We start from the raw sequence: 49,658 nt of genomic DNA, 5'->3' as shown, positions 1-49,658 counted from the left end.
AACGACGACACCGTCCTGCCCACCGAACTCACCGCATAGCCTCAAAGAAGAGATCACCGAGTGGCCGTCGATACACCACTCCAACGGACGTGACCCGCGGTGGTCCGGGGCCCGGACCACCGCGACACCTTGGACTGCCGCCATCAACATGCCCGCTTCATTGGTGAGGCGGGCAATCCGGCTGAGGCGGTCCGCCTGATGGTCGAGCTGGTAGCCGACTGCGAGCGAATAATGGGCACCGATCATCCTGGCACCCGTGACAGCCGCTATCACCTCGCCTACTGGCAGAGGCGGGCAGCACTTCACTGAGGCGGGGTGCCCAAACATCTCCCCCGCGCACTTGGGACACCGTTCTGCAGCGCGTTGGTGTCGTTCTTGGCTGGTGGTAGGGGTGGTTTGGTCCCGTTGGCTGAGCGGCGCCGTCGAGGGATGTCGACTTGCACAGCAGCCCTCCTGCCGTGAGGGAGGCGGGGCCAACGCGAAGCGTGCCGGTGACCCGTGGGGGCCTCGTGGCTGTCCAGCCGCACCCGGCCAGCGCCGCGAAGGACCGGCCTTCTGTCCGACAGGCGTATCTGGCCGTCCCGCAACACCACGGCGGGCGGCCACCGCGATTTCGGCGGGCACCAGCGGAGAGCGTGCCTCGCTCGTCGCTGGTGCGGTAGCACTCTGCAGTCCGTTTGCCGGCTGACCCGCCTGCTTCCTGGGGGTGCCCGCTGCGAGATTGAAATGCGTCCGCCCAATTCTCGATTGGTGCTGCCAGGGCGGAACGTGCTGCCGAGTCGACCCCTCTGGCGAGGCTGTGTCCAACGTTCCGGAAGTCGGCTGCACGCGCTCGGTGACCACACCATCGGACGTGAGCACACGCGCACAGCGCGGATGACGCGCCCGGCTCAGGGGTAGAGGCCGGCTCGGAAGGCGAACGAGACGAGCTGCGCCCGATCACGTGCGCCGACCTTCGTCATGGCCCGCACCGCGTGCGTCTTCACGGTGAACGGCGACACGGACATCTGGGCCGCGATCTCGTCGTTGCCGAGGCCGCTCGCAACGAGAACGACCACGTCCCGCTCCCTGGGTGTCAGAGCGCCGAAGCGTTGCAGCAGTTCCTGGTCGATCACCGGGGGCGGTCTGTCGGTCATGTGACCGATGAGCGCGGCCGTCGCGGCGGCCGACAGCGCACCGCCACCGCCGACGACCTCGATGATTCCGGCGACGAGTTCGGCGGGGCTCACGGTCTTGCTCAGGAAACCGTTGGCGCCCGCGCGCAGGGCGGCGAGAACGATGTCGTCCTGGTCGAAGGTGGTCAGCACGATCACGCGGGTCTTTTCCGGTGGATGCTCTGCGCGGATCCGGCGGGTGGCTTCGACACCGTCGATGCCGGGCATTCGGATGTCCATCAGGACCAGGTCGACGGGGTGCACCCGGAGGAAGGGGATGACCTGGAGTCCATCGGAGAGATCACCCACGACGACGAGACCAGGGTCGAGCCGGAGCATCGCCCGGATCCCGGCCCTTATGTCGTCCTGGTCGTCGACGATCACAATCCGCGTCATCGGACGACGGCTCCCAGGGCGCTGAACTCCGCGTGGACCCGGAATCGCCCGTCGTGACTGTCGATCGTCAGCCGCCCGCTGGAGGACTCGACACGTTCGCGCATCCCCACGAGTCCGAGTCCGCTGCCGGAGTCGGAGCCGCGGGGTGAGCGGCCGACGCGGTTCTCCACGGTGACGCAGATCCTGCCGTCGCGCTCGCGCACCTCCACCGTTACCGTCCCCTCTCCGTGCCGGTAGGCATTCGTGAGCGCTTCCTGAACGACCCGGTAGACCGTCACTCCGACGCTGGGCTCCACGAAGCCGGCGGGGACGTTTATGGAGGGGCGGATGTCGAGGCCGATGCTCTCGAAGGAGGCGATGAGTCCTTCCAGGCCGCTGAGCGCCGGGGTCGGCCGGAGCGCCTCGTCGTCGGAGATGTCGTCCCCGAGGCGGAGGAGCGCGAGGATACGTTGCGTTTCGACGACGACGGTGCGGGCGCTGGACCTGGCTGAGACCAGGGCCTGCCGGGAGGATTCGGCATCTTCGGGCAGTCCGATCTCCGCTGCACCGAGGTGCAGGCTCAGCATCGCGACCTGGTGGCCGATGACGTCGTGGAGGTCCCGGGCGATGCGGAGTCGTTCCTCGGTCACGCGCCGGGTGGCTTCGATCTCGCGCGTGGCGATGGCGCTTTCGGCGCGTTCCTCCAGGATCCACCAGTGGTCCCGATGGATGCGGAGCGCGGCCCCTGTCGCACCTCCTCCCACAGCAGAGAAGACGGCGGCGACTCCCACGACCGCACCGCCACGGAAACCCCCGAGTGTCATGAACGCCCCGAGGAAGCAAGCCGCCACGATGCCGGTTCCGGCCAGCGGCTGCTTGCCCCTGAGGGTGACCGAGAACAGTACGAGCACCGCCATCATCCACACCGACAGCGGGTCGCCGCCCACCGATGTGACGGCGAAGGACGCCGCACTCGTCACGACCAACCCCGCCCACGGCTTCCACCACGAGAGGGCGACACCGATGCCGGCGAGGAGCACGGACAGGGCCGTCGGCCAGTCCGACCCCCTCAGGATCACTGCCACGATCTGACCGGTGAACACCAGCGCCGCCAGCCCATAGGCGACTCGGTGCAGCACCTCGGGGCTGCGGACCCACAGCGGTGCCGCGAGCCCGTCCTGACTGTTCTGCGCCTTGACCATGAGCCGATTCTCGTTCACGTGTGCGGCGGCCGTGTACTTCGGATGAAGTAGACCGTGCAGCCGCCTCGGTCGATCGGGACTCCGGAACGCATGCCGTCGAAGCGGATGGCAGAACTACTTCGTTCGAAGTACACGGCGCCCCCCGAAGCCGCTGAGACTCGTCATCGAGGCGACCGTCTCACACCGTCACGATCACCACGGGACACCCGATGACTCAGACCACCACCGTAACCTCGACCACTTCGACCATGGCCGCGACGACGCCTTCCGGGCTCCGATCGCTCCACCTGATCCGAGTCGTGTTCTCCCTGACCTGGGTGGCACTTGTCCTCACGACCTCCGCCTCGCTCGTGTCGACGGACAGCCCCAGCGTGATCGCGGCCGTGCTCCTCGTGGTCTACCCCCTGTGGGACGCGATCGCCACGCTCCTCGAGCGTCGCCTGGCCGGCACCGGCTCCGCGAACCGTGCCAGTACCGTCAACCTGGGTCTCGGCCTGGTCACCACCGCCGGAATGATCATCGCCGTGTTCTCCACCATCGGGACGGCCCTTCTCGTGTTCGGCGTCTGGGCCCTCCTTTCCGGAGCCATCCAGCTCGTCGTGGCGCTCCGGCGCCGGCGCACCGTCGGCGCCCAGTGGCCCATGGTCATCAGTGGCGGACAGTCCGTACTCGCCGGCGCCACCATCGCCGCCACGTCCACCTCGGCGACGAGCAGCCTGTCCACCGTCGCCGGATACTCGGCCTTCGGTGCCTTCTGGTTCCTTGTCTCCGTCATCGCCCTCAGCATCCGCAGCCGACGCGAAGAGCGCTGACCACCGGTGCAGCAGCCACCACCTCTCTCGGAGGCTCGGCGTCACCACCAGAAGTCCCGTCACACTCCCAGGTGACCGCACTGGGCTGCCCGGCCATCGGCACGCATGGCTGCTGCACCAGGGCCTCCTGCTGCTCGGCGATTCGACACCAACGAGCTGTTCTAGAGCGTTCTAGAGCCCCTGTTCGTAAGCGCCCAGCGCTTTCTTAGGGAGAGTTCGAATCCGGCCCTGACGATCTGGCAGCGTCGCGCCGAGCAAGCGGTCATCTGGGTGCAGGGTCGTGCAGGTATGCGAGCCGACTGATGATCTCGTCCTCCAGCGGACCTGGTGGCGGCCACGGGAATCGGGGAATGCGAGCGCGGAGCAGAATGAGGCCGTGCAGAGCCGCCCAAAGAGCGGTCGCCGTGGCGAGCGCATCCTCCGCACGGGACGTGCCGTCGCGCATCGCATCGGCGACGTCGCGCAGAAGTATCGAGAATGCTTCGGCGGGAGCAAGCTGACTCGCGATGGGCTCGCCGACAATGGGCGCGAGCTGGCGTACCGCTTGGTCAATGCGTTCTTCTGTGGTGCTACTACCCCTGGGCCGCGGGCGCGAGAACAGAAGGGCGTAGAGCTCGGGCTGTTCGGCACCGAAGACGAGATAGGCGTGACAGTCGGCCAGAAGTCGTTCACGCGCGCCGTCCGCTCCCGCCCGGGCGGTCTCAAGATGACGCACCAGCAGTGAGCGGGTTTCGCTGACCACGGCCTCCACGATCTGGTCGGGCGTGTCGAAGTGCGCATAGATCGACGGTGGCGCGATGCCGACCTTGCGGGCGATCGCCCGCAAGGTCACCGCGCTGTCCGATCCGGTCTCGACCAGCAGCTCACGGGCTGCGGTCACGATCTCGTCACGGAGTTGCCCTCCCTGACCTCGGGGGTTGCGTCTGCGTGCTGCCGCTGGAGCCATGACGATGACTTTACAGCCGTAAGTTCTCATGCTCTACTTACGGCCGTAAAGTTACATCGGTAGCGTGAAGGGAGATGGTCATGGACGTTCTCGTTCACATACTCACCGTCGACAGCCGCATGAACGTCGGTGCCGGCGCCGAAGGGTCACGGTGCACCGCATGACCGCCACGACCGTCACTCCGCTTTCCATGGGCAACAGCAACGCCTATCTCCTGCGTGGCGAGCAGGCGATCCTCGTGGACACGGGCGGACCGGAGGACGGCGACCGCCTGCGCGACGCGCTGTCCGCGCAGGGCCTTCAGCCTCGCGACATCGCCCTGGTCCTCCTGACCCACGGCCACAACGACCACAGCGGCATGGCGGCGTCGTTCGCGGATGCCGGCGTTCCGATCGTGGCCGGCCTGGGTGACGAACAACTCCTGCGCACCGGACGCATCGGCGTACTCCCGATCAGTCATCCAGCCGGTGCGATATTGAGGCCCATGGTCCTCCGCGCGAAGGCCCAGCCGGTCGAAGCCGACATCCTGGTGGAGGACAAGTTCGACCTGAGTCCCTATGGTGTCGACGCGCACGCCGAGCGGTTCGGCGGCCACACCCCCGGGTCGCTCGTCGTCCGCGTCGGCGACGACACGCTCGTCGGCGACCTGGTCCGCGGTGGCGTGCTGCGCCGCCAGAGCCCGAAACGCCATTTCTTCACCGAGGACGCCGTCGGAGTGCGCAGGGCGCTCAGGACCGAGCTCGACCGCCGTCCGCAGCGCCTACTCCCCGGCCACGGCGGGCCCCTCGACGCGGACGAGACCCGACGACGCCTCGACAAGGTCGCTCCGGTGCCCAGTCGGCTCGCGGCATCCGGGTGAGACAGGTGGCGCCACGCCGCGGCACGGTCGCACGTGGAGTCGAGGAGTGGGTGGCCATGCCAATGAACAACGGTTCCATTCCACTTCATGGACTCTGTCCCAGAAAGGACGCTGTTGGTGATCTTTATTCGTTCCGGTGAAGTCCTCTTGAAATCCGTCGTGTTGGCCGAGGCGTGGTGGTCCGGTAGCGAGGCTGCCGCGTCCCGTTGTCGGCGGCGTTTCCGAACCGGTGAGCCAGGCAGTCACACGCCCAGGTGACCGCACTGGCCTGCCTGACCATCGGCACGCAAGACTGCTGCACCAGGGCCTCCTGCGGCTCGGCGATTCGACACCAACGAGCTGTTCAAGAGCCCCTGTTCGTATGCGCCCAGCGCCCCCGACCACCCGATCGGGACTCCCGTTCGACGCGCATCTCTCAAAATCGAGAAAACAACAGCTTCATAGAAGTCATCTCATCTGGCTGGGTGAGCTGTTGGTCGTGACAGGGATGGTTGAGCAGCTGGTGCCGGATGAGCCGTGGGAGTCGTTCCAGCGGGTGGTGCGTCATCAGCTTCTCGGCGGCGGGCTCGGTTACGCTCCGCCGTTCGCGCGGCGCGCGTCCGGCCTCGCCCACGCTCCTACTGAGGTCCACACAGCAGATGTGGGAGGACGCGGGCGCCGTCATGTGCGTCGCAGGACCAGCACGGCCACGTCATCGAGATGGTCGACCGCGACCGCGGCGTCGAGAATGCGGTCGGCGGTCTCCTCGACGTCCAGCCCGTCGTGGACGGCTTGGGCGGCGAGTGTTCCCGCTCGTTCCATTCCAGCGTCCAGTGTCAGGCCTGGTCCTTCGACCACGCCGTCGGTAACCATGATCAGCGCGGTGTTTTCGTCCAGCGCGAAGGTCTCCTCGCGGTATTTGATCCCGGGCATGACGCCCAGGACCGGCCCGCCCGGCAGCTCACGAACCTCGTGGCTGCCGTCTCTGTGCGCGCACAGCACCGGCACATGGCCGGCGCTGGAGCCGGTGACCTGTCCACCGCGCGGGTCGATGGACAGCATGGTGCAGCTGGCGAATCGTGCCGGATCCATTGCGGTCAGCAGCTCGTTGGTACGGGTCAGCACGGTTGCGGGGTCCGGTTCCTGGTCGGCGATCGCGCGCATCGACAAGCGGACCTGGCCCATGAAGGCAGCGGCGTCGACGTCGTGCCCCTGAACGTCGCCGATCTCCAGGGCGATCGCGCCGTCGGGCGTCACGAAAGCGTCGTACCAGTCTCCGCCGACGTCCAGACCGCCCCGGCTGGGCCGGTAGCGGGCGGCGACCTCCAGACCCGGCAGATGCTCGGGCAACGTCGGAAGCATGGTCTTCTGCAGCGCCGTGGCCAGCTCGACTCGCGCCTGCTGCAACCGGATGCGCCCGAGTGCCTGGCCTGCCAGATTGGCCAGCGTGCCCATGAGGGTCCGCTCGTCCAGGGACGGCTGGTATCCGCTGTCGTAAACCATCCCCCACGCCCCGAGCGGCTGATCGGCGGTCTCGCCAAGGGGAGTGATCGCGAAGGCGTAGTCCGAGCCGAGCCGGTCGATCCTTGGAAATGGGCCGTGCGGCCAGCGCTGGCTGTGGTGCTTCCGATTGCGGACGAACTGCGGCTTGCCGGTACGGATCGCCTCGGGCAACGGACTCGCATGGTCCAGCCGCAGGCCGTGCAGGGCCTCGACCTCGCGCATCGCTATTCCGGCATCGGCGGAGACATGCAAACGGTCGGCGTCGACGAGTGCGAGCAGGGCGCCGCAGGCGCCGAAGGTCGCGGCGAGCCGGGTCAGGACGACCTGCTGCAACTCCTGCTCCGTGGCCGCGGTGATCAAGGCGGAGGAGAAGTCGGCGATGTCCTTGGCGCGCTGTCGCTCGGCCGCCAGTGCGGCCCGCGCCTTCCGTTTGCGCATCTCCTGCTGTGTGTCGTCGCGAACCACCCCGAAGATCCGCTCGGGGCCGCCGTACCCCAGCTGGAGCCGACGGGTCTGGACGGCCAGTTGATGCCAGCCGTCGTGCTGGGTGAGGTATCGCAAACTCACCCAGGAGGACTGCTGGATGGGGGTCGAGCCCAGGAGCTGCCGGAAGGCTTCCCGGTCGTCGGGGTGCACTGCTGAGAACGCACTGGAAAACGGCGCAGTGGAATCCGGGAAGAGCGCGGCCACCGCGGGCGCGCCACCGAGCCACTCCAGCTGGTCCCGATGGGATGTGTACATCCACAGGCCGAGGTCGGCGGCCTCGGTGGCCAGCCGGAACGGGATCACCAGGCTGCGCAGGTCCTTGCCCGAATCCAGCGCGTGCACCCAGATCAACTGCTCGCCGCCGACAGCACCTTTGACATACCGCGCCTCGATCAAGCAGGCCACAGGTACTCCGCTGTGCCCGGGGAACTCCAGCACCCGCATCGCGGCCGTACGCGTCCTGGCTGCGTGCCCCACCAGACTCTCGGCCGACGTCCGCTGGCTTGCGGGCCACAGAGCACCGAAGTCACGTCCCAGGCACTGATCCACCGGCCTGCCCAGCGCCGAGGCCATTGCGACGTTGAGGCCGCGCATGGCACCCTCCGGCGTCAGGAGAGCCGACGGGCAAGTCCTTCGAAGCAGTTCGTTCGAGGCGTCCATCTGAGGCTCCCTGGTAACAAAACAGCCTACTCAGCCATACTCGCGCATCTTGCCGCGGTGCAGCGGCGAAGAACGTGTCTGTCCGCATGCGTAGAGTGACGGGGCTACCGGGAAGCCGCTCGAACCGGTGGGGGCGTCGGCCTGTGCCGAAAGACGACGGAACTCGGTTGCCATTCAGCCGCGGAGTACAGCCCCCGGACGCAGGTGGCTGTCAAGGCCCCGATGACCTCACGACCAGCGTCTGGGCCGCGAATACCCTCCGGTAGACAGATCGGCACGAAGAAGCCCCCGCGCCTGCCGCGTGCCCGTTCCAGCGGGACGCAGCGTGACTCACGGGTTCCGGCAGGTCAGGCACTGCGCACCGGTCCGCACCCGGCGCAAAATCCCTTCGAAAGCCGAGCGCCGCGTGTGTAGTGAAGCGATGCCCGCCCAGGGGCCGCGGGGTTCCAGGCGGCGCCCGGCCGCCGGGGGCGACGAACGGCCTGGCGGCTCGGGTGCGTCGCCTGTCAGTTCTCGTCCTCGTCGTCCTCCGTCGCGTCGGCGTTACGAAAGAAGCCCGGGCCCTGGTGAGGGCCGCCGCCCTTGACGTTGAATCGACAGCGGCCCGGGACGTTGATGTGCCGGTCCTTCAGCGGGGAGAGTCGGCGACGGCGGCGTCCAGGTGGCGGGTCCCCGAACTCAGCGCCCGATGCTGATCCCTGGGCTCTCTGCCTGCTCGGTCTCGCGGCGGCGTTGTCAGTGTCCGGGCCTACAGTCGAGGCATGGAACTTTCACGAGACGAACGCGAAAGCTTTCTGGCGGAGCCGCACGTAGCCGCGCTGGGCGTCGCGGCCGGCGACAACCGCGGGCCGTTGGTGATTCCGATCTGGTACACCTACGAGCCCGGCGGTCTGCCGTGGATCCTCACGGGCGCGGGCTCGGCGAAGATGAGGCTGATCAGGGCAGCGGGCCGCTTCAGCCTGCTGGTCCAGCGCACGGAGCCGACGCCCCGGTACGTTTCGGTCGAAGGACCGGTCGCAGAAGTAGCCGAGGGGACGAGCACCCTCCATCGCGAGATGGCCGGCCGCTACCTCTCCGGTGAGGCGCTCGACAGATTCGTGGCAATGGCCGAAGTGGAACTCGCCGATCACGTCGTGGTCCGCATGAGGCCGGAACGCTGGTTCACCGCCGATCTGGGCTCGATAACGTAGCCGCGTCCTTCCCGCACAGGCAGGGAGGCGGAGGTCATCCGGTCGGTCCCCGGTTTCTGCTCCTTGATCGTCGGCGGGCCATCCGGGCGGCGGTCCCGGCCGCGGTGCCGACTCCCCCGCCGACGAATCGCCTGCTTCCCCGCGGTGGACGACGCGGACACGCTGGTGCGGACCTCCATCTGTGGCCCGCCCCAGCCATCGGTGTCAGGTGCGGCCGGTGTGACCGGCCCGACCGCCATCGTTGAGGGCGCGGCAGGCGCCTTCCGCGCGAAGGCTGCGTCGAAGCGGCCGGCACCCAAGGTACGGATCACGGGAAACCGGTAGGTGTCGAGGTCGTGGCCCCCACTGGTCAAGTCGATGTGATCGCCCAGCCCGACGTCGAGTGACAGGCCGAGAGAGCCGCTCCGGTCACCGATGACCGGTCCCACCAGTTCCACAATCGTGTCGAGCCGGGCACGCAGACGCACCTGGCCGAGGTGCCCCGCGGCGTCCCAGCTCTCCAGAACCGACACCCATCACAAGATCATGATCAAGGGCGGCTACTCGGCGTCACCACCGGCTACGGGCCAGAGCCGTTCTTTGTGCAGTCCCCCTTGGACTCCTTCATCTCGGCCATGCCCGGAGGGCCAAGGGTGGTGCGGGCGCCCACCGCGCGGTATCGCCAACCGCCGGAAAATCCGTGGAACTTACTCGCTTGTGCCGTTACCGTTTTCCTGCCCACAGTCGCCCTGTCAAGGACGTGCCGTTGTACACCGAGTGAGTCCCCCCGAGCGCTGATCCGTCGCGCGTCGCACCTGTGCGCCGCGCTCCTTTTCGCTGCGGTCTTCTCACTGGAACCGATGTATTTCAATGTCCAAGAACTGGGTGGTCGTGCCCACCTGCCTGCCGATACTTCTCCGCCGTTGCCACAGATGCGCTTCCGGGCGCTTCCGGGCGCACGGCACATTCCGCGTCGACGCGAACCACAAGCTCGTCGAGGCCTGGACCCTCGTGCTGCGCACCGGCTGGGGGAACCTGGAGCGGATGAAGGTGCGTTCCGTACGACCCGAACTCCTGGACCTGCTGCACGACAACGACCCCGGCCTGGCGGCCGAACTGCTCCAGGACCCGGTCCTACGGCGCCGCGACGTGGGCGGCTCGGGTCGGAGCGAGCGGCCGGCCTGGCAGTCGCCGTACGGCCCGCCGCCGTACCGGGCGCACCGCGGCCGGTGGGCGCCCGTGCCAGGGTTGGCCTGGTCGCGGTCCGTTCTGCGGCGGGGATACCTGTGCGACCGGTGCGTCTGAACGTCGAAGGTTTCGGCTCTTCGTGAGCCCAGGCCGAGAGACTGCTTCCCGAGGGGAACCTCGTGTCGACAGTCCCCCTGCGGGGCAAGCTCCAGAGCGACGTCACCTTCATGCTCAAGCGCTGAGTCCTTCCGACCCGGGGCCTGTCCGGCAGTATCCGATCCGCCGGACAGGTCTCCTCGGACGCCGGGTTTCCCCACATGGCAGGCTGATGCCCTGCTCGGTCTGTCGCTGGACGAGGACCGGCCGTTGCCGTGCGATCCGTACCGGGCAGCCGCAGTTCATCACCGACCCGGAAGAACTCACTCGCTGTTGGCTGAGTGACACCAGTGGGCCCCGGACACCTACTGGCCCGATGTCGCGATGTCGATCACCCCTCTCGGCCCGGAGGGCGACCAGCCACTCGGCGCCCGGGTGGTGAGGCGCATCGGCGGAGACTGGTACGACGCGTTCTTCCTGCCCGACGGCGCGGTCGCACTCGAGATCGGCGACGCCCAAGGGCACGACGTGGACGCCGCGGTTTCATGGGCCAGGTGCGCTCGTCCATGCGCGCGATCGCCGCTCACGAACCGGAGCCAGGAACGGTGCTGACACGCACCAACGAGCCGCTCACCACGATCGACGTATCACGCTTCGCCGGCTCCACCATGCCGCACATCGACCCGCGCGACGGCCGGGTCCGTCGGTGACGCCCCCGAACGTCCGCATGACAGGTCCGGGCGAGACCCTTCCGCAACACCGCCCCAGCCGCTCAGGACTGCTTCGCGACGTCCTTCACCGACGACGGCCCCAACTGCTTGGCGGTGGCGTACTCCGGCATCGACATCGGCTGGTCGAACAGGAAGAACGACTGGTTCGTGCCGACCGTGAACTCCATGTACGCACCCGTCGTCGCGTCGAAGCCGTAATAGGCATTGCACGTGGAACCCGACGTGTACGTACCGTCCATGCCCGGCTGCGGGAGAACCGCGACGCCTTCGGAGCGGGACTCCACCCTCTCCGTCGGCGTGAGCATCTTGCACCGCGGCACCGGTAGGCCCTTCATGATGAAGTACCCGTACTCGCCCTTGGCGTTCTGGATGTAGACATAGGAAATCTTGCCCCGCTTCCCCCACGTCTTGACCCACTGGTTGATCGCCTCACGGGTCGGCGAGTACTCCATCCGGCCCGCCGGCTGCTCGGCCACCAGGTGGTCATAGCTGTCCTGCTTGGCCTGGTTCTCCTTGTCCTGGCTGGACTCGGTGCAGGACGTCAGGGCCGCGCCCAGAGCGAGCGCGGCGAGTGCGGTCAGGATCATGCGTGCGAACTTCTTCATGCGGTGCTGCCCTCTTCCCGGGACGAGACGGGGATCAGTTGGTGCACGTCGTGTGCTCGGCGGCGGGATCCAGCCGGTTCGGCAGATCCTTGTCGCGGAACGGCGCGCGGTGCTCCTGAGCGGCCTTGGAGTTGTAGGTGTTGACCGACTCGATCCGGGTGGCCTTCAACGCGGTGATCGACTGGTCGATCTGCGTCGCACGGGTCTCCGAAGCGGTCTTGCGTTCCTGCTGGAGCACCTTGATCGTTCCCTCGGCGTTCTGCACCGCCGCGCACAGATCGAAGAACTCCTCGTACGTCGTCTGACGGAACTCACCCGAACCGACGGTGTTGTCCCGCTGCTCCTCCGCACCTCGGAACGGGGCGGTGACCCACGCCGCACCACCGAACGCGAACACCCCGATGAAGTACAACACCGCCAAGCCGATGACGCCGCCGACGGCCCACGTTCCCCACCGTGCCCCCTCACGTACCTGTCCCACGGCCCTCCCCCTCCCCCGCCGGCACCCCGGCTTGGAACCACCTGTGAAGGAGGACACAGCACCCCGGGAAACGGTTCCGCCCGCACCAGCGTCAGGGGTCACTGACGCGCCGAAGTCCACGCCACCGGTGGCGAGTTCGACGACGCCCGGTCCGGCCGACCTCTTCGGGCCAGCCGTACCGGGCGCTGTCCTTCCCTGCGCTGTGCGGACTTGGCCACTGAACTCAGGCACGGTGTCCGTGGAGGCCGGAGCCGGGTCACCATCACGGCGGGACGGTCCGCTTGCCATTGCTCGCACCCGCCCCGTCGGACACAACCGGGCGGGCGGCCCACTGAGGGCGGGCAGTCCGGGCGGCGCGTCAGTCCGCGCGCAGCCGGGGATCGCGGTCGCCGAGCACGAATGCCGCGGGCCAGCGCTCGCTGAGCACCTTGCCCAGCAACAGGTGCCCGGACTCGACGACCTCGCAGTAGCCGACCGCCCCGGCCCGGCTGGCAGGTTGGCCCTCCAGGACGATGGGTGCGCGCAGCACGTCCTCGCCCCAGGGCTCGATCGCGTTGCACAGCAGGCCCTCGAACCGGTGTCCGGTCAGGGTCCGCTCGTGGACCCTGGCGACGACTTCCTCGATCACCGCAGCCTCGAGGTAGGCCCAGGCGAGGTACTTCACCGTGCGGCCGTCGTCGAGTGGGACCGGCAGGCGCACCTTGAGGAAGTTCCCGACTCCGTCCGCGACGATCATCGCGTCGGTGTGGGCCCTGACGCGCCGGGTGCGCTCCTCCTCGGAGAGTTCGGCCACCAAGTAGGGCAAGGGCAGATCGAAACCGGGGTGCTCCGGGTCCAGGTGCCCGCCGCACCCGCAGGCCCCGTCGTGGGCATGGGCAGGCTCGGAGTCCAAGCCGAGTTCCGTCGCCGGGTAGTCCGGTTCTCCGCCGTCCGCGGGTGCCGGCAGCAGCAGTGCGTGCCGGCGAACGGCCGTGAAGACCGCGGGCTCGGGCAGGTCCAGTGCCGCCATCGCGGCCGAAGCGGCTTCGTGGCGTTCGCCGTTGATCCGCACCTCGGACTCCATCGCGCCGGGCTGCCCGCCGTAGAAGACCTTCACCCCGTTGAAGAACGGCGACTCCAGGTCTGCGGTGAAGGTGTCCGCGATGCGGTGGAGTACGTTCACGTCCAGCAGCGCTTCCTGCAAACGCTGGTTCTCGGCGGTATCGAGCCCGAAAGCGACCGTGCCGGAAGTGATGGTGTGCCAGCCAGGTATCCCGCCCTCGTCCCCGGGCGACGCATGGTCGGCGAAACGCCCTTGTCGCTCCAGGAGCTCCAGCAGGCAGGCGCCGGCCGTCTCCACCCACGCGTCGGCCGCATCCGCGGGGTCCGCGGACATCGCCACCACGCAGTCGGTGAAGCAGGGCACGTCCGGCTGAACGCTCACATCCGGCAGCGCGACCAGGTCGTAATGGCGGCCGCCCCCATGGTGGGGCGGTGCCACGGCCACCGCCCAACCCTACGGGCTGAGCAACGAGTTGCCCTTCAACTCGGACCCCCGCGTCACGCCGGGCGCGAACCGCTCCAGGCTCGCCTGCACCAGGGCCAGGAACTCAAGGTCGGGCAGACGTTCCTCGCGAGGCCGGCCATCGCGTGCACGGCGTCGTATCCACGGCATGCGGGGATACTACTGTGCCGTCCACCAGCGCAAACTCGCTGCGTCGGGTGAGGCGGTTCGTCGGCGAACGCAACGGCTACAGGGAGAATCCCGGGTCCTTGCCGCACCTGCTGCGCGCCGCCCGACCGCCTCGATCTGGATCCGGTCATCACGCCTTGCGGGCCATGACCAGCCGACAACGAGGGGCGCCGTCCGGGCGGTGCCCGAACTCGGGCACCGCGGCGGTCCGCACGGTGAAACCCGCCGCGGACAGCTCGGCGCGCACCGCTCGAAGCGGGAACGTGCGGTAGTACATGACGAACCGCGGCCGCCAGACCGCGTTCCGGACCCGCATCACCGCGTCGAACCCGGCGGGCACCCAGTAGCCACGGGTCGCGATGCGGGGCGGTGCGAAGACCGGAAAGGCAAACAGCCCGCCAGGCCGGAGAGCCTGGTGTACACCCGCGAACAGACCCGGCCGCTCGGAGGCCAGGAAATGCCCGAAGGCACCGAAGCTCACGGCCAGATCGAACTCCGCGGCGAAGACCGTCCTGCGCGCGTCCGCACGTATCCACTCAGCGTCCGGGTGAGCACGGCGCGCCTGCGCGAGCATGCCCGCGCTGAAGTCGACGCCCGCGACCCGGCCCCCGCACAACGGCCGCAGAACGCGGAGACCCGCCCCCGTGCCACAGCACACGTCCAGCCCGTCGCCGAAGGGGCCGAACGGGCGCAGCGCCGCGGCCGTCGCGTCGAGGATACGGTCCGAGGTGCGGAACGGAGTGCGGTCGAACCTTGGGGCGAGTAGGTCGTAGCCGTGCTCGACGGACGACAAGGCCTGCACGGCCAGGTCACGCAACGAAGGCCCACCGGGTGAGAACACCGCACCAGGATAGGGCCGTTGAGGCGGCGCGACGGGGCACTGCCCGCAGCCCCGCCGGCGCACCGGACGGACGGACGTGGGGTCAGGGGCGGAGGCCCTCGGGGACCGGCGCGCCCAGGAGGTCCAGCAGATCGGCCACCAGGCCGTCGAGATGCTCGCCCACCTGCGTGATGGCCGGGTTGCCGTAAGAGGCGAACAGGTCCGAGGGCCGGTCGAGCGTCAGATGCGTGCGGCCTGCGGCGTCCGCGTACAGGACCATGCGCATCGGTGCGTGGAGCATCGCGGCCGGGTCGTGGTGGAACATGCGCTGGGCGACGACGTGGTTGCCGACCAGGTACTCGACGCACTTCCAGCCGGACGGCGAGGTCGCCATCAGGCCCGTGACATCGGCCTTCCAGTAGGACATCAACCCGTGCGGGGCGTTGATCTCCGCGAGTTCACGCACCGCGTCCCAGGTGCCGAGCCGGCGGAACCGCGACTGGTCCGCGGGCGGGACCACTTCCTCGAATTGGCGGACGGCCGCCTCGTACGGCTGGGGAAGGACGACGTCGATCCGCCGCACCGTCGATTCGGTGAACCGCTGGAGTGTTGTGCTGCTCATGACTGTCACCCGTTCTCATGGATCAGGCCGCCGCCGGGGCGGCCTCGTCGGTCACCGGGACGACCCGGTGCACGTCGATGGTGATCGAGGTGAGACTGAGGTCCGCGATCCCGTCGGGGTTGCGCCGGAAGATGCGGCGGCGGGTCGGGACGACCAGCCCGTCGAAACGGCGGTGGTGCCCGGTGTAGTGGGCGACCAGGCTGCTGCCCATGACCTCGTTGACGTAGTCCATGCGCCGCTGCAGGCCGTCGGCGTCGTAGTAGAACGTCTGGTCCGCGCTGTGGGTGGCCAGCGTCGGCGGATACGTCACCCGCAGCCTGCGCCAGGTCTGCCCGGCCTCCGGCCACGGCTCGATCTCCCGGACCAGGACGTCCGGCCGGGCCAGGAGGAGCGGTGTGGTGAGGTAGTTCCACAGTGCGTAGCCGAGGAAATAGCCCAGGCGTGGGGCGTCCCACGGCGAGAGGCGCACCAGCCCGGTGAAAGCCGCTCGCGGGTCGATGAGTTCCTCCACGACGCGGCCCGAAGTGTCCCGCAGTACCACCCGCTGCGGCCCGGCGCCGGTGCCGTCCAGGGCGGTTGCGGTGGCGTTGTCGAACTCCGCGCTGAGGCCGGTCGCGGTGAGCGGTGTGATCACGATGTGCTGCCGACGGGTGTCCGCGGTGACGGTCATCCCGGGCAGCCCGTCCGGCCAGCCCTTCGCGGCCCAGACGGAGCCGCCGACGGAGAGGTCCGCGCGGAGGGATCGTATGCGGGCCCACCGGCCTCGGCCGCCGGCGGCGTCCAGGACTCTGTTCAGCAAAGCGTCCATGACCAGCCTCCAGTTCCGGGGGCCCGCGCCGGCCTCGGCTCGGGCCGCATGCCGACCGCCTGCCTCCATCCCCGTAATAAGCATACATACTTCACTTCTTACGTCAAACGGGGACAAACGACTGGTACGGCGACATGACGGCGCGCTGAGACCACAGCCCCCTCGCCGTCGCCCCCGTGACCGCGCTCGCCCCGCCCGCTACGCCACCGGTGCCGTGGAGCCGCGGATCACCAGGCGGCACGGCTGAGGCTCGGTCCCTGAGCGGCGCTGACCGGCGATCGCCTCGGACAGGGCGCGGGCGGCCACCCGGCCCAGGTGCTCCAACTGCATGTCGACGCTGGTCAGCGGGGGGCGGGAAGCGGTGGTGATCACCTTCCAGTTGTCGAAGCCCATCACCGCCACGTCCTCCGGCACCGTGCGCCCCCGCTCCCGCAGGATGTCGATGGCGCCGCGGGCGATCTGGTCGTTGCCGCACATGATCGCGTCGAGTTCGGGGTGCTGTTCGAGGAGCATGACCGTCGCCGCGCGGCCCCAGCCCTCCGACCACTCGCCGAAGCGGGCCTCCCCCACCGGTGTCACACCCGCCTCGGCCAGCACCTCCAACGCGCCCCGCACACGGTCGCGGCCCGCGGCGTAGGTCGGGTCGCCGGAGATGTGGGCGATGCGGCTGCGGCCGCAGGCCAGCAGGTGGCGGGCCGCGGTCCGGCCGGCGTCGACGTTGTCGGGCACGATCGACAGGTCGTCCGGGTCCTCGGACGGCGCGTAGGCGTAGACCACCGGCACCGGCAGCCCCCGCCCGAGCGAGGGACGCGGGTCCGTACGGCTGCCCACCACGATCAGGCCGTCGACGCGGCGGTCCAACAGGGCCCGGACGTGGTGCCGTTCGCGGATCGCGTCGCCGCGCGCGTCGCACAGCAGCACCGCCAGCTCCCCGGCACCGAAAGCGTCTTCGGCACCCATCAGGATCGGGATGCTGAAGCGTCCTTCGAGGTCGCCGGTGAGCAGCCCGACCGTGCGGGTCGGCCCGGCCTGCAGACTACGGGCGACCGGGTTGGGGCGGAACGACAGCTGCTCGGCCGCTTCGATGACGCGCTGCCGGGTCTCCTCCCGCACCTGGCTGCGGCCGTTGAGCGCCTTGGAAGCCGTGGCCTGGGAGACCCCGGCCAGCCGCGCCACGTCGTTGAGAGTCGCGGGTCGGCCTGCGGTGTGTTCGGCCGGCTGAACCATGGCTGCATCCCTCCTCGTGCCCGTCGCGGGCCCGCGGGGCGGTGCCCCGCAGGTGGAGAAAGGCTACTCGAAAGTCTTTTTCTGCGATGCGTGCAGGGTGGTTGACGCCCACGGGCGCCGCTTCTAACTTTACGGAAAACGTTTTCGGTGAGTTTAGGCGGTCAGCGCCGCCCCTCGACATTGCCAGTCCCTCCGAGCAAGGAGCGAGACATGAAGACCACCGACGTACGGGGACGAAGGCGGCACCGGGTCCTGGCCGCGGCCGTGGGGCTGCTCACCGTCACGACCGCGCTCGCGGCCTGCGGCTCCGGCGGCAACGGCTCGACCGACGACAAGGGCGGGGTCATGGGCACCGACGACGGCGCCACCGTGACGATGTGGACCCGCGCCGCCACCCAGCAGCAGAGCCAGGCCCTGGTGAAGGCGTACAACACGTCCCACCAGAACAAGGTGCAGTTGACCGTCATCCCCACCGACGACTACCAGGCGAAGGTCGGCGCCGCGGCCGGCTCCAAGTCCCTGCCCGACATCCTCGCCTCCGACGTGGTGTTCGTGCCGAACTACACCGCCAGCGGCATCTACGCCGACATCACCGACCGCATCGACGCCCTGCCGTACGGCAAGGACCTGGCGCCCGCGCACATGGCGGCCGGCACGCTCGACGGCCGCAAGTACACCGTGCCCCACACCATCGACTCCTCCGTGCTCTTCTACAACAAGACCCTGTACAAGAAGGCGGGGCTGGACCCGGAGAAGCCGCCGACGACGCTGAAGGAGTGGGACGAACAGGCCCGCGCCGTCGACAAGCTGGGCGGTGACGTCAACGGCACCTTCTTCGGCGGCAACTGCGGCGGCTGCGGTGTCTTCACCTGGTGGCCGTCGATCTGGGCCGCCGGGGAACAGGTCATGAACGAGGACGGCACCGCCGCCACCCTGGACTCGCCCGTGGCGAAGGAGGTCTACGCGACGTACCGCGGCTGGGCGCAGGACGGCATCACCGCCCCCGGCGCCGCCGAGGAGACCGGCGCGACCTGGACCGGCCTGTTCCCCAAGGGCACCATCGGCGTGATGCCGATGCCGTCGACGACCCTCGGCCTGATGCCCAAGGACCTGGACTTCGGCGTCGCGGCCATCCCCGGCCCGGACGGCGGGCAGTCGACGTTCGTCGGCGGTGACTCCCTCGGCATCGCGGCCAACAGCAAGAAGGCCGGCCAGGCCTGGAACTTCCTCGCGTGGTCGCTCGGCGACGAGGCCCAGGTCGAGGTGCTCGCCGCCCACAAGGACATCGTCGCCCGCACCGATCTGGCGGAGAACAAGTACGCCAAGGCCGACCCCCGCCAGGTGCTGATCAACAACCTGGTGGCCAAGGGCACGACGCCCTTCTCGCAGAAGTTCGGCCAGACCTTCAACGACCCCAACGGGCCGTGGCTGGCCCTCATGCGGGACGCCGTGTTCGGTGACCCGTCCAAGGTCGACGCGGACAACAAGGCCGTCACCGAGTCCCTGAAGGACTGACCGACATGCTGCTCGCGCGATCGCGCGGATCCGGAGCCACGCCGCCCGGAGCCACGCCGCCTTCCCGGTCCCCGTCCGGGACCGGGAAGGACCGCCCCGTCCACCGCGCGCCCTGGTGGCGGACCCGCCCGGCGCAGGGCCTCGGTTACGCGGCACCGACCGCCCTGTTCGTCGCGGTCTTCTTCGTGGTGCCGCTGATCCTGGTCGGCCGGATATCCCTGAGCGACTGGCCGCTGCTGGCCGGGGACCGGGGCCTCAACGCGCCCGACAACTTCACCGAGGCCGCCACCGACGACCTGCTGTGGCCCTCCATCCGCTTCACGCTCACCTACACGGCACTCGTCACGGTCCTGCTGCTCGGACTCGCCCTCCTGCTCGCCCTCCTGGTCCAGGAGACCCGCCCCGGGACCGGACTGTTCCGCACCGTCTTCTTCCTGCCCAGCTCACTCGGGCTGGCCTCCGCGTCGCTGCTGTTCCTCGGCATGTACAGCCCCAACGTCGGGCCGATCAGCCCGCTCCTGGAAAGGCTCGGCCTCGTCGACGGACCGGTCTCCTTCCTCGGCACCCCGACCGCGGCCCTGTGGTCCACCGTCGTCCTCATCGTCTGGAAGTACGCCGGCTTCTACATGCTGATCCTGCTCGTCGGGCTCCAGCGCATCCCGCAGGACGTCTACGAGGCGGCGCGGATGGACGGCGCCGGACGCCGGCAGACCTTCGTCAGCATCACCCTCCCGCTCCTGCGGCCCTCCCTCGCGCTGACGCTGCTGCTGTCGGTGACCGGCTCGCTGCTCGCCTTCGACCAGTTCTTCATCCTCACCAAGGGCGGACCCGACAACAGCACCATGACGGTGGTCTCCCTGATCTACCGGGAGGCGTTCCAGCGGCTCGACCTCGGGGCCGCGGCCGCGCTGTCCGTCGTCGTGCTGGCCGTGCTGCTGATCCTCAACGCCGCCCAGTTCCGCGGACTGCGCGGCACGGACACCTGACGGGCAGGGACACGCGATGACACCCACCGGCCTCGGCCGCACCCCCTACAACGTCCTCGTCGGAGGGCTGGCCGCGCTGTTCCTGTTCCCGCTGGCCTGGAGCGCATGGGCCTCCGTCAGCGGGCAGCCCGGCACCGCGCAGCAGTCGGGCCACGGACTCGGCAACTACCGCTCGCTCCTGCACTACGACGCGGGACTGGTCCAGTACCTGTGGAACTCCACCCTCGTCTCGCTGCTGACGGTGGCGCTCACCCTGCTGGTCTCCCTCATGGGCGGGTACGCCTTCGCGCGCTTCACCTTCCCCGGCAAGAACGCCCTGTTCCTGCTCACCCTCGCCATCCTCATGGTCCCCTACGCCACGCTGCTGATCCCGCTGTACGTGCTGCTGGGCGACCTGGGCCTGCAGAACTCGCTGTTCGGGCTGAGCCTGGTACTGACGATGTATCAGCTGCCGTTCGCCACCTTCATGATGCGGATCTCCTTCGAGTCGGTACCGCGCGAACTCGAGGAGTCCGCGCTGGTCGACGGCTGCGGCACGGCCAAGGCGCTGGTCCGCATCCTCCTGCCCGCGGTGTGGCCCGGTCTGGTCACCGTGGGGCTGTTCGCCTTCCTCGCCGCGTGGAACGACTTCATCGCCCCCCTGATCCTGATCTCCGACAGCGCCAAGGCGCCGCTGCCCCTGGCCATCGCCAACCTGCGGCAGCGGTCGATGGGAGCCATCGACTACGGGACCACCGAGGCGGGGGTCGTCGTCCTGGCCCTGCCCTGCCTCGTGCTCTTCCTGCTCCTGCAGCGGCACTACATCCGCGGCTTCATGTCCGGCGCGCTCAAAGGCTGACCCCGCCGTCCCGGCACCACGACCGAAAGAGACCCCATGACACAGCCGATCCCGGCTCCCGTGCTGCCCACCCACGGCAGCCGACGTCCTCTCGGCCTCGGTGAAGTCCGCATCACCGGCGGCTTCTGGGCCCGACGCCAGCAGGTCAACGCCGCCGCCACCCTCGACCACTGCCGGCAGTGGATGGAACGCGTCGGCTGGATCGACAACTTCCGCGTCGCCGCGAGCGGCGGCGACCTCGGCGAACGCCGCCGGGGACGGGAGTTCTCCGACTCCGAGGTCTACAAGCTCCTCGAGGCCATGGTGTGGGAGACGGCCCGCACCCCCGGCAGCGCCCTCGACGCCGCCGTCGACGAACTCACCGACACCGTGGTCTGCGCCCAGGAGGCCGACGGCTACCTCAACACCGCGTTCGGGCACCCCGGCCGGCCACCGCGCTACAGCGACCTCGAATGGGGCCACGAGCTCTACTGCGCCGGCCACCTGATCCAGGCCGGTGTGGCCCAGCTGCGTACCCGAGGCGACGGCGCGCTGGCCAAGGCGGCGATCCGCGCCGCCGACCACGTCTGCCACGTCTTCGGCCCCGGGGGCGCCAACCCCGGTCTGTGCGGGCACCCCGAGATCGAGACCGCGCTGGCCGAACTCCACCGTGCCACCGGCGAACGCCGCTACCTCGACCAGGCCGCCCTCTTCCTCGACCGCCGGGGCCACGGCAGCCTGGCGGCGGGCGAGTTCGGCCCCGGGTACTTCCAGGACGACGTCCCCGTACGACAGGCGCACACCCTGCACGGGCACGCCGTCCGCGCTCTGTACCTGGCGTCCGGCGCCGTCGACGTGGCCGTCGAGACCGGCGACGAGGAACTGCTCGCCGCCGTCGTCCGGCAATGGGAGCACGCCACCGCACGCCGTACCTACCTCACCGGGGGCATGGGCTCCCACCACAGCGACGAAGGGTTCGGCGAGGACTTCGTCCTGCCCCCGGACCGCGCGTACTCCGAGACCTGCGCCTCCGTCGCCTCCCTCATGCTCAGCTGGCGCCTCCTGCTGGCGACCGGCGACGCCCGCTACGCCGACCTCGCCGAGCGCACCCTCTACAACGTCATCGCCGCATCGCCCGCGGACGACGGCCGCTCCTTCTTCTACGCCAACACCCTCCACCAGCGCGTCCGCCCGGCCGAACCCCCGCACGACAGCGACCGCCTCCGCCCCGAGTCCGGCCTGCGTGCCCCCTGGTTCGCCGTGTCCTGCTGCCTGCCGAACGTGGCGCGCACGCTGGCCGCACTCGACGGCTACGTCGCCACCGCCGACGACGACGGCCTGCAGCTCCACCAGTACGCCGACGCCGACATCACCACCCGCACGGCCGACGGGGAACGCCTCGCGCTGCGCGTGCGGACCGGATACCCGGCGGACGGCACGGTCGCCGTCATCGTCGACGAGGCGCCCGCGGGCCGGTGGAACCTGTCCCTGCGCGTGCCCGGCTGGGCGGACGAGGCGTGGCTCGCCACTCCCGACGGACAGCGCCGGTCCGTGCGGTCCGGGATGACCGTGGTCCCGGCCGTACTGCGCCCCGGCGACGAGGTCCGCCTCGAACTCCCCGTCGCCCCGCGCTGGGTGCATCCCGACCCGCGGGTGGACGCCGTGCGCGGCACCATCGCCCTGGAGCGCGGCCCCGTGGTCTACTGCGTCGAGTCCCCCGACCTGCCCGACGGCCACGACGTCGACGCGGTCACCGTGAATCCCTCCGTACCACCGCGCGACGGGCAGGACGACCGGGTCGTCGTCGCCGGTGAGCTGACGAAGACCCGCACCCGGGGGTGGTGGCCCTACGCGCACGACCGCCCTCAGGTCCCGGCCGGTGAACCCACCGAGCTGAGCCTGGTGCCCTACCTCACCTGGGCGAGCCGCGGCCCTTCCACCATGCGCGTCTGGATGCCCACCGCGCCGGAGCCCGCACCGCCTCTGAAGGACTGACGTTCCGTCACGACGGCCGCACCGTACGCCGGACGCCCCCGGTGGGGACGCCCGGCGGCACGGCCCCGACCCTGGGGCCGGGCTACGGAGTGCCGGCTACGCGTCGCGGAGTTGCAGGTCGTTGTCCATGTTCTGGTCGTAGTCGTCGGAGTACGTCGGCGCGAGCCCGCCGCTGGGCGCGACCGCCACGGCCGGACCTGGACGCCCCAGGTGAGCACATTCATGCGCATGACGGCGCGTCGCCGTCGACGCCGTTGGCTACCAGCTTCTCGAGCAGGCACCACCCATCAGGTCCGGATCTCCTCCGCCACCTGCCGCGCCGGCACCCGATCGCCCGCGAGGAGCCCACCCCGATGGTGTGTCCGTGGATCGACGGTCGCGCCATCAGCCGCGGGTCGTCCTGCGGGAAGCAGCGCTTGCCGGTGCGGTCGGCCAGGACTGGAACAGCACTGTCGGCTGGACAGGCTCGGCCTCGAACAGCGCTTCGGTGCTGTTCACGGCCATCGCCCGCATCGTCGGCCCTTGCCCCCCGTCCCATGACGTCACGGATGGCCGCCTGGCCGATGATGCCCGGGTTGTCGGCGAAGCCCCGATCGGTCTCACCGGAGCGGGCCAGCGAAAGGTCGGATCTCCTCAGGGAAAAGACGGACGGGATCTAGGAAGCAGGGGGGTTGTCCCGTACATTCATGGGACGTCTGCCCCCCTCACTGTCGCCCGCCGTCTGGAGAACTGTCATGCGCAGGGCTGTTGTTGCATGCCTTGTGGCCGTCACCGCCGCCGCCTTCGGGGTGTCGAGCGGTGGTTCGGTCGAGGCCGCTTCGCACACCGATGTGCTGCACGTCGCACCGGACGGGCACGGGACCGCCTGTACGGCGCACAGTCCGTGCACGCCGGACGCCGCCCGGGACCGGGCCAGGCAGCTGGTCCCCGGTGCCACGGGGGACGTCGTCGTCGAGCTGGAGGGCGGCACCTACCGGCTCACCGGCCCGTTCCGACTCGGGCCCCAGGACTCCGGACGGCCCGGCCACCCGGTGGTCTACCGGGCGGCCACCGGGCAGACCCCGGTGCTCACCGGCGCCGTCAAGGTCACCGGGTTCAGCAAGGTCGACGCCGCCAAGAACATCTACCGCGCCAAGGTGCCCGCGGGCACGGCGGCCCGCGAACTGTTCGTCGACGGGGTGAGGGCCGAACGCGACCGCGGCCCCCGCGACCCGTCCGGGTTCACCGCCACCTCCACCGGGTTCACCACTGGCGACTCGTCCTACACCACGTGGACCGACCCCGCCCGGGTCGAGGTCGTGCGCAACAGCGGCTGGAAGCAGATGCGCTGCCCGCTCGCCTCCATCAAGGCGTCGGCGTCGGGCGGTTCGGACCTGACCGTGGATCCCGGGTGCTGGAACAACAACCACACCTCGGTGCCCCACCCGGGCTTCCCCTTCAACGGCGCCGGGCTGCCCACGCTCGACGGCATCACCTGGCTGGAGAACGCCTACCAACTCCTCGGCACCCCAGGTCAGTTCTACATCGACCAGAACGCCGGCTACCTGTACTACGTGCCGCGGCCGGGCGAGAATCCGGCCAAGGCCGACGTCGAACTGCCCGTGGGCTCGCAGGTGGTGGACGTGTCGGGCACTCCCGGCCATCTCGCGCCGCTGAACGACACCGACTGGCGGGCGGTCTACACCGGCTCATGGAGCTACTCGAACGGCCGGCCCCTCGGTGACCTGAACGCCGACGTGCACTACACCTCCACCGACGGCGACGCCGTGAGCTACACCTTCAACGGCACCGGGATCCAGATGCTCTCGGAGACCAACGACGACGAAGGCGGCGCCGACGTCTACATCGACGGCAAGAAGGTGTCCACGGTCTCCGGCAACGGGCCGCTGCGGCTCGCCCAGCAGGCCATGGTCTCGGTCACCGGGCTCCCCAAGGGCACCCACACCCTGCGCGTGGTCAAGACCGGCGGGTCGTACCTGCTGGTGGACGGGTTCACGGTGATCCCGGACGCGATCACGCCGGTGCACGACATCACCTTCTCGGGCATCACCTTCACCGGTACCGCGTGGACCGCCCCCACCGCCGCGGGCTACGTGGACAACCAGGCCGGTGTCGTCTGGGACCCGACCACGCGCTCCCCGGCCCGCATCCCGGCCGCCGCTCAGGTGCACCGCGGGCAGCGGATCACCTTCGAAGGCGACACCGTCACGCACACCGGAACCAGCGGCATCGACCTGGCCGACCAGACCCAGGACTCCACGGTGACCGCGAGCACGATCACCGACACCGCCGGGATCGGCGTCGCCATCGGCGAGGTCGACGACTACTACCAGACCGATCCGGCGCTGATGACCAGCGGCAACACCGTCTCCCGGAGCGTCGTGCAGTTCCCCGGCCAGGAGTACGCCGACGCGGTCGGCATCTGGGTCGGATACAGCCGCGGCACGACCCTGTCGCACAACGACATCGGGTACACACCCTACTCCGGCATCTCCATCGGCTGGGGCTGGGGCTGGGCCTCGGACTGCACCCTCCAGGCCAAGCAGGGCCTGCCCACCCCGTGCGCACACGGCACCACCTATGCCGGCGGACAGCACATCATCGGCAACCATGTGCACAGTGTGATGGGCGCGCTGTTCGACGGCGGTCCGATCTACACCCTCGGTGGCCTCTCAGCGCCTTCGGAGTTCACCGGGAACGTGCTGTCGGAGTGCATCGACGGCTGCAACATGATCTACCACGACGAGGGCAGCTCGCAGTGGAGCACCCACGACAACGTGGTGCGCTTCAGCAACGGGTCGCTCTGGACAAACCTGTGGACGCCGAGCATCCATGACAACGCGATCCACGACAACTACAGCGACACCGCCTCCTACAACAACAGCGGCACGGACATCGCGTTCCAGCAGGCCACCGTGGTGACCGACGGCAGCTGGCCGGCGGCGGCGCAGGCGATCATCGAGGCCGCGGGCCCCGGCACCCTGCCCGGAGCGACGGTCGACGACGACGACCTGCGGGTCGCGTACACCGGCAGCTGGTCCTCCAGCGGGTCCCGCGGCGACGGGGACCTCGATAACGGCGTGCACTACACCCAGCAGGACGGTGCCACCGCGACCCTCTCCTTCACCGGCACCGGCATCAGCTTCCTCACCGAGACCAACTCCGACGAGGGCGACATCGGCATCACCCTCGACGAGGCCTCGAAGGGGACGGTCAGCGCGAACAGCCCGCAGCGGCACGCCCAGCAGAGCGTGTACACGGTGTCGGGCCTGCCCGCCGGCCCGCACACGCTCACACTCACCAAGGTCAGCGGCGCCTATCTGCTGGTCGACGGCTTCACCCTGAACTGACCGGTCGTCGTCCGAAGAAAGGCAGACAATGTTCCTCCTCAAGGCAAGAACGATGCCGGTGCTGGCGACGGTGGCCGCGGCCGTGACCGCGCTGATGGTCGCCGCGCCGGCCGCACCCGCCGCACCCGTCGCGGGCAGCCGAGCGTCCTCCGGCCGGCTGCTGTCGGCATGGTCGCCGAGCATGACCGTCGGCGGCCCGAACTTCGACAACCGGACCGTCCGGATGGTCGTCCACTCCAGCATCACCGGGCACGGACTGCGTATCCACCTGTCCAACCTGCGCGGCACCACCCCGCTCACCGTCCGGACCACGAGCGTGGCCGCCCAGGCGGACCGTGCCACCGCCGTCCCCGGGACCCGGCACCGGGTCACCTTCGGCCACCGTACCTCGGTGACCATCGCCGCCGGATCCGAGGCCGTCAGCGACCCGGTGCCCATGGCCGTCACCGCCGATCACAACCTCCTGGTCAGCATCTACCTCCCGAACGCGACGAGTTCCGCCACCTGGCACTCCGACGCGTTCGACACCACCTACCTGTCCGCGGCAGGCGACCACACCGCGGACACGGCGGACGGCAACTACATCACGGCCACCACTTCCTGGTACTACCTGTCAGGGCTGGACGTCGTCTCCCCCGACGCCCGCGGCACCGTGGTCGCCTTCGGCGACTCCATCACCGACGGCTACAACACCCCGGCAGGGGCGTACCACCGCTGGCCCGACGACCTGGCCCGGCGGCTGGCCGGCACCCGGCCGATGGGCGTGGTGAACGCCGGCATCGGCGGCAACCGCGTCCTGACCGACGTCCCCAACATCTGGCAGGGCGTCAGCGCAACCAAACGCTTCGCCCACGACGCGCTCGGCCAGGCCGGGGTACGGGACGTGATCCTGATGGAGGGCATCAACGACATCGGCAACAACGCCGGGCCCGGCGGCGGCCCGCTCACCGCTCAGGACCTGATCAACGGCTACCGCACCCTGATCGGCCAGGCCCACGCCGCGGGCGTCCGGATCATCGGCGGCACCCTGCTCCCCGACAAGGGAGCCGACTACTACGGCGACTCCGCCGAGTCGATCCGCCGGGCGGCCAACCAGTGGATCCGCACCGGCGGTGCCTTCGACGGTGTCGTCGACTTCGACAGGGCCCTCGCCGACCCCGCCGATCCCTCCGCCCTCAACCCGGCCTATGACTCCGGCGACCACCTCCACCCCAACGAGGCCGGCATGCAGGCGATGGCCGACGCCGTCGACCTCGACCTCCTGCGCTAAGGCGTCTTTTCACCGCGACACGATGTCGCCGTCGTGCCGGGGCAGTCGCAAGAGGACGAACCGACTGCTCCGGCCGGCGGGGGACATCCGGTGACCGTGCGGCCGGCCCCACGCCGACCTGCACGGACGGGATCGTCATCACATCCCGGAGAAGAACCGCCGAACACCTCTTGACGCCTCCGACAGCCGGTGCCAACATCACGTCATCCAAATGTTTGCGTAAACGTGCGACCGAGCGGCCGATGATGTTTACGCAACCATCCGGGGCTCCGCTCATCTGCGGGGCCCCGCACGACGACGTGAGGGATGGGATCATGGCAGCCATATCGCCGCCGTCCGGTACCGGCGGGGCGGCGCCTCCCCGGGCGCGCAGGGGCCGACGCTGGCTGGGATGGGGCTTCGTGGCGCCATTCATGATCTTCTTCGCGCTGGTCTTCCTCGCGCCGATCGGCTACTCGATCTACCTGAGCCTGTTCCGTGACCAGCTCATCGGCGGCACGTCGTTCGTCGGTCTGGACAACTACACGCAGGCCTTCCAGGACAGCCAGTTCTGGTCCGGACTGGGCCGGGTCGCCCTGTTCCTCGCCGTGCAGGTGCCGATCATGCTGGGCATCGCCCTGTTCGTCGCCCTCGCGCTGGACAGCGGCCGGCTGCACGGGCGGAACTTCTTCCGCATCACGATCTTCCTGCCCTACGCGGTCCCGGCCGTCGTGGCCACCCTGATGTGGGGCTTCATGTACGGCGACCGCTTCGGCCTGGTCGCCAACATCAACGACACCTTCGGGGCCTCGCTGCCGAACCCGCTCTCGCCCAGCCTCGTGCTGGCCAGCATCGGCAACATCGTGACCTGGGAGTTCGTCGGCTACAACATGCTGATCTTCTACTCGGCGCTGCATGTGATCCCGCACTCCCTCTACGAGGCCGCCGAGATCGACGGGGCGAGCCAGATGCGGATCGTCAGGGCCATCAAGATCCCCGCGATCCGCGGGGCGCTGGTCATCGCGACGATCTTCTCGGTCATCGGCAGCTTCCAGCTGTTCAACGAGCCGAGCATCCTCAAGCCCCTGGCGCCCAACGCCATCACGACGTACTTCACGCCGAACCTCTACACCTACTCGCTGTCCTTCTCCGGCCAGCAGCACAACTACGCCGCGACGGTCGCGATCGTCATGGGAGTGGTCACGATGATCGTCGCCTACGTCGTGCAGCTGCGCGGCATGCGGAAGGAGGCGTGACCATGGCCCAGTCCAGCACCAGCACCCTCGCGCCCGTACGGCAGCACTCCGGTTCCGCGTCGACGGGGCGCGGCGCGAGCCGGCGACGCTCCTCCGACCGGCCCAGGCGCAACGTCCTGCTCACCGTGCTGACCGCACTCGTCGCGGTGTACGCCCTGATCCCGCTGGCCTGGCTGCTGATCAGCGCCACCAAGACCCAGAAGAACCTGCTCGACTCCTTCGGGCTGTGGTTCAGCGGCGACTTCGCCCTGTGGGACAACATCCAGCAGACCCTCACCTACAACGACCACATCTTCGTACGGTGGTTGCTGAACACCCTGCTGTACGTGGTGGTGGGCGCGGGCGGGGCGACCTTCCTCGCCGTGCTGGGCGGCTACGGCCTGGCGAAGTTCGACTTCCCCGGCAAGCGTGCGGTGTTCGCCGTGGTCATCGGCGCGGTCGCCGTGCCGGGTGCCGCGCTGGCCGTGCCCACGTTCCTGATGTTCAGCAAGATGGGCCTGACGAACACGCCCTGGGCGGTCATCGTCCCCTCGCTCATCTCGCCCTTCGGCCTCTACCTGATGTGGGTCTTCGCCTCCGAGGCGATCCCGGACGAACTGCTGGAAGCGGCCCGGGTGGACGGCTCGGGCGAGATCCGCACCTTCTTCAGGATCAGCCTGCCCCTGCTCGGGCCGGGCATCATCACCGTCCTGCTCTTCACCGTGGTCGCGACCTGGAACAACTACTTCCTGCCGCTGATCATGATCAAGGATCCCGACTGGTACCCCCTCACCCTGGGACTCAACGCCTGGAACGCGCAGGCGGCCACAGCCGGTGGGCAACCCGTCTTCAATCTCGTGATCACCGGGTCACTGCTGACCATCGTCCCGCTGATCGCCGCCTTCCTCTTCCTCCAGCGCTTCTGGCAGACCGGACTCGCCGCCGGCAGCGTCAAGGAATGATCACCGGCGCCGCGCAGGCGCCGTGTCCACCCCTGCAGGCCTCTCCCCGGCACACCCATGCGGTGCGCCGCGGGCGGCGCCGCAATTCATCACCACAACGAAGTGAGATGCGATGACGAACAAGCCACTTCGGCGCACGGCTCAGGCGGTCGCGGTGCTCTGCGCGGCGGCCCTGTCCCTGACCGCCTGCGGTTCCTCCGACGACTCCGGATCCGGGGCCAAGGCCGCGGACGCCGGCAGCGTCGAGGCGGCGCTGAACAAGGGCGGGACCCTGACGGTGTGGGCGTGGGAGCCGACGCTGAAGAAGGTGGTCAGCGACTTCCAGGCCACGTACCCCAAGGTGAAGGTGAAGCTCGTCAACGCCGGTACCGGCAACGACCAGTACACCGCGCTGCAGAACGCCGTCCAGGCTGGATCGGGCGCCCCCGACGTGGCGCAGATCGAGTACTACGCGCTGAGCCAGTTCGCACTGGGCAAGTCCGTCACCGACCTGAGCCCCTACGGCGCCAAGGACCTGTCCAAGGCGTACTCGCCGGGCCCGTGGAACGCCGTCTCCATCAACAACGGCGTCTACGCCCTGCCCATGGACTCCGGGCCGATGGCGATGTTCTACAACAAGAAGGTCCTCGACAAGTACAAGATCAAGGTGCCCACCACCTGGGACGAGTACCTGACCGCGGCCCGCACGCTCCACAAGGCCAACCCCAAGGCGTACATCACCAACGACACCGGCGACGCGGGCTTCGTCACCAGCCTGATCTGGCAGGCCGGCGGCCACCCGTACACGGTGGACGGCACCAACGTGAAGGTGAACTTCACCGACGCCGGCACGAAGGCGTTCACCGCCGTCTGGCAGAAGCTCGTCTCCGAGAAGCTGCTCGCCCCGATCAGTTCCTGGAGCGACCAGTGGTACAAGGGGCTGGCCGACGGCACCATCGCGACCCTCAACACCGGTGCGTGGATGCCCGCCAACTTCGTCTCCGGCGTTCCCTCCGCCTCGGGTGACTGGCGCGCCGCCGCGCTGCCGCAGTGGCAGGCGGGCCAGACCGCCAGCGCGGAGAACGGCGGCAGCTCGCTGGCCGTGATGGAGGCGAGCAAGGACAAGGCCCTCGCCTACGCCTTCGTGAAGTACGCGGACAAGGACGCGGGTGTCCAGGCCCGCATCAAGGGCGGCGCCTTCCCGGCCACGACCGCGGACCTGAACTCCGACGCGTTCCTGAACACCGAGTTCCCCTATTTCGGCGGTCAGAAGGCGAACCAGGTCTTCGCCGACTCGGCGAAGAACGTGGTGCCCGGCTGGTCCTACCTGCCCTACCAGGTCTACGCGAACTCGATCTTCAACGACACCGTCGGCAAGGCCTACGTGTCCTCCACGCCGCTGCCCGACGCCCTGGCCTCCTGGCAGGACGCCTCGGTGAAGTACGGCAAGGACCAGGGCTTCACCGTCGGCAACTGACGCGCCGGCACAACCCCTGGCCGGCCCGGTGGTTCCGCGACGCGGGACCGCCGGCGCCGGCCCCCCGGGGGCCCGTGGACTGCCGATCCACGGGGTTCCGCCCCCATAGACTTCAGACCAACCAGCGGCTGTGATGTGTGACGAGGTGTACGACGGACGTGGACGGGACCGCACAGAACTCGGTGCTCGGAGCGCAGCGGCGACGGCGCGGCGCGTCGATGGCCGACGTCGCCAAGCTGGCAGGCGTCTCCGCGCAGACCGTCTCCCGGGTCTCCAACGGTTTCCCCGGCGTCCTGGAGGAGACCCGGCAGCAGGTGCTCGCCGCGATGAAGCAGCTCGGCTACCGCCCCAACAGCGCGGCGCGCGCCCTCAAGAGCGGTGAGTTCCGCACGATAGGCGTCATTCTCTTCAGCCTGTCCAGTACCGGCAACATGCGCACCCTGGAGGCCGTCGCGTCCTCCGCCGCGCACGAGGGGTACGCGACCACCCTGCTGCCGGTCACCGCGCCCACGCAGGACGGCGTGCGCGGTGCCTTCACGCGGCTCGGCGAACTCGCGGTGGACGGCATCGTCATGATCATGGAGGTTCACCTCCTGGACGCGATGACCGTGGCGCTGCCGCCGACGGCCCCCGTGGTCGTCGTCGACTCCGACGCCGGCGACCAGTACTGCGTCGTCGACACCGACCAGGCCAGCGGCGCGCGGGCGGCCGTCGAGCATCTGCTGGGCCTTGGCCACGGCACGGTGTGGCACATCGCGGGTCCCAAGGAGTCGTTCGCGTCCGAGCGCCGGGTCGGCGCCTGGCGGCAGGCCCTGGAATCCGCCGGCCGCGACGTGCCGCAACTGCTGCGCGGTGACTGGTCGGCGGAGTCCGGCTACGAGGCCGGACTGCGGATCGCGGCGGATCCGGCCTGCACCGCGGTCTTCGTCGCCAACGACCAGATGGCCCTCGGTGTGCTGCGCGCGCTCAACGAGCGCGGCAGGCGCGTGCCGGAGGACGTGAGCGTGGTCGGCTTCGACGACATCCCCGAGGCCGCCTCCTTCATGCCGCCCCTGACGACGATCCACCAGGACTTCGCCGAGGTCGGCAGGCGCTGCGTCGAGGGCGTGCTGCGCCAGATCCGGGACGACGTCGCGGAGCAGGGCACCACGTTGGTGCCCACCAGCCTCGTGGTCCGCGGCAGCACCGCGCCGCCCCCGGCAGACCGGTGAACCGTCAACCCATGAACTTGTGAACTCGTGAAGTGCCAGAACCTCATCGCCGCCCTCGCGCCCGGTGATGGCAACGCAAACATCCCGTCCCGGACCCCGACGCGGACACGCCCGGGAACGCCCCGCGGCCGCACTACCCGCACATGATCCCGACTCCACTGGAGGAGCCCCCGCCATGCCCCTACTGCGGACAGAAGGGAACGAATTCCGCCTCGACGGCGAGCCGTTCCGCATCATCTCCGGTGGCCTGCACTACTTTCGCGTCCACCCCGAACAGTGGCGGGACCGGCTGCGCAAGGCGCGCCTGCTCGGGCTGAACACCATCGACACCTACGTGCCGTGGAACCTCCACCAGCCCCGGCCCGACGAGTTCCGCGCCGACGGCGGCCTGGACCTGCCCGCCTTCCTGGCACTCGCCCAGGCCGAGGGGCTGCACGTCCTGCTGCGCCCCGGACCGTACATCTGCGCCGAGTGGGAGGGCGGCGGCCTGCCCTCCTGGCTGCTGGCCACGCCCGACATCCGGCTGCGCACCGCCGACCCGCGCTACCTCGAAGCCGTGGACGCCTTCCTCGACCGGCTGCTGCCGCTCGTCACGCCCCACCTTGCCACCCATGGCGGCCCCGTCCTGGCCGTACAGGTGGAGAACGAGTACGGCGCCTTTGGCGAGGACCCCGCCTACCTGACGCACCTCGAGGCGAAGCTGCGCCAAGGCGGTGTCGACGTACCGCTGTTCACCTGCGACCAGCCGGCCGATCTCGCCCGCGGCAGCATCCCGGGCGTTCTGAGCACGGTGAACTTCGGCAGCCGGTCCGCGCAGAACCTGGCCGCGCTGCGCGAGCACCAGCCCGAAGGCCCCCTGATGTGCACCGAGTTCTGGAACGGCTGGTTCGACCGCTGGGGCGGCGTGCACGTCGTCCGCGACGCCGCGAGCGCCGCCGCGGACCTCGACGAACTGCTCACCGCCGGCGCGAGCGTGAACCTGTACATGTTCCACGGCGGCACCAACTTCGGCTTCACCAACGGCGCCAACGACAAGCACACCTACCGGCCGACCATCACCTCCTACGACTACGACGCGCCCCTGGACGAGGCCGGCGACATCACCCCCAAGTACCTCGCCTTCCGCGACGTCCTCGCCCGGCACACCGCCGTCCCCGACGGACCCCTGCCCGAGCCGTCGAAGAAGCTCAACCTCCTCGGCGTCCGGCTCACCGGGACCGCGCCCCTGCTCGGCTCCGCCGACCGGCTGGGCGAGGCAGTGGCCGGCCCCCGCCCGCTGACCATGGAGGAGCTGGGCCAGGACTTCGGCTTCGTCCTGTACGAGACCGAGCTCGCCGAGCCCGGCCCCACCCTGCTGCACTTCGACGGGATCAAGGACCGCGCGCAGGTCTTCCTCGACGGCGCCCCCGTCGGGACCCTGGAGCGGGAACAGCACGAGAGCGCGCTGGCCCTCACCGTCCCGGCGACAGGCGCGACCCTGACGGTGCTGGTCGAGAACCAGGGCCGGGTCAACTACGGGCAGGGCATCCACGACCGCAAGGGACTGACCGGGCCCGTCACGGCGAACGGCAGCGTGCTGACCGGCTGGCGCAGCAGGCCCCTGCCGCTGGACGACCTGTCCGGACTCGCCTTCGCCACGGGCGCCCCGCAGCCCGTAGGGCCCGCGTTCCACCGCGGCACCTTCGAGCTGGAGGCCGCCGCGGACACCTTCCTGGACCTGACCGGCTGGACCAAGGGCAACGCCTGGGTCAACGGCTTCGCGCTGGGCCGCTACTGGTCCCGCGGCCCGCAGCGCCGCCTCTACGTCCCCGCCCCTGTGCTGCGTCCCGGCACCAACGAGGTGGTGGTCCTGGAACTGCACGCCACCGCCCGGCCCGCCGTCGACCTGTGCGACACCCCGGACCTCGGGCCGCTGGAGGAGTGACGGCGACGATCCCCGCGGACGCGGGGCTCCCATCACTGAGGGGCACGACCGGGACGTCCCGGTCGTGCCCCTCAGCTCCGGGGCCTTCCCCGCTACCTGTCCGTCGCGGCCACGATCGGTCGCGAGGCGGACGCGGGCAGACCCCTCGTCATGCCGATGTGCCTGCTTACTTCTTGAAGCCGTAGTTCATCAGCTTCGTCGCGTCCGACGCACGGCTGGTCGCCGAGGGGGCGGCGAGAACGGTACCGATGACCGTCTTGCCGTTCCGGGTCGCGGCGAAGACCAGGCAGTACTTGGCAACGCTGCCGGAACCGGTCTTGATGCCGATGGTTCCGGAGTAGCTGCTCAGCAGCGTGTTGGTGTTGCTCCACGACATGTAGCGGTAGCCACCGGTCTTCGTGGTGACCTTCTGCTTCGTCGACTTCGTCTTCACGACGGTGCGGAAGGTCGCGTACTTCATCGCGCTGCTGGCGAGCTTGGTCAGGTCGCGCGGGGTGGAGTAGTTCGCCCCGCTCCCGATGCCGTCGAACGAGTCGAAGTGGGTGTTCTTCAGACCCAGGCTCTTGGCCGTCGAGTTCATCTTGCCGATGAACGACTTGACCCGTGCGGCCCGCGAGGTGCCGGTGCCGTACTTGTCGGCGAGGGCGTAGGCCGCGTCGCAGCCGGACGGGAGCATCAACCCGTACAGCAACTGACGGACGGTCACCTTGTCACCGACGATCAGGTGCGCCGACGAGGCGCCCTTGGAGACGATGTAGTCGCTGTACGCCTTCTGAATCGTCACCTTGGTGTCAAGGTTCAGATGCGGCTGGGCGAGCACGACGCGAGCCGTCATGATCTTGGTGGTGGATCCGGTGGAACGACGGGTGTCCGCGGCCTTCGTGTAGAGGGTCTTGCCGGTCCCGTTGTTCATCACGAAGCCGCCCTTGGCGGTGATCGTGGGCGTCGCGATCGTCGCGGCCTGAGCCGGGGCGACGAGCGCTCCGGCCGACATCACTGCTCCCGCAGTGATCGTCACCGCGGAGACGCGGGACATGTTCTTTATGCCGTTTTTCAAAGCGTATACCTCAAATGCTCCTATGGGCTGATGGCATGACGAGGCCATCCCACTAGAGACTCCTGAAGCAGGTAAAAGGATGCCCATCCCATCGTGAGAAATTTCTCAGTTCTTTCATGATGTACGCGAACGGAAATACCGAATCATCCGGATACGGGGGATTTACGACCGATGGATTCCCCCGGTCCGCTTCCGCCCCACCCCGCCGACCCCGACACCCCGCGTCCGGTGGGCAGTTGCTTCCCGGCAGACGACGGAGATCGCACTTCGCGCGGCGCTTTTGGGGCGTGTCACACATGCGACAGCCACAAAGCCTTTCAGGCGGGAGGGTTGAGGCAGTTTCATACGCCAGCGGTCCCGATCGGACCGCGACCGGGCGGGGACGTCCTCATCACCCGGTCACCTCGGCTTCAGGAGTAACTGCGTGCGTACGATCCGTCTCAGACCGAGCGGGCGACGTGGAGGTCGAGCCGCCACCGCGGTCACCGGCCTCGTGTCGGCAGCCCTCGCCGTCGTCGGACTCCAACTGCCCACGGCGGCACCCGCGGTCGCCGCGCCCTCCGCCAAGACGGCCACGGCCGTCCGGCAGTGCGGTGACCCCGCGCCCGGGCAGTTCACCTGCATGGCGATGCGCCGCACCGACCTGGCCGCTCGCAGGGGAGTGCAGCCGTTCTCCGCCACCCCGGCCGGCTTCGGCGCCGCCGACCTGCAGAGCGCCTACGCGCTGCCCGCCGACGGCGGCGCCGGCCAGACCATCGCGATCGTGGACGCCTTCGACGACCCGACCGTCGAGGCCGACCTGGCGGTCTACCGCGAGCAGTACGGTCTGCCCGCGTGCACGGCGGCCGACGGCTGCTTCACCAAGGTCGACCAGCGCGGCGGCACGCACTTCCCGGCCGCCGACCCGGGATGGGCCGGCGAGATATCCCTCGACGTGGACATGGTGTCCGCCGCCGCTCCCCACGCCCACATCCTGCTGGTCGAGGCGGACAGCCCCGGCTTCGCCGACCTGGGTGCCGCGGTGGACCAGGCGGTCGCGCTCGGCGCGAAGTACGTCTCCAACTCCTACGGCACCCAGTACGACAGCACTCCGGGCAGCGGCGAGGACCCCTCGGAACTCACCGCCATGGACCCCTACTACAACCACCCCGGTGTGGCGGTCGTCGCGTCCTCCGGTGACAGCAGCTACGGCGTGGCCTATCCGGCGGCCTCCCCGTACGTCACCGCCGTCGGCGGCACCGCCCTGGTGAGGAACTCCGGTACCGGCCGCGGCTGGAGCGAGTCGGTGTGGCACGGCCCCAGCGGCGGCGGCCCCGGTTCCGGCTGCTCGCTCTACGAACCCAAGCCCGCGTTCCAGACCGACACCGCGTGCGCCAACCGGACCGTCGCCGACGTCGCCGCCGTCGCCGATCCGGCGACCGGTGTCTCGGTGTACCAGACCTACGGTGCCGACGGCTGGCAGGTGTTCGGCGGCACGAGCGCGTCCGCCCCGCTCATCGCGGGCGTCTACGCCATCGCCGGCACCCCGGCCGCGGGGACCTACCCCAACGCCTACCCGTACGCCCAGGCCGGCTCGCTGAACGACGTGACCACCGGCAGCAACGGCGCGTGCACCCCTGCACCACTGTGCACCGCGGGCCCGGGCTACGACGGCCCGACCGGGCTCGGCACGCCCCATGGCGTCAACGCCTTCCGCACCGGCCCGCACGGCATGATCAGCGGCACGGTGACCGACAGCGGCACCGGAACACCGATCGCCGGAGCGACCGTCAAGGCCGGTGACAACACGGCCATTTCGAACGCGTCCGGCGCCTACCGGCTGGACATCCCGGTGGGCACCTACGACATGACCGCGAGCGTGTACGGCTACGCCACCGGCCGTGCCTCCGGCGTCGTCCTGGCCGACGGCGGGACCGTGGCCGAGTCCTTCAGCCTCGACGCCCTGCCCACCCAGACGGTCTCCGGCAAGGTCACGGACGGCTCCGGTCACGGCTGGCCGCTCTACGCGAAGATCACCGCCGACCGGGTACCCGGCGGACCGGTCTTCACCGACCCCGCCACCGGCGCCTACTCCTTGAAGCTCCCGCAGGGTGCCTCCTACACCCTGCACGTGACCGCCAACTACCCCGGCTACCAGGCAGTCGACAAGACCGTCGAGGTCGCGACCGCCGACCGGAAGCTGAACGTCCCGGTCCCCGTGGACCCGGCCGCCGCCCGGGCGCCGGGCTACGCCGTGCACCTGCACGGGCCGACCGAGGCCTTCGACTCCGCCTCGGGACCCACCGACGGCTGGAGCGCGGCCGACGCCGACGGCACCGACGGCGGCTGGACCTTCGACGACCCGGGCAGCCGCGGCAACCACACCGGTGGCAACGGCGGCTTCGCGACCGTCGACAGCGACTCCAACGGCGTCCAGACGCAGGACTCCTCGCTGATCTCGCCCTCGTTCGACCTCGGTTCGGCGACCACTCCCATCCTGGCCTTCGACACCGACTACGCCGGATGGGCGGGCAACACGGCGGACGTCGACATCTCGGCCGACGGCGGCGGCACCTGGACCACCGTGTGGGAGAAGAGCTCGATCTGGGTGCCCGGTCCGGCCCACATCGAACTGCCGCTCGACGCCTACGCCGGCAGGAACGACGTCCGGGTGCGCTTCCACTACACCACCTCCGACTGGGGGATGTGGTGGCAGATCGACGACGTCTTCCTCGGGCAGCGCACGTACGACCCGGTGCCCGGCGCGCTCCTCGTCGGCCACGTGACGGACGCCAACACCCGCGCGGGCGTCAACGGCGCCACCGTCACCAGCACCGACGCACCGGCACCCGGTGACCGCACCACCAGCACGGCCACGCCCGACGACCCGCAGGTCGGCGACGGCTTCTACTGGATGTTCTCGCACCTGACGGGCAACCACCCGGTGTCCGCCGTACTGTCCCACTACGCCACGGCCACCGAGACCGTGGACATCTCCCCGGACGCCACGGTCAGGCACGACCTTCCCCTCAAGGCAGGCCGGTTCAAGCTGACCCCGGCGTCCATCGCCAAGAGCGTGGCCTGGGGCAAGAGCGCCGGGCAGAGCGTGACCGTCACCAACGACGGCACCGCGCCGGCCACCCTCGACCTGACCGAGAAGGCCGGAGGTCTCACCGTCGAGCGGGCGGCGACCGCGGCGCGGCAGCAGGACGGTGCCCCGCTCCACCTGGTCAAGGGCTCCTACTCGCCGCTGAGGCTCACCTCGCCCGCCGCCGCCTCCAAGACGGCCCAGGACGACGCCACGACCCGCGCCCTGGGCACCCCTGGCACCGCCTGGCAGCCCGTCGCCGACCTGCCCACCGCCACCGGTGACAACGCCGTCGACACCTACCAGGGCACCGTCTACTCCGCGTTCGGCTCCACCGGGGGCCACGGCACCGCGGACCTGTACGCGTACAACGGCAGCTGGACCAAGCTCGCCTCCGCCGCCGACACCCGCGACGCCCCGGCGCACGGCGTGATCGACGGCAAGATCTACGCGGCGGGCGGCTGGGGCGCGGCCGGCAGCCCCGACGGCAAGCTGGAGATCTACGACATCGCGACCGGCACCTGGAGCACGGGGGCCACCATGCCCAAGCCGTACGCCGGCGCGGGCAGCGCGGTACTCGACGGCAAGCTGTACTCCGTCGGCGGCTGCTTCACCATCGGCTGCGGCTCCACGGACGTCTCCGTCTACGACCCCGACACCGACACCTGGTCGATGGCGGCCCCCTACCCGCAGCCGGTGTCCTGGGAGTCCTGCGGCACCATCGCGGACAAGCTCTACTGCTCCGGCGGCGAGGCCCAGCACGTCACCACCAAGCACGCCTACGTGTACGACCCGGCCACCGACGTCTGGTCTCCGGTGGCGGACCAGCCGACCGACGCCTGGGGCGCCTCCTACGCCTCGGCCAACGGCCTGCTGCTGATCCGCGGCGGCTCGGTCGCCAACGGCACCGCGCTGACCAACCAGGCGTGGGCCTACGAGCCGAACGAGAACACCTGGACCGCCCTGCCCAACGCCAGCACCTCGGTCTACCGCGGCGGCGGTGCCCTGGGCTTCTACGCGATCGGCGGCCTCACCGGCCAGGGCACTCCGGTCAAGACCTCCGAGGTCCTGCCCGGCTACGACCAGGAGCACGCCGCCGACGTCACCTGGCTGGCGGAGAGCACGAACAAGGTGACCCTCCAGCCGGGCGCCTCCACGACGGTCACCGTCGTACTCGACGCCTCCGTCCCCGAGATCACCCAGCCGGGCACCTACACCGCCGCGCTGATCCCGCGCAGCGACACCCCGTACCGGCTGGACCCGCTGGGCGTCTCTCTGACCGTGAAGCCGCCCGCCACGTGGGGCAAGATCGCCGGCACGGTGACGGCGTCCGGCGGCGGCCCGATCACCGGCGCGACGGTGCAGGTCTCCACCTGGGCCACGCACTACACGCTGAAGACGGCCGCGGACGGCAGCTACGCACTGTGGCTCGACACCCGCAACAACCCGCTCCAGCTCATCGCGGCCAAGGACGGCTACCAGCCGCTCGCGGTCACGGTGAAAATCAAGAAGGGAGCGACGACCGTCCACGACTTCACCCTGCTGACGAGCTGACCCGCACGCTCCGCCACCGACCCGAGACGTCCCCGCCGCCGGTGCCCCCGGTGGCGGGGACGCCTCGTTCCCGCTGCCGGGGACACGCCGGCTACCGGCCGACGGGTTCGGGGGGCGTCGTCGGGGCGGCGTCGACGGTCACCGGGGCGCGGGCGCCCGCGCCGTGGGGCAGGCCGCGCACCGCGGCGGAGGCCAGCGGAGCCAGGACCGCCGTTGCGTAGACCACGCCCGCGACCGCGGCCACCTGGAATCCCCCGAAATGGTCGGCGAGCGGTGCCACGCTCAACTGGCCGACGGGGATGGCGATGTACGACAGCAGGTCGTCGAAGGAGGACACACGCGACAGTGCGTGCGGCAGGACGTGTTCCTGCAGCGAGGTGTCCCAGCCGACGGACGCCACGGAGGAACCCAGCCCGGCGGTGAAGGCGGCGGCGATCAACCAGGGGGCACGGAGGTGCGCACCCAGCACCAGGAGCGGCAGCGCACCCAGCACGCTCACCAACTGGCCCAGCCGGAGCAGGTGGCGGACCGTCAGCCGGTACATCAGCGCGCTCATCACGAGCAGGCCCGCGCCACGGGCGCTGAGCACGAAACCCCAGGCCGCCTCGCCGTCGGCCTGCCGGGTGAGCTCGGGTCCCAGGATCTGCCAGGTACCGACCTGCACCAAGTTGACCACGCAGAAGGCGAGCGACACCGTCCAGACCCACCGGATCCGGCGGAAGGCGTCCCAGCCCTCGCGGATGTCGGTGAGCAGGCCGACCGAACGGCGTTTGTCGGAGGGCCCGTTGAGCGGGGCCAGGCGTGTGAGGCACGCGGCGGCAAGGAGGTAGGTCAACGCGTCGAAGGCGATGGCCGGCCCTCCGCCCATGGCTGCCACCAGCACGCCCGACAGGCTCGGCCCGAGGATCTTGGTGGCGTTGCGTACGGATCCCAGCAGCGCGTTCGCCTGCCGGAGCCCGTCTCCCGGGACGAGTTGGGGCAGGATGCCGCGCAGGGCCGGCGTGGTGAAGGCGGCGAGGACGCCGTTCACGAATCCCAGAGCGGCCACCGGGAGTAGGGCGTAGCGGCCGGTCAGCAGCAGGGCGGCCACACCGCCCTGGGTGAGGGCCGAGCCCAGGTTCGCGGCCACCAGCAGGGTGCGGCGCGGAAGACGGTCGGCCGTGGCTCCGCCCACCACCAGGAACACCAGCAGCGGCACCATGTAGGCGGTGAGGACCACGCCCAGGTCGCCGGGGCTTCCCGAGGCGTCCAGGACGGCGAAGGCCAGCGCGACCGGGGCCATCGCACTCCCGAGCAGGGACACCGACTGCGCGGTGAAGAACCAGCGGAAGCCCTTGTTCGCAAGGAGGGGTGAGAGCACGCACCGCAGTCTGCGGAAGGAGCCGGGCCGGGCACTATCGTTTCGGCAGGAGGCGAAAGATGACCCTGCTGCGGATGAGTTCCCTGGCCCTGTCGCGGTCCCGGTTCGCGCTGTCGCCGCTCGCCGAGACGCTCGCGTCCACGATGGTGCTGGGTTCCGCGCACGCCGACCCGTGGCTGGCCCCCTGGCACGCCCGTCATCACGGCGCGTTCCTCGCCACCCTGGACACCGACCCCTTCGCCAAGGGGCTCGTCCGGTTGCTGAGCTCCACCAAGTGGATGCCCGGCCACGTCGTGATCCCACCCACCGGCGGCATGCGCACCGTCCTGGACGACGAGCTCGCCCACGTGGCCGCCATGCCCGACGCCCAGGTGCGGGCCGAGTTGGAGGAGTCCGTGGCGCACAGCTGGGAGCGGCACACGCTGGACCAGTGGCTGACCGGACGCAACTGGGCCACCAGAACCGCCGACCTGTTCCGCCGCACCTGGACGGCCCATGTCGCCCCCGACTGGCCCCGCCGCCGGGCCCTGCTGGAACGGGACGTCACCTACCGCGCGGGACTGCTCGCCGCCTACGGCTGGCCCCGCGCCCTGGAGCGGATGAGTCGTCGCAGCGCCTGGGTCGGCACCGACGCCATCCGCTTCAGCGACCGGCCCTCCCCGGACCGCTTCGTCGGCGAGGACGGCATGCAGTTCATACCGATCGCCGCCATTTCCGCGGGCACATGGCTGTGCGAGGCCCCACCGGCCTCCTATGCGCTGGTCTACCCGGCCCGCGGCAGCGCCGCCGCCGACCCCGGCCCCGCACCCGGCCGGGCGCTGGCGCGATTGATCGGCACCGGACGTGCCGCCATCCTCCACGAACTGCGACGCCCCGCCACCACGAGCGAGCTCGCCGCCCAACTCGGCCTGTCCCTCGGCACCGTGGGGGGCCACCTGACCGTGCTGCGCGACGCGGACCTCGTCACCGGAACGCGGATCGGCAGACGCGTCGTCTACCACCGCACCGCGACCGGCGACCTCCTCACCGGCCGGCACCAGGACCGCTGACGTCGGTCCCCCCGCTCAGCCGCTCTTCGCCGCCTCGACGGCGCGCCGCAGGTTCTCCCTGAACGACGCCCCGGCGGGATCGTCGCCGAGGGCAAGGTGCAGCGACCCGGCCTCGGACTGGTGCGACCAGCGGGCGAGGACCGACACTCCGCTGTCACGTGCCCAGTGCGGATCGACGTCGGTGACCGTGATCTCGCCCAGTCGCGCGGAATGCGCCGTGACGCCGCCGCTGTATGTGACGGCGACCAGCAGATGCCGGGGCAGCAACACGGCCGCCGTCAGCGTCTCGGGCAGGGCCCTTCCCCCGAGCAAGCGCCCGAGGCCGGTGCGGCGTCGGGGGACGCTGCGGGTCTCCACGCAGCAGACGGCGGCTGCCGCGACGTCACCGAGCAGTTCGCTCTCGGCCTCGGCGAGGATCGCGGTCCGCAACCCGGAATCCAGATGCCCCACCGCGCACCCGCGGCTCGACCGGTCGTACAGCTGCTCCGCCATCCGCGCATCGTAGCCGCGCTACAACTCCCGTACAGCCGCAATGCCCTGGCCGCCCGGGGGTGCCACGGCGGTCCGCGGTGTGCCGACTCAGTTCCCTCGGTCCTCGGCCATGCCGACAGCGAAGGGGAACGACTCCAGGACGCTGCGCCGCGCCGGATCCTGCTCCGCTTCGGCCAGGTCCGCGAGCGCCTGCACGAGCCGTGCGCGTTGATCTGGCGGCAGTTGCAGCAGCACCCCGCCGACGCCCTCCATCATCTTCACCGCGGAGTCGGGGTCCACTTCCTCGTCCCCGCAGCTCTCCAGCCACCACACGACGTCGACAAGCAGTCCGGCGAGCGCCGGCACGAGCGGATCCATGACACCCATCCGTGCAACCTAGCCGATCCCTATGACAGGGCGTCCCCGGCCGGACCTGTCGTCACAGGTGATCGGTGGGCTCGCACCAACCTCAAGACCAACGCTCACGCCAGGCCGGTGTGCAAGCGCCCCTTCATCGAGCCGGAACCCACCGACCACGCGCTCGCCGTCGAACAGCGCACCGGGATCACGCGGGACCGCGTCCGAGAGATCGCCACGGCCGTCATGCATCTGTCCTGAGGAGGTCGGTCACCGGATCCCCGCCGGTCATCCCGCCTGGGCGGTCTGTCCGTCGACGGGGATGTCCAGGCGGCCGGCGACCGTGGTGAGCGCCGTTCCCAGCGGGAGGGCGACGCGGGTGAGGGCGTACCGATCGCCGCGGGTCGCGTCCCGGTTGACGATCAGCACCGGCTTGCCGGCTCCGGCCGCCTGACGGACGAACCGGAGCCCGGACATCACCGTCAGCGAGGAGCCCAGGACCAGCAGCGAGGCCGCCTCGCTCACCAGCGCGCGGCATTGCGCGACCCGCGACGGCGGAACAGCCTCGCCGAAGAACACCACGTCGGGTTTGAGCACGCCGCCGCAGACCGTGCACGGCACTACGTGGAAGTCCCGTACCTGGTCGTCGGTGAGGTCGGCGTCGCCGTCCGGGTTGATGCCCGCGGCCACCGGCTCGAAGCCCACGTTGGCCTCCTCCAGTCGCCGCGCGAGTTCGCGGCGCGGGCTGAGGGTGCCGCAGGAGAGGCAGACGACCCGGGCCAGGCTCCCGTGGAGTTCGACGACGCCTTCGCTGCCGGCGGCCTGGTGGAGGCCGTCGACGTTCTGGGTGATCGCGCCGGAGAGCAGGCCGTGGCCCTCGAACGCGGCCACGGCCCGGTGCCCGGCGTTGGGACGGGCGCGGCCGAAGGTACGCCAGCCCAGGTGGCTGCGCGCCCAGTACCGGCGCCGGGCCTGGGCGTCGGCGGTGAAGTCCTGGTAGGTCATCGGGGTGTGCCGGCTCAGGCTGCCGCCCTCGCCCCGGTAGTCGGGGATGCCCGACTCCGTGGAGATGCCGGCCCCGCTGAGGACCAGCACACCGCCGGTGCTCAGCGCCTCGACGACCGGTTCCAGGTCCGTGGTGCCCGGCGGTAGGTCCTCGGTCGGGGTCCAGCTCAAAGTAGGGCGCATGCGCATGCCGCAAGGGTACGGAACGCGCTGCCGGTGCACGTTCCCGCCCACCGGCAGGGCGGCGCACGATGCCGCCGACGACCGGGCAGTACGACACCCGTGGGCGTCAGCCCCTCGGCGGGCGATCGGCCACGTGGCCGGTCGGGTTCCCGGAAGCCATGCCCGCGTCCTGGGCGTCGGCCGTCCAGTCCAGGAGCAGTCGCAGGGATTCCGCGGAGGCGCTGCCCGGCTCGGTGGTGTAGACCACGAGCGCCTGGGCGGGGTCGTCGGCCACCCGCAGCGTCTCGTAGGAGAGGGTGAGGTCCCCCACGACCGGGTGATGGATGCCCTTGGTGCCCGAGGTCCTGTCCTGTACCGGGTGCTGCGCCCACAGGTCCCTGAACTCCGGGCTCCTGGCGGCCAGATCACCGACCACCGATGCCAGCACCGGGTCGTCGGGGTAGAGACCCGCTTCCAGGCGCAGGTAGGCGACGCTCTCACGCGCGCAGGCGTCCCAGGCGGCGTACAGGGAACGGGAACGTGGATCGAGGAACGTGAGCTTGGCGATGTTGCGGTCCGCCGGCGCCATCCCCGCGAAGTCCCCCAGCAGGGCGGCCGCGGCGCGGTTCCACGCCAGCACCGTCATGCCGCGCCCCATGACGACGGCCGGGGTCCCGTCGAGGGACTTCAGCATCGAGTGGAGGATCGGCCTGGCGGTCTGGGCGCCGTCCCCGGCCGGCGCGGGGCGGCGGCGCGGAGGACGGGCGCCCGCGATGCGGTGCATGTGCTGGGTCTCGTCCTCGTCCAGGCGCAGGGCGGTCGCCAGTGCGTCCAGGATCTCGGGCGAGGCGCCGGTGACGCGGCCCTGTTCCATGCGCGTGTAGTAGTCGACGCTGATTCCCGCGGCTTTCGCCACTTCCTCGCGGCGGAGCCCCGCCACGCGCCGACGCCCGCCCGCGGCGGCGAGCCCGATGTCCCGGGGCGTGAGGCGTGAGCGCCGCGACGTGAGGAAGTCCTTCAAGTCGGTGGCCGGACTCGTCGTTCCCATGGTTCCTGGCACGTGATGTCCCATCGTGGCGCCGGCCTCGGCCGGGCGCGGGCCTGCTGGTAGGGGGTGGGCGTGATGGCGACGCACGGGCGCCGACGGGTCAGCGCTCCTCGGGGAAGGTGCCGCCGTACATCGGCAGACCGCTGAGGGAAGCGGCCCTGGACACCTCTTCCTCGATGACGTCCCAGTGCTCCGCGAGGACTCCGTCCCGCATGCGGATGAAGTCGGCCGCGATCCACGGAGCCGGCTGTCCGTGGCCGGTGAAGCGTCCGCGCACCATCACCATGTCGCCCTCGGCCATGATCAGGTCGAGCTCGTGGCGCAGCTCTCCGGGGAGGGTCTTGACCAGGTCGAACAGCCCTTCGCGGCCGGGTGCGATGTGGGCGCTGTGCTGGATGTAGTCCGGGGACCAGAACTTCTCGGCGACGGCGTAGTCCCGCTGGTTGAACAGGGTGTCGAAGGCCTCGCGGACGATCGCCTTGTTCCGGTCTTCGGTGGTGCTCATCTTGCGTGGTGCTCGCTTTCATGTCGTGAGGTCGCCGGACCCGGTAAAAACCGCTGCCGCTCGGTGCGCAGCCCGGCGCCACATGGTGATTTGTCTACTTATTGACCACCATATGTTTAGTGGTCCACCTGGTCAACAATCCGGGCGGACGACGGCACCCCGGAGCCCCGGTGGGACGGACCGGCATGCCGCGCCCCGCAGCGATCAGTTCTGCGCGGAGGACCCCGCTCGAGGGATCACGGCGACCGCCGAGCGCGCCGTCCGTTCGAGCGTCGCCGCGTCGACGCCCGCCTTGGCGATGGAGTCGATGCCCCGGATGACGCTGAGCAGCAGGTATCCCAGGGCGGAGGAGTCGGCGCGGTCGGCCGCCTCCCCCGCGTCCTGGGCGTCGCGGATCGTGGCCGCGAAGATGCCGGCGAGATCGTCGAACGCGCGGCGGGCCACTTGCGCCACCTTCTCGTCCTCGCCCGCGAGGTCCGCGGTGGCCTTGGTGAGGAAGCACCCGCGGTGCGGCGACTCTGCGGCGAAGGCGTCGGCGATCGAGACGAGGTAGTTCTCGAGCCGCGCCAGGGGCGAGCCGGGCGCGGCGTCCGGGGCGCCTCGCAACTGATCGCGGGCCTGGGCGACGAGGGCCTGGCAGTAGTCGGAGAAGACGCGCAGGTACAGGTCGCGCTTGTTGCCGAAGGCCTTGTAGATGCTGCCCTTTCCCAGCCCGGTCGCCTCCATGAGGTCGTAGGTGGACGTGCCCGCGAATCCCGTGGACCAGAACCGGTCGCGCACGACGTCCAGGACGACGGTCTCGTCGAAGCCTCGTTTTCTTCCCATGCCTCCACGGTACGGGATTGTGGTCCACTTGGACCACTACCCTTGAGGCTTCGCCCGGTGCACACTCAACGCTAGACCTGAACCCCCTTCGAGACTTGGACATTTTTTTAGGTTTGGATTCATTTAGAGATGTGGTCTACTTTTGAGACCGCAGTACATCGACTACCCAAGGAGTCCTGGATGTCCCAGGTTGTGTCCCCTCAGCCGCACGTCGCCGTCGCCTTCCACTCCGGATACGGACACACCGCCGTCCTCGCCGAAGCGGTCCGGCGCGGGGCCGAGAAGACCGGCGCACACGTGACACTCGTCGCGGTGGACGGCATCACCGAAGAGCAGTGGCACCAGCTGGACACGGCCGACGCGGTGGTCTTCGGGGCGCCGACCTACATGGGCGGCGCCTCCGCGGGCTTCCACGCGTTCGCCGAGGCCAGCAGCGGCAGGTACCTCAACGGCACGTGGGCGGACAAGATCGCGGCCGGCTTCACCAACTCCGCGTCCAAGAGCGGGGACAAGCTCAACACCCTGAACTTCCTGGCCGCGTTCGCCGCCCAGCACCACATGATCTGGGTGGGTCTCGGGCTGGCCCCGGGCTGGAACGCCCTTCAGGCGAGCGAGAACGACCTCAATCGGCTCGGGTTCTGGGTCGGCGCGGGTGCCCAGACCCCCCAGGACGGGGGCGTCGAGACGGTGCACGGGTCCGACATCGCCACCGCCGAGCACCTCGGGGCGCGGGTCGCCGCGCAGGCGGCCGCCCTCGCCGCCGGCCGGACCGCCCTGGCCGGGACCACCGCCGCCTGACCCGTCGCCTCCCAAGGCCGCCCGGGAAACATCTTTCGATCCGGAGCACGGGGCCCTCCCCGGTCCGTGCCACCAAGAAGACACGAAGAGACAAGGAGAACCATCCATGCCCCTGCACGGTGAGTACGAGCCGAGCGCGACCGAGTGGGTGCGCGAGCAGGTCGCGCAGTACGAGGCCACCGACGGCGCCGAAGGCGGGACCTTCCTGGACCTGCCGGTCGTCATCCTGACCACCAAGGGCGTGAAGTCCGGGAAGATCCGCAAGATGCCCCTGATGCGGGTGGAGCACAACGGCTCCTACGCGGTGGCGGCCTCCAACGGAGGCTCCGACACGCACCCCTCCTGGTACCGCAACGTCGTCGCGCACCCACAGGTCGAGGTGCAGGACCGCGCGGTCAGGCAGGACATGACCGCGCGTGAGCTCCACGGCGAGGAGAAGGCCGAGTGGTGGAAGCGCGCGGACGCCGCCTACCCGCCGTTCGTCGAGTACCGGGCCGGGACCGAGCGCGACATCCCGTTGTTCGTCCTGGAACCGCTGACGGACCAGGGCTGACGCGGCCCCGGCCCCCGGGGGGAGCGCAGCGGCAGGCAGCGCTCCCCCCGGGCATCGCAGCCGAGCGCATCCGGCTGCCCTCCGCCGGACCGTCCACGAGTCCTTCCCCCTCTCGACTCGCAGGTGCCGTCTCGCCCCCCCACACACAGGAAGTCCCCGAGCACCATGACCAGTTACCACGAACCGGCCCCTGGCGGGCCGACCGCGAACAGCATGCGGCGGGCCCTCAAGCGGGCCTCCAACGGCGTGGCCCTCGACACCGACGAAGCCGCGGTGCTGCTCCAGGCAGGCGGCGACGATCTGGCCGGCCTGATCGCCACAGCGGGACGGATCCGCGACGCGGGCCTGGAGGCGGCGGGACATCCCGGAGTGATCACCTACTCCCGGAAGGTCTTCATCCCGGTCACCCGTCTGTGCCGGGACAAGTGCCACTACTGCACCTTCGCGACGGTGCCCGGCAAGCTGCGACGCGCCGGGCACGGCATGTTCCTGTCCCCGGACGAGATCGTGGAGATCGCCCGGCAGGGCGCGGAACTGGGCTGCAAGGAGGCACTGTTCACCCTCGGTGACCGTCCCGAGGACCGCTGGCCCGAGGCCCGGGAGTGGCTGGACGCGCACGGCTACGACGACACGCTCGCGTATGTGCGCGCCATGTCCATCCGCGTCCTGGAGGAAACGGGGCTGCTGCCGCACCTCAACCCCGGGGTCATGAGCTGGACGGACTTCCAGCGGCTGAAGCCGGTCGCGCCGTCGATGGGCATGATGCTGGAGACCACGGCGACCCGGCTGTGGTCCGAGCCCGGCGGCCCGCACCACGGCTCGCCCGACAAGGACCCCGCCGTACGCCTGCGGGTGCTGGAGGACGCCGGCCGTTCCAACGTGCCTTTCACCACCGGGATCCTCATCGGGATCGGGGAGACGTACCAGGAGCGCGCGGAGTCCTTGTTCGCGCTGCGGAAGGTCGCTCGCGAGTACCGCGGCATCCAGGAAGTGATCATCCAGAACTTCCGCGCGAAACCGGACACGGCGATGCGCGGGATGCCGGACGCGGAGCTGGACGAACTGGCCGCCACCATCGCGGTCGCCCGTGTGGTGCTGGGACCGGCGGCGCGCATCCAGGCGCCGCCGAACCTGGTGGACTCCGAGTACGCGCTGATGCTGGAAGCGGGTATCGACGACTGGGGCGGGGTCTCCCCGCTGACGCCGGACCACGTCAACCCCGAGCGCCCCTGGCCGCGGATCGACGAGCTGGCCCGGCGCACCGCCGAGGCGGGTTTCTCCTTGCGGGAACGCCTGACCGTCTACCCCGAGTTCATTCGCCGCGGCGAATCGTGGCTGGACCCGCGGCTGCTGCCGCACGTCGCCGCGCTGGCCGATCCGGGGACCGGGCTGGCCCGTGAGGACGCGGTGGTGCGGGGCCGTCCGTGGCAGGAGCCGGAAGAGGCCTTCACCGCCACCGGCCGTACCGACCTGCACCGCACCATCGACACCGAGGGCCGCACCGGCGACCGGCGAGGCGACTTCGACGACGCCTACGGGGACTGGGACGCCGTACGGGAGAAGACCGCCGCGGTGGGCGTGCCCACACGTCTCGACGGCGACCTCCGTGCCGCCCTGGCACAGGCATCGAACGACCCCACGAAACTCACGGACGACCAGGCGTTGGCGTTGTTCCATGCCGATGGTGCGGCGTTGGACGCGTTGGCGCGGATCGCGGACGACGTGCGGCGGGACACGGTGGGCGACGAGGTG

At 70.0% G+C, this 49,658-nt stretch carries 43 protein-coding genes and 1 pseudogene; 23 read left to right on the top strand and 21 right to left on the bottom strand.

Features of this window, described 5'->3' with window-relative positions; genetic code table 11:
- Positions 1–99 precede the first annotated feature (99 nt).
- Positions 100–309, top strand: a complete 210-nt coding sequence (locus tag ACFYXS_RS39020; protein WP_389256558.1) for a tetratricopeptide repeat protein — start codon at positions 100–102, stop codon at positions 307–309.
- Between the two features lie 581 nt (positions 310–890).
- Here the strand turns inward: ACFYXS_RS39020 and ACFYXS_RS39015 are convergent.
- Together ACFYXS_RS39015 and ACFYXS_RS39010 are read right to left on the bottom strand one after the other, a co-directional pair.
- A complete protein-coding gene (locus tag ACFYXS_RS39015) occupies positions 891–1,550 on the bottom strand; it encodes a response regulator (RefSeq protein WP_389256557.1) in 660 nt (219 codons plus the stop codon).
- Complete coding sequence (locus ACFYXS_RS39010) at positions 1,547–2,731, bottom strand: sensor histidine kinase (protein WP_389256556.1); 1,185 nt, start codon at positions 2,729–2,731, stop codon at positions 1,547–1,549. The genes ACFYXS_RS39015 and ACFYXS_RS39010 overlap by 4 nt, the downstream gene beginning before the upstream one ends.
- 209 nt (positions 2,732–2,940) lie before the next feature.
- Here ACFYXS_RS39010 and ACFYXS_RS39005 point away from each other — a divergent pair, with 209 nt between their 5' ends.
- Complete coding sequence (locus ACFYXS_RS39005; RefSeq protein WP_389256555.1) at positions 2,941–3,543, top strand: hypothetical protein; 603 nt, start codon at positions 2,941–2,943, stop codon at positions 3,541–3,543.
- A 262-nt stretch (positions 3,544–3,805) separates the two neighbouring features.
- Here ACFYXS_RS39005 and ACFYXS_RS39000 read toward each other — a convergent pair whose 3' ends face one another.
- The gene (locus ACFYXS_RS39000; RefSeq protein WP_389256554.1) at positions 3,806–4,423 is read right to left on the bottom strand and encodes a TetR/AcrR family transcriptional regulator; all 618 of its coding nucleotides are present in this window, start codon (positions 4,421–4,423) and stop codon (positions 3,806–3,808) included.
- Between the two features lie 226 nt (positions 4,424–4,649).
- Here ACFYXS_RS39000 and ACFYXS_RS38995 point away from each other — a divergent pair, with 226 nt between their 5' ends.
- A complete protein-coding gene (locus ACFYXS_RS38995) occupies positions 4,650–5,348 on the top strand; it encodes an MBL fold metallo-hydrolase (RefSeq protein ID WP_389256553.1) in 699 nt (232 codons plus the stop codon).
- Positions 5,349–6,008: 660 nt separating this feature from the next.
- Here ACFYXS_RS38995 and ACFYXS_RS38990 read toward each other — a convergent pair.
- Entirely contained in the window at positions 6,009–7,976 is a 1,968-nt protein-coding gene (locus tag ACFYXS_RS38990) for a SpoIIE family protein phosphatase (RefSeq protein WP_389256552.1), read from the bottom strand.
- Between the two features lie 761 nt (positions 7,977–8,737).
- Between ACFYXS_RS38990 and ACFYXS_RS38985 the strand changes: the two genes are divergently transcribed.
- Positions 8,738–9,166 carry a pyridoxamine 5'-phosphate oxidase family protein gene (locus ACFYXS_RS38985; protein ID WP_389256551.1) on the top strand — a complete coding sequence of 143 codons (429 nt, stop codon included), beginning with the start codon at positions 8,738–8,740 and terminating at the stop codon, positions 9,164–9,166.
- Here ACFYXS_RS38985 and ACFYXS_RS38980 read toward each other — a convergent pair.
- A complete protein-coding gene (locus ACFYXS_RS38980) occupies positions 9,103–9,678 on the bottom strand; it encodes a hypothetical protein (protein ID WP_389256550.1) in 576 nt (191 codons plus the stop codon). The genes ACFYXS_RS38985 and ACFYXS_RS38980 overlap by 64 nt on opposite strands.
- 337 nt (positions 9,679–10,015) lie before the next feature.
- On the opposite strand from ACFYXS_RS38980, the gene ACFYXS_RS38975 reads away from it, so the two are divergent.
- Together ACFYXS_RS38975 and ACFYXS_RS38970 are read left to right on the top strand one after the other, a co-directional pair.
- A complete protein-coding gene (locus tag ACFYXS_RS38975) occupies positions 10,016–10,450 on the top strand; it encodes a DUF1062 domain-containing protein (RefSeq protein ID WP_389256549.1) in 435 nt (144 codons plus the stop codon).
- A gap of 545 nt (positions 10,451–10,995) precedes the next feature.
- A complete protein-coding gene (locus ACFYXS_RS38970) occupies positions 10,996–11,139 on the top strand; it encodes a hypothetical protein (RefSeq protein ID WP_389256548.1) in 144 nt (47 codons plus the stop codon).
- A 62-nt stretch (positions 11,140–11,201) separates the two neighbouring features.
- Here the strand turns inward: ACFYXS_RS38970 and ACFYXS_RS38965 are convergent, their stop codons facing one another.
- From ACFYXS_RS38965 to ACFYXS_RS38930, 8 genes are all read right to left on the bottom strand, one after another.
- Positions 11,202–11,765: a hypothetical protein gene (locus ACFYXS_RS38965; protein WP_389256547.1), complete on the bottom strand. Its 564-nt coding sequence runs from the start codon at positions 11,763–11,765 to the stop codon at positions 11,202–11,204.
- Between the two features lie 34 nt (positions 11,766–11,799).
- The gene (locus ACFYXS_RS38960; RefSeq protein ID WP_389256546.1) at positions 11,800–12,246 is read right to left on the bottom strand and encodes a hypothetical protein; all 447 of its coding nucleotides are present in this window, start codon (positions 12,244–12,246) and stop codon (positions 11,800–11,802) included.
- A 358-nt stretch (positions 12,247–12,604) separates the two neighbouring features.
- Entirely contained in the window at positions 12,605–13,732 is a 1,128-nt protein-coding gene (locus ACFYXS_RS38955; RefSeq protein ID WP_389256545.1) for a DUF6348 family protein, read from the bottom strand.
- A 9-nt stretch (positions 13,733–13,741) separates the two neighbouring features.
- The gene (locus tag ACFYXS_RS38950) at positions 13,742–13,900 is read right to left on the bottom strand and encodes a hypothetical protein (protein WP_389256544.1); all 159 of its coding nucleotides are present in this window, start codon (positions 13,898–13,900) and stop codon (positions 13,742–13,744) included.
- Between the two features lie 148 nt (positions 13,901–14,048).
- The gene (locus ACFYXS_RS38945; RefSeq protein ID WP_389256543.1) at positions 14,049–14,759 is read right to left on the bottom strand and encodes a class I SAM-dependent DNA methyltransferase; all 711 of its coding nucleotides are present in this window, start codon (positions 14,757–14,759) and stop codon (positions 14,049–14,051) included.
- 82 nt (positions 14,760–14,841) lie between these two features.
- Positions 14,842–15,360, bottom strand: a complete 519-nt coding sequence (locus tag ACFYXS_RS38940; RefSeq protein WP_389256542.1) for a DUF302 domain-containing protein — start codon at positions 15,358–15,360, stop codon at positions 14,842–14,844.
- A gap of 22 nt (positions 15,361–15,382) precedes the next feature.
- A complete protein-coding gene (locus tag ACFYXS_RS38935) occupies positions 15,383–16,168 on the bottom strand; it encodes a hypothetical protein (protein WP_389256541.1) in 786 nt (261 codons plus the stop codon).
- A gap of 198 nt (positions 16,169–16,366) precedes the next feature.
- Positions 16,367–17,395: a LacI family DNA-binding transcriptional regulator gene (locus tag ACFYXS_RS38930; RefSeq protein ID WP_389256540.1), complete on the bottom strand. Its 1,029-nt coding sequence runs from the start codon at positions 17,393–17,395 to the stop codon at positions 16,367–16,369.
- A 210-nt stretch (positions 17,396–17,605) separates the two neighbouring features.
- Here ACFYXS_RS38930 and ACFYXS_RS38925 point away from each other — a divergent pair, with 210 nt between their 5' ends.
- The 11 genes from ACFYXS_RS38925 to ACFYXS_RS38875 all read left to right on the top strand — a co-directional run bounded on the left by ACFYXS_RS38925 (position 17,606) and on the right by ACFYXS_RS38875 (position 34,095).
- Positions 17,606–18,910, top strand: a complete 1,305-nt coding sequence (locus ACFYXS_RS38925) for an ABC transporter substrate-binding protein (RefSeq protein WP_389256539.1) — start codon at positions 17,606–17,608, stop codon at positions 18,908–18,910.
- Positions 18,911–18,915: 5 nt separating this feature from the next.
- A complete protein-coding gene (locus tag ACFYXS_RS38920; RefSeq protein WP_389256538.1) occupies positions 18,916–19,896 on the top strand; it encodes a carbohydrate ABC transporter permease in 981 nt (326 codons plus the stop codon).
- A gap of 16 nt (positions 19,897–19,912) precedes the next feature.
- The gene (locus tag ACFYXS_RS38915; RefSeq protein ID WP_389256537.1) at positions 19,913–20,734 is read left to right on the top strand and encodes a carbohydrate ABC transporter permease; all 822 of its coding nucleotides are present in this window, start codon (positions 19,913–19,915) and stop codon (positions 20,732–20,734) included.
- 36 nt (positions 20,735–20,770) lie between these two features.
- Positions 20,771–22,708, top strand: coding sequence for a glycoside hydrolase family 127 protein (locus ACFYXS_RS38910; RefSeq protein WP_389256536.1), 1,938 nt, complete (start codon positions 20,771–20,773; stop codon positions 22,706–22,708).
- A gap of 734 nt (positions 22,709–23,442) precedes the next feature.
- Complete coding sequence (locus ACFYXS_RS38905; RefSeq protein ID WP_389256535.1) at positions 23,443–26,058, top strand: hypothetical protein; 2,616 nt, start codon at positions 23,443–23,445, stop codon at positions 26,056–26,058.
- A 28-nt stretch (positions 26,059–26,086) separates the two neighbouring features.
- Positions 26,087–27,328, top strand: coding sequence for an SGNH/GDSL hydrolase family protein (locus ACFYXS_RS38900; RefSeq protein ID WP_389256534.1), 1,242 nt, complete (start codon positions 26,087–26,089; stop codon positions 27,326–27,328).
- A 314-nt stretch (positions 27,329–27,642) separates the two neighbouring features.
- Entirely contained in the window at positions 27,643–28,563 is a 921-nt protein-coding gene (locus ACFYXS_RS38895; protein ID WP_389256533.1) for a carbohydrate ABC transporter permease, read from the top strand.
- Positions 28,564–28,565: 2 nt separating this feature from the next.
- Positions 28,566–29,504, top strand: coding sequence for a carbohydrate ABC transporter permease (locus ACFYXS_RS38890; RefSeq protein ID WP_389256532.1), 939 nt, complete (start codon positions 28,566–28,568; stop codon positions 29,502–29,504).
- Between the two features lie 112 nt (positions 29,505–29,616).
- On the top strand, positions 29,617–30,960 hold the full coding sequence (locus ACFYXS_RS38885) for an ABC transporter substrate-binding protein (RefSeq protein WP_389256531.1): 1,344 nt from the start codon (positions 29,617–29,619) through the stop codon (positions 30,958–30,960).
- Between the two features lie 158 nt (positions 30,961–31,118).
- Positions 31,119–32,171 carry a LacI family DNA-binding transcriptional regulator gene (locus tag ACFYXS_RS38880; protein ID WP_389256530.1) on the top strand — a complete coding sequence of 351 codons (1,053 nt, stop codon included), beginning with the start codon at positions 31,119–31,121 and terminating at the stop codon, positions 32,169–32,171.
- Between the two features lie 175 nt (positions 32,172–32,346).
- Positions 32,347–34,095 (top strand): beta-galactosidase family protein, encoded by a 1,749-nt coding sequence (locus ACFYXS_RS38875; RefSeq protein ID WP_389256529.1) that lies wholly within the window; start codon positions 32,347–32,349, stop codon positions 34,093–34,095.
- Between the two features lie 166 nt (positions 34,096–34,261).
- Here the strand turns inward: ACFYXS_RS38875 and ACFYXS_RS38870 are convergent, their stop codons facing one another.
- Complete coding sequence (locus ACFYXS_RS38870; protein ID WP_389256560.1) at positions 34,262–35,131, bottom strand: D-alanyl-D-alanine carboxypeptidase family protein; 870 nt, start codon at positions 35,129–35,131, stop codon at positions 34,262–34,264.
- A 445-nt stretch (positions 35,132–35,576) separates the two neighbouring features.
- Between ACFYXS_RS38870 and ACFYXS_RS38865 the strand changes: the two genes are divergently transcribed.
- Positions 35,577–39,773, top strand: a complete 4,197-nt coding sequence (locus ACFYXS_RS38865) for a carboxypeptidase regulatory-like domain-containing protein (protein WP_389256528.1) — start codon at positions 35,577–35,579, stop codon at positions 39,771–39,773.
- A 91-nt stretch (positions 39,774–39,864) separates the two neighbouring features.
- Here the strand turns inward: ACFYXS_RS38865 and ACFYXS_RS38860 are convergent, their stop codons facing one another.
- Entirely contained in the window at positions 39,865–41,133 is a 1,269-nt protein-coding gene (locus ACFYXS_RS38860) for an MFS transporter (RefSeq protein ID WP_389256527.1), read from the bottom strand.
- 59 nt (positions 41,134–41,192) lie between these two features.
- Here ACFYXS_RS38860 and ACFYXS_RS38855 point away from each other — a divergent pair, with 59 nt between their 5' ends.
- A complete protein-coding gene (locus ACFYXS_RS38855) occupies positions 41,193–42,182 on the top strand; it encodes an ArsR/SmtB family transcription factor (protein ID WP_389256526.1) in 990 nt (329 codons plus the stop codon).
- A gap of 15 nt (positions 42,183–42,197) precedes the next feature.
- Here ACFYXS_RS38855 and ACFYXS_RS38850 read toward each other — a convergent pair whose 3' ends face one another.
- Both ACFYXS_RS38850 and ACFYXS_RS38845 read right to left on the bottom strand, forming a co-directional pair.
- Entirely contained in the window at positions 42,198–42,674 is a 477-nt protein-coding gene (locus ACFYXS_RS38850) for a hypothetical protein (RefSeq protein WP_389256525.1), read from the bottom strand.
- A gap of 87 nt (positions 42,675–42,761) precedes the next feature.
- On the bottom strand, positions 42,762–43,031 hold the full coding sequence (locus ACFYXS_RS38845) for a hypothetical protein (RefSeq protein ID WP_389256524.1): 270 nt from the start codon (positions 43,029–43,031) through the stop codon (positions 42,762–42,764).
- Positions 43,032–43,118: 87 nt separating this feature from the next.
- On the opposite strand from ACFYXS_RS38845, the pseudogene ACFYXS_RS38840 reads away from it, so the two are divergent.
- Positions 43,119–43,271: pseudogene (locus tag ACFYXS_RS38840) on the top strand (DUF2199 domain-containing protein); the annotation flags it as partial.
- A gap of 27 nt (positions 43,272–43,298) precedes the next feature.
- On the opposite strand, the gene ACFYXS_RS38835 reads toward ACFYXS_RS38840, so the two are convergent.
- The 4 genes from ACFYXS_RS38835 to ACFYXS_RS38820 form a co-directional block, all read right to left on the bottom strand.
- Positions 43,299–44,204 carry an NAD-dependent protein deacetylase gene (locus ACFYXS_RS38835; RefSeq protein WP_389256523.1) on the bottom strand — a complete coding sequence of 302 codons (906 nt, stop codon included), beginning with the start codon at positions 44,202–44,204 and terminating at the stop codon, positions 43,299–43,301.
- 100 nt (positions 44,205–44,304) lie between these two features.
- On the bottom strand, positions 44,305–45,225 hold the full coding sequence (locus tag ACFYXS_RS38830; protein WP_389256522.1) for a helix-turn-helix transcriptional regulator: 921 nt from the start codon (positions 45,223–45,225) through the stop codon (positions 44,305–44,307).
- A 100-nt stretch (positions 45,226–45,325) separates the two neighbouring features.
- On the bottom strand, positions 45,326–45,730 hold the full coding sequence (locus ACFYXS_RS38825; RefSeq protein ID WP_389256521.1) for a nuclear transport factor 2 family protein: 405 nt from the start codon (positions 45,728–45,730) through the stop codon (positions 45,326–45,328).
- Between the two features lie 204 nt (positions 45,731–45,934).
- Positions 45,935–46,555 carry a TetR/AcrR family transcriptional regulator gene (locus ACFYXS_RS38820; protein ID WP_389256520.1) on the bottom strand — a complete coding sequence of 207 codons (621 nt, stop codon included), beginning with the start codon at positions 46,553–46,555 and terminating at the stop codon, positions 45,935–45,937.
- A gap of 180 nt (positions 46,556–46,735) precedes the next feature.
- Between ACFYXS_RS38820 and ACFYXS_RS38815 the strand changes: the two genes are divergently transcribed.
- From ACFYXS_RS38815 to cofG, 3 genes are all read left to right on the top strand, one after another.
- On the top strand, positions 46,736–47,353 hold the full coding sequence (locus tag ACFYXS_RS38815) for a flavodoxin family protein (protein ID WP_389256519.1): 618 nt from the start codon (positions 46,736–46,738) through the stop codon (positions 47,351–47,353).
- A gap of 106 nt (positions 47,354–47,459) precedes the next feature.
- Positions 47,460–47,906 carry a nitroreductase family deazaflavin-dependent oxidoreductase gene (locus ACFYXS_RS38810; protein WP_389256518.1) on the top strand — a complete coding sequence of 149 codons (447 nt, stop codon included), beginning with the start codon at positions 47,460–47,462 and terminating at the stop codon, positions 47,904–47,906.
- Between the two features lie 213 nt (positions 47,907–48,119).
- Positions 48,120–49,658: 7,8-didemethyl-8-hydroxy-5-deazariboflavin synthase CofG (gene cofG, locus ACFYXS_RS38805; RefSeq protein WP_389256559.1), on the top strand; the 1,539-nt coding region annotated here is incomplete at its 3' end.

The organism is Streptomyces sp. NPDC002574, assembly GCF_042889545.1.
GTDB lineage: Bacteria > Actinomycetota > Actinomycetes > Streptomycetales > Streptomycetaceae > Actinacidiphila.
This window is presented reverse-complemented; position numbering and strand designations above follow the sequence as displayed.

Coding starts and splice junctions, on each gene's coding strand:
- ACFYXS_RS39015 (WP_389256557.1), bottom strand. CDS start 1,550: ATGACGCGGATTGTGATCGTCGACGACCAGGACGACATAAGGGCCGGG.
- ACFYXS_RS39010 (WP_389256556.1), bottom strand. CDS start 2,731: ATGGTCAAGGCGCAGAACAGTCAGGACGGGCTCGCGGCACCGCTGTGG.
- ACFYXS_RS39005 (WP_389256555.1), top strand. CDS start 2,941: ATGACTCAGACCACCACCGTAACCTCGACCACTTCGACCATGGCCGCG.
- ACFYXS_RS38995 (WP_389256553.1), top strand. CDS start 4,650: ATGACCGCCACGACCGTCACTCCGCTTTCCATGGGCAACAGCAACGCC.
- ACFYXS_RS38990 (WP_389256552.1), bottom strand. CDS start 7,976: ATGGACGCCTCGAACGAACTGCTTCGAAGGACTTGCCCGTCGGCTCTC.
- ACFYXS_RS38985 (WP_389256551.1), top strand. CDS start 8,738: ATGGAACTTTCACGAGACGAACGCGAAAGCTTTCTGGCGGAGCCGCAC.
- ACFYXS_RS38975 (WP_389256549.1), top strand. CDS start 10,016: ATGTCCAAGAACTGGGTGGTCGTGCCCACCTGCCTGCCGATACTTCTC.
- ACFYXS_RS38970 (WP_389256548.1), top strand. CDS start 10,996: ATGCGCGCGATCGCCGCTCACGAACCGGAGCCAGGAACGGTGCTGACA.
- ACFYXS_RS38965 (WP_389256547.1), bottom strand. CDS start 11,765: ATGAAGAAGTTCGCACGCATGATCCTGACCGCACTCGCCGCGCTCGCT.
- ACFYXS_RS38950 (WP_389256544.1), bottom strand. CDS start 13,900: ATGCCGTGGATACGACGCCGTGCACGCGATGGCCGGCCTCGCGAGGAA.
- ACFYXS_RS38940 (WP_389256542.1), bottom strand. CDS start 15,360: ATGAGCAGCACAACACTCCAGCGGTTCACCGAATCGACGGTGCGGCGG.
- ACFYXS_RS38935 (WP_389256541.1), bottom strand. CDS start 16,168: ATGGACGCTTTGCTGAACAGAGTCCTGGACGCCGCCGGCGGCCGAGGC.
- ACFYXS_RS38930 (WP_389256540.1), bottom strand. CDS start 17,395: ATGGTTCAGCCGGCCGAACACACCGCAGGCCGACCCGCGACTCTCAAC.
- ACFYXS_RS38925 (WP_389256539.1), top strand. CDS start 17,606: ATGAAGACCACCGACGTACGGGGACGAAGGCGGCACCGGGTCCTGGCC.
- ACFYXS_RS38920 (WP_389256538.1), top strand. CDS start 18,916: ATGCTGCTCGCGCGATCGCGCGGATCCGGAGCCACGCCGCCCGGAGCC.
- ACFYXS_RS38915 (WP_389256537.1), top strand. CDS start 19,913: ATGACACCCACCGGCCTCGGCCGCACCCCCTACAACGTCCTCGTCGGA.
- ACFYXS_RS38910 (WP_389256536.1), top strand. CDS start 20,771: ATGACACAGCCGATCCCGGCTCCCGTGCTGCCCACCCACGGCAGCCGA.
- ACFYXS_RS38905 (WP_389256535.1), top strand. CDS start 23,443: ATGCGCAGGGCTGTTGTTGCATGCCTTGTGGCCGTCACCGCCGCCGCC.
- ACFYXS_RS38900 (WP_389256534.1), top strand. CDS start 26,087: ATGTTCCTCCTCAAGGCAAGAACGATGCCGGTGCTGGCGACGGTGGCC.
- ACFYXS_RS38895 (WP_389256533.1), top strand. CDS start 27,643: ATGGCAGCCATATCGCCGCCGTCCGGTACCGGCGGGGCGGCGCCTCCC.
- ACFYXS_RS38890 (WP_389256532.1), top strand. CDS start 28,566: ATGGCCCAGTCCAGCACCAGCACCCTCGCGCCCGTACGGCAGCACTCC.
- ACFYXS_RS38885 (WP_389256531.1), top strand. CDS start 29,617: ATGACGAACAAGCCACTTCGGCGCACGGCTCAGGCGGTCGCGGTGCTC.
- ACFYXS_RS38875 (WP_389256529.1), top strand. CDS start 32,347: ATGCCCCTACTGCGGACAGAAGGGAACGAATTCCGCCTCGACGGCGAG.
- ACFYXS_RS38870 (WP_389256560.1), bottom strand. CDS start 35,131: ATGTCCCGCGTCTCCGCGGTGACGATCACTGCGGGAGCAGTGATGTCG.
- ACFYXS_RS38855 (WP_389256526.1), top strand. CDS start 41,193: ATGACCCTGCTGCGGATGAGTTCCCTGGCCCTGTCGCGGTCCCGGTTC.
- ACFYXS_RS38850 (WP_389256525.1), bottom strand. CDS start 42,674: ATGGCGGAGCAGCTGTACGACCGGTCGAGCCGCGGGTGCGCGGTGGGG.
- ACFYXS_RS38845 (WP_389256524.1), bottom strand. CDS start 43,031: ATGGATCCGCTCGTGCCGGCGCTCGCCGGACTGCTTGTCGACGTCGTG.
- ACFYXS_RS38835 (WP_389256523.1), bottom strand. CDS start 44,204: ATGCGCATGCGCCCTACTTTGAGCTGGACCCCGACCGAGGACCTACCG.
- ACFYXS_RS38830 (WP_389256522.1), bottom strand. CDS start 45,225: ATGGGAACGACGAGTCCGGCCACCGACTTGAAGGACTTCCTCACGTCG.
- ACFYXS_RS38825 (WP_389256521.1), bottom strand. CDS start 45,730: ATGAGCACCACCGAAGACCGGAACAAGGCGATCGTCCGCGAGGCCTTC.
- ACFYXS_RS38820 (WP_389256520.1), bottom strand. CDS start 46,555: ATGGGAAGAAAACGAGGCTTCGACGAGACCGTCGTCCTGGACGTCGTG.
- ACFYXS_RS38815 (WP_389256519.1), top strand. CDS start 46,736: ATGTCCCAGGTTGTGTCCCCTCAGCCGCACGTCGCCGTCGCCTTCCAC.
- ACFYXS_RS38810 (WP_389256518.1), top strand. CDS start 47,460: ATGCCCCTGCACGGTGAGTACGAGCCGAGCGCGACCGAGTGGGTGCGC.